Here is a 56,101-nt window from a genome sequence, read left to right on the forward strand (position 1 = left end):
CGATTTTCCGCCGTTATGAGGATGAGCTGATGTTCTTCCTGATGATGCTGCCGCTGGCGCTGCTGGTGTTTGGCCTGGTGGGATCGCTGGTGGTGTTGTGGCGTAAACGACAGGCGGATCAAAACGGGAAAGCTGAGTAATGAAATTACTACAGGCTATTCCGAAACGGTGGTTACCCTGGGTGATCGCGGGCGTGTTTGCGCTGATTGCGATTGGCGTGGCGCCAACCCTGATGCGCCATGAAACGGTGGTGCAGATTCGCGTTTCCCATGCGGGCGCGACCCTGCCCGACGGCTTCTACCTCTACCAACAGCTCAGCGCTCAGGGGATTCGCATCAAAAGCATCACCCCATCTGGCGACGCGCTGATTATTCATTTCGACAGTGAAGAACAGAGTCTGGCGGCGCAAAAAGTGTTGCGTCGTCTGTTGCCTCAGGGCTTTATTGTGGCGCAGCACGAACAGTCTCAACGCCTGTCGCTGGCCTGATCTTCCCTTCCTCGCTGTTCGCATCTCAGACCCTGCCCACAGGGTTCGGGTCTGAGGTGAACTCTATCTCCCGGTGTTCTTTGAACTTTTTACCGCTGATGTCTATGCTTAACCGAGAGTTGATTCTCAGCACGCGCCGCAAGCAAACAGGCTGCGTGGTGACGGGTCAGGTAACAACGGAAGGTACCAAGCCTGATGAAATATCATCTGTTACTGGGAATGGCGCTGCTGTCGCTGTCAGGATCGTTGCTGGCGGCGGAGTCGCTGTGTCAGCAGAAAGAGCAGGATATCCAGCGTGAAATTGCGGTGGCGCAGAAGCATAACAATCAGCGCCGCGTTAACGGCCTGGAGCGCGCCCTGACTGAAGTCCGCGCTGACTGCACCGACAAGAAGCTGGAAGCAGCGCATCTGGAAAGAATTAACGCTCAGAAACAGAAAGTGGCTGAGCGCGAACACGAACTCAAGGAAGAGCGTGATGAGGGCCATGACAAGGACAAGATTGCTAAGCGACAACAAAAACTGGATGAAGCGCGCCGGGAGCTGAAGAAGTTACAGGCGGAGCCCTATTAATCGGAATTAATCTACTGATGTTAAAGGAGTATTTTATGTCTAAAGACACATCATCGGAACATTTGCGTGCTGAACTGAAAAACCTTGCTGACACGCTGGAAGAGGTGCTGAGCAGCAGCACTGAGAAATCCAAAGGTGAGCTGGATAAGCTACGTAACAAAGCGCGTGTGGCGCTGGACAGCTCCCGCGAGCGCTTAGGGGAATCCAGCGAGCGTATCGCTGCCACCACCCGCGAAGCCGCGCAGAAAGCCGAAGGCTATGTGCGTGAAAATCCATGGCATGGTGTCGGTATCGGTGCAGCGATTGGCGTCGCACTGGGCATCCTCATTTCGCGTCGATAACTATGGCAGATTCACAGCATAACCACGGCCCGGCTAAAGGGGTCATAAACATCGGCCAGCGTATTGTGACCACGCTGGTGGGTATGGTTGAGACGCGCGTCCGTCTGGCAGTGGTGGAACTGGAAGAAGAGAAAGCTAACCTGATACAGCTGCTGTTGATGGTCGGCCTGACGATGCTGTTCACCGCTTTTGGCCTGATGAGTCTGATGGTGTTGATCATCTGGGCAGTGGATGCGCAGTATCGTCTGATGGCCATCGCCATCACCACCGGCACGCTGTTCCTGCTGGCGATTATCTTCGGGCTCTGGACGCTACGTAAATCGCGTCAATCCACGCTGTTGCGCCACACGCGCAAAGAGCTGGAAACCGACCGCGGCTTACTTGAGGATCAACGTTAATGAGCCGCCGCGAGCGTGAAGAACGCATCCATGAACTGCTCAAGCATGTGCAGCAGGAGCGACTTGATTTAAGCGCTGCGCGCCGTGACTGGCTGGAAGGGACCGCCCATTACGACCGCGGCTGGTTTACGTTCCTCAGTTTACGGCGCTATCTGGCGATCGGCAGCAGCGCGCTGGCGATCTACTCGATTCGCAGTCCCAACATGCTGTTACGCTGGGCAAAACGCGGATTTGGTGCCTGGAGTACCTGGCGCATGATCAAGTCCGCTTTGCCGCCGCGTTAATCCTGCTTAAAGCCGGTCCTGAACGGACCGGCTTCTCTTCATCAGAATTTCTGAAAAACATCGACAGTATATATCGCTTACAACCTTTCCACGCCGCGACTATCATCTCCAGCTATCAACCCAATGAATGGCAGCACAGCTTTCAGCGGGAATAAACCCTGCGGGCAACCTGCCCTGCAATACTGATAGCGTTGGAGTAAATGATGAAAAAATTCGAAGATACTGGTCTGCTGCTGGCTCGCATCCTGATGCCAATTCTGTTCATTACCGCTGGCTGGGGCAAGATTACCGGTTATGCGGCAACCCAGCAGTACATGGAAGCGATGGGCGTGCCTGGCTTCATGCTGCCACTGGTTATCCTGCTGGAATTTGGCGGCGGCCTGGCGATTCTGTTCGGTTTCCTGACCCGTTTCACCGCCCTGTTTACTGCTGGCTTCACTATCCTGACCGCGTTTCTGTTCCACAGTAACTTTGCCGAAGGCGTGAACCAGCTGATGTTCATGAAGAACCTCTCCATTGCGGGCGGCTTCCTGGTATTAGGTCTGGTGGGTCCTGGCGCGTACAGCATCGACCGCCTGCTGAGCAAAAGAAAACCACAGGCTGCGATTGCACGCTAATCTGCCGTAACGCGTATTCACACATATACTTAACAGGGCGAGGAGATAACCTCGCCCTGTTTGCATTGGAGGCGATATGGGACAGTTAATTGACGGTGTCTGGCATGACACCTGGTACGACACCAAATCTACCGGTGGACGATTTAAGCGTTCAGTATCGGCATGGCGCAACTGGGTTACCGCCGATGGCAGTGCCGGCCCTGACGGGAAAGCCGGATTCACTGCCGAGCGTGACCGTTATCATCTCTATGTCTCGCTGGCCTGCCCGTGGGCGCACCGCACTCTGCTGATGCGTCAGCTGAAAGGGCTGGATAGCATGATTGATGTGTCCGTGGTGCATCCACTGATGCTGGAAAACGGCTGGACCTTTGATGATGAGTTTGAGGCAGCGACCGGCGATAAGCTATATCAGAACGAGTTTCTCTATCAGCTCTATCTGCACGCCGATCCGCACTACAGCGGCCGCGTGACGGTGCCGGTGTTGTGGGACAAGCAGCAGAACACCATTGTCAGCAATGAATCCGCCGATATCATCCGGATGTTTAACAGCGCGTTTGATGCGGTGGGCGCCCGCGCCGGCGACTACTATCCGGTTGCCCTGCGGGAGAAAATCGATGAGCTGAACGGCTGGATTTACGACACAGTGAATAATGGCGTCTACAAAGCAGGTTTCGCTACTTCACAGTCGGCCTATGACGAAGCGGTCACCGCGCTGTTTCATTCGCTGTCACGGCTGGAGCAGATCCTTGGTCAGCATCGTTACCTGACCGGCGATCAGCTGACCGAAGCAGATCTGCGGTTGTGGACCACGCTGGTCCGTTTTGATCCGGTCTATGTGACCCATTTCAAATGCGATCGTCATCGCATTGGTGATTTCATTAATCTGAGCGGTTTCCTGCGGGATATCTATCAGATGCCCGGTATCGCAGAAACAGTCAATCTGCCGCATATCCGTCACCACTACTATTGCAGCCACAAGACCATCAACCCGAACGGCGTGATTTCGCTGGGTCCGGCGTTTGACTGGGATGAGCCACACGGCCGCGGTTAAGCTCTTTGCGCATCACGCTATAAAGCAAAAACCCCGCCGGAGCGGGGTTTTTGGTAAAAAGCCGGCGCTGACCGTTAAGCCGCGTTCTTTTCACGGAGAGCGTCGTGGACAGTCATTCATCCTGCCACCGCGCATCGCAAAGCAAAAACCCCGCCGGAGCGGGGTTTTTGGTAAAAAGCCGACGCTGACCGTTAGGCCGCGTTCTTTTCACGGAGAGCGTCGTGGACAGTCATTCATCCTGCCACCGCGCATCGCAAAGCAAAAACCCCGCCGGAGCGGGGTTTTTGGTAAAAAAGTCGACGCTGACCGTTAAGCCGCGTTTTTTTCACGGAGAGCGTCGTGGACAGTCATTCATCCTGCCATCGCGCATCGCAAAGCAGAAACCCCGCCGGAGCGGGGTTTTTGGTAAAAAGCCGACGCTGACCGTTAAGCCGCGTTCTTTTCACGGAGAGCGTCGTGGACAGTCATTCATCACTGTCGGCTCTTAGCCCGCAAAGCAAAAACCCCGCCGGAGCGGGGTTTTTGGTAAAAAGTCGAAGCTGACCGTTAAGCCGGGTTCTGTCGTGGACAGTCATTCATCTAGGCCAGCAATCACTCACTGGCTCAAGCAGCCTACCCGGGTTCAGTACGGGCCGTACCTTGTGAACCCCTATTTGGCCTTGCTCCGGGTGGAGTTTACCGTGCCACGAACTGTTGCCAGTCGCGCGGTGCGCTCTTACCGCACCCTTTCACCCTTACCTGATCCCATTACTGGGCCATCGGCGGTTTGCTCTCTGTTGCACTGGTCGTAGGCTTGCGCCTCCCAGGCGTTACCTGGCACCCTGCCCTATGGAGCCCGGACTTTCCTCCCCTCTGCCCGTCTCCCCACAAGTGGGGACGACGACAAAGCGGCGACTGTCTGGTCAGCTTCGGCGCGGGATGATAGGGCATTCGCCGCTATTTGTCACGCCTCTTGCTGCTCCAGCGCATACTTATACAGCGCATTTTTCTTCACGCCATGAATCTCAGCGGTCAATGCAGCGGCTCGCTTGAGCGGTAACTCTTTCTGTAACAGCGCCAGCGTGCGCAGCGCATCAGGCGGCAACGCCTCTTCGTCGGCTTTGTGCCCTTCAACAATCAGCACCATCTCGCCTTTGCGACGATTATCATCTTCTTTGACCCAGGCCAGTAGCTCGCCGACCGGTGCCCCGTAAATCGACTCCCAGGTTTTGGTCAGCTCACGCGCCAGCACCACGTATCGGTCAGCGCCCAGCTCGGTCACCATATCCTGCAGGCTGTCCAGCAGGCGATGGGTGGATTCGTAAAAGATCAGGGTACGCGGTTCCTGCACCAGCGCGCGCAGCACATCACAACGGCCTTTAGTTTTGGCCGGCAGAAATCCTTCGTAACAGAAACGATCTGAGGGTAATCCAGCGGCACTCAGCGCCGCGATCGCCGCACAGGCACCAGGCAGCGGTACGACACGGACACCGGCTTCGCGACAACGCCGCACCAGATGATAGCCGGGATCGTTGATCAGCGGCGTGCCGGCATCGGAAACTAAGGCTATGCTTTGCCCCTCTTGCAGCTTCGTCAACAGCAGCTCAGCCTTCTGCTGTTCGTTGTGGTCGTGAAGTGCGAAGAGTCGCGCATTGATGGCGAAATGTTGTAGCAACAGCCCGGTATGACGTGTATCTTCCGCAGCGACCAGATCGACGCTCGAAAGCACCGTCAGCGCCCGCTGGGTGATATCACCCAAATTACCAATCGGGGTTGGAACGATGTAGAGCGTGCTGGCAGAAATCTCTGCCCGATCGAGTTGTTTCATTGTTTCATCCGAATTGCCGATTTAATATTGAGCATCTTGAAAAAAACATCACTGGATACAGTATGCTTCCTTCAAAAGTCGTTCGTCGTAAAGCAGGACGCTTTCTGCCTGTCGTTCTTGCCGGGCTGATTTTAGCCGCGTGTAGCGGTCAGGGGCCGCAAACCTCAACCGTCAATATTCAGGGGCCTGCCACGGCTAATTCAGCCTATTACCTGCAACAAGCGCAGCAAAGCAGCGATGATAGCAAGACCGACTGGCAATTACTTGCAATCCGCGCCCTGTTGAAGGAAGGAAAGTATCCTGAGGCGACCCAGCAGTTAAGCCAGTTGCCACAACAGCTATCAGAGACTCAGCAGCAGGAGTTACTGCTGTTACAAGCGCAACTGCAGCTGTCGACACAGCAGATCAAAGAGGCGCAGGCGCGCTTACAGCAGGTGAAAACCGGTGCGCTGTCGCAGGATCAGCTGGCGCGTTACTACGGTTTGCAGATTGCCAGCGCGCAGGGCCGTCCTTCGCTGTCGCTGTTGCGTACCTATATTGCGCAGGAGCCGCTGCTGAAAGGTCCCGATCACCAAAGTAATATTGACGCCACCTGGCAGGCACTGACGCAGATGCCGCAGCAGGAAGTCAGTAATCTGGTGATTAACGCTGACGAAAATGTTCTGCAGGGCTGGCTGGATCTGCTCGCTGTCTGGCGTGCCAATAGCCAGGATGCTGAGATGCTGAAGTCTGCCATTAAAGACTGGCAGACCCGTTATCCACAGAACCCGGCGGCGAAGACCTTACCGACTCAGCTGAGCCAGATGCAGAATTACACCAAAGCCTCGACCAGCACCATTGCGCTGCTGCTGCCGCTGAACGGTCAGGCGCAGGTGTTCGCCAATGCGATCCAGAAAGGCTTTAATGACGCGAAGAATGGCCTGCTGACGCCAGCGCCACAGCCAGCGGCCGCACAGCCCGCGACAGCGGATGCTACCACCAGTGCGCAGCCCGCCGCCAATGCTGACGCGGTGGTCAGTCCATCCGCCGCACCAATCAGCGCGCCGCAAGCGCAGCCAGCCGGGACGGCAACGCAACAGCCAGCCGCCGCCCAGCCTGCCGCAACCCAACCTGCTGCCACGCCATCGGCCGCCTCAGAACCGGCCAGCAACGCGCAGATCAAAGTCTACGACACCAGCAGCCAGCCGATTCAGCAGGTGATGCAGCAGGCGCAGCAGGATGGCGCAACCATCGTGGTCGGTCCGCTGCTGAAGAGCGACGTTGAGCAGGTCGCTAACAGCCAGACGCCACTCAATGTGCTGGCGCTTAACGAGCCGGAAAAGATCCAGAACCATCCGAATGTTTGTTACTTTGCGCTTTCTCCTGAAGACGAAGCGCGCGATGCCGCGCACCATATCTGGGATCAGGGCAAGCGTCAGCCGCTGCTGCTGGTACCGCGCAGTGGATTGGGCGATCGCGTGACTAACGCCTTTGCGCAGGAGTGGCAGTCACTGGGCGGCAGCACCGTGTTGCAGCAGCGTTTTGGTTCCACCGCCGAGCTGAAACAGGGTATCAACAGCGGCGCAGGCATCAGCTTATCCGGCACGCCGGTGAATGCTGCGCCAGCCGAACCCCAGGGCGTCTCGATTGCGGGCGTGACCATTCCGGCCCCGCAGCAGAGCACGCCAGACGTCGCCAGCACCAGCGGTGACGGCGCGGTCGATGCGGTCTATATCGTTTCGACGCAAGGCGAGCTGCAGCTGATTAAACCGATGATCACCATGCGTACCGGCAGCCGCAGCAACATCGCGCTCTATGCCAGTTCACGTAGTGCGCAGGCGGGTGCCGGTCCGGACTTCCGGCTGGAGATGGATGGCCTGCAGTTCAGCGATATCCCGCTGCTCTCCGGCACCAATCCGGGCCTGATGCAGCAGGCATCGAAGTCCTTTAACAATGACTATTCGCTGGTTCGCCTGTATGCGATGGGGATTGATGCCTGGACGCTGGCGAATCACTTTAACCAGATGCGTCAGTCACCAGGCTTTACGCTGGATGGCAATACCGGCAAGCTGAGCGCCGATGCGGATTGTGTGATCAACAGGAAGTTGACATGGAACCAGTATCGTCGGGGCGAAATCGCGCCAGCCAACTAAATCGCCGTCAGATTGGCGCCGGGCATGAACAGCGTGCCCGTCGCTATCTTGAGCAGGCAGGCCTGAAATGGGAAGCCAGCAATGTCCATTGTCGCGGCGGGGAACTTGACCTGATTATGCGCGACGGGCACTGTTGGGTGTTTGTCGAGGTTCGCTACCGGCGCGATGCGCGTTACGGCGGCGCGCTCGCCAGCGTGACCCGCGAGAAACAACATAAGCTGCTGCGTGCCGCTGCTCTGTGGCTGGCACAACGCGGCGGCAGTTTTGAAACAGTGAATTGCCGTTTCGACATCATCGCCATTACCGGCACGGCGCTCGAGTGGCTGCCGAATGCCTTTAATGCAGACGTTTAGAACCAGGTGGTCGTGTGCAGGACAGAATTAAAGCGTGTTTTACTGAAAGTATCCAGACCCAGATTGCCGCCGCTGAGGCGCTGCCCGATGCCATTTCCCGCGCGGCAATGACGCTGGTGCAGTCGTTACTGAACGGCAATAAAATCCTGAGTTGCGGCAACGGCGCCTCATCAGCCAATGCGCAACACTTTGCCGCCAGCATGATCAACCGTTTCGAAACCGAGCGTCCCAGCTTACCGGCACTGGCGTTAAGCGCCGACAACGTGATGCTGACCGCGATTGGCAACGATCGCCTGCATGATGAAGTTTACGCCAAACAGGTGCGGGCACTCGGCCAGGCGGGCGACGTGCTGCTGGCTATCTCCACCCGCGGTAATACCCGTGACATCGTTAAAGCCGTTGAGGCCGCCGTTACACGCGATATGACTATCGTTGCGCTTACCGGGTATGATGGCGGAGAGCTTGCCGGACTGTTAGGTCCGCAGGATGTGGAAATTCGCATCCCGTCGCACCGCAGTGCCCGCATTCAGGAGATGCATATGCTGACCCTGAACTGCTTGTGCGATCTGATTGATAATACCCTGTTTCCACACCAGGAATGACCGAAGGAGCACCAATGAAAGCATTGAACGCTGTAGCCATTCTGTTAGCCGCAATGCTGCTGCAAGGCTGCGTTGCCGTGGTTGCTGGCAGCGCCGCTGTCGCCACCAAAACCGCCACCGATCCCCGCACCGTCGGGACCCAGGTTGATGATGGCACGCTGGAATTACGCGTCTCTAACGCCTTAGCCAAAGACCAGCAAATCAAAAGCGATGCCCGCGTGATCGCCACCGCTTATCAGGGCAAAGTGCTGCTGACGGGTCAGGCCCCTTCGCAGGAGATCGCCGATCGTGCCAAACAGATCACCATGGGTGTTGATGGCGCAACCGAGGTCTATAACGAAATTCGTATCGGCCAGAAAGTCACGCTGGGGACCTCCTCCTCGGATACCTGGATTACCACCAAGATCCGTTCGCAGCTGCTGGGCAGCGATCAGGTGAAATCATCCAACGTCAAAGTCACCACCGAAAATGGCGAAGTGTTCCTGCTGGGTCTGGTGACGCCGCAGGAAGCGCAGGCGGCGGCCGATGTGGCCAGTCGGGTGAGCGGCGTGAAGCACGTAACCACCGCCTTCACCATGCTGAAGTAAACTTCCGGACAGCAAAAAGGCGGCCCTGGCCGCCTTTTCTTATCGCTGAATCCTCAGACCGGAATATCAATCACCAGCGCCTGAGTTGCCGTTTTGGCAGTCAGCCTGAGCAGTTGCTCTTCCTGCAAAAATGCGCCATCACCACAGCCCAGCTTCTCCTGATACTCAGTCCCGGAGATTGCCTCCAGCGAGCCATGAATCGATTGCAGATAGGCGCGGGGTCCGTTTAACCGCATCGAATGCTGTTCACCGGGAGCCAGCTCAACCTGATGAATCCACACCTGCTGCCGCAGTTGCAGGCTGCCATCCGTGCCGTCCGGCGAGGCCAGCAACTGCGCGGTTTTTCCCTCCGACAGCACGATTTTCTGCATCCGCGGGTTTTCCCGCTCCGGACAGGCGGCCAGCCACAGCTGCATCCGCGTCAGCGGGCGATCTTTGTTCGGGTTGATTTCGCTATAGCTGACGCCAGGCTGGGCCGAGAGCAGCAACGCTTCCCCTTCCCTGACAATGATGTGGTTACCCTCACTGTCGCGGTATTCCGCTTCACCCTGCAGCACGATGTTCAGCACATCGACCTGCGGGTAGGTGCGCGGCTGAAAGGCGGCACCCGGAGCCAGCACTTCCTGGTTCAGGACGCGTAACGAGGCATAGCCCATCAGTTTGGGATCGAAATAGTGGCCAAAAGAGAAACTGTAGCGCGCCTGCAACCAACCGAAATCGGCCTGACCACAAGCGGACGCACTGCGTGTTGTTATCATGATTTACCTCCAGCATCCGGTGGCGAGGATCGGCCACGGACTTTATACCCATATGGTAAAAGTCTGGACGCCGGATTGTTAGCCAGTTAATCTGCCTGGCATGTTCAAATTTCCTGACAGAGAACCGGGATGGCTAAAGAGCGTGCGTTAACCCTTGAATCTTTACGCGTTATGGATGCGATTGATCGACGCGGAAGTTTTGCCGCAGCCGCTGACGAACTGGGCCGGGTGCCTTCGGCGCTCAGCTACACCATGCAAAAGCTGGAAGAGGAACTGGATGTGGTGCTGTTTGACCGTTCCGGTCACCGCACCAAATTTACCAACGTGGGACGCATGCTGCTGGAGCGAGGCCGGGTGCTGCTGGAAGCAGCCGATAAGCTGACCACCGATGCGGAAGCCCTGGCGCGCGGCTGGGAAACCCATCTGACCATCGTCACCGAGGCGCTGGTGCCGACCGAAGCGCTGTTTCCGCTGGTGACGCGGCTGGCAGATAAAGCCAACACCCAGTTTTCGCTGGTCACTGAAGTGCTGGCTGGCGCGTGGGAGCGGCTGGAACAGGGACGGGCTGACATTGTGATCGCGCCCGATCTGCACTTTCGCGCCTCGACCGAAATCAATACCCGCAAGCTCTACACCATGATGAGCGTCTACGTCGCCAGCGCCGACCACCCGATTCATAACGAGCCAGAACCGCAGTCGGAAGTGACGCGGGTGAAATATCGCGGCATTGCGGTGGCGGACACGGCGCGTGAGCGTCCGGTGCTGACCGTACAGCTGCTGGATAAGCAACAGCGCCTGACGGTCAGCAGCATGGAAGACAAACGCCGTGCGTTGCTGGCGGGCCTGGGCGTCGCCACCATGCCCTATTCGCTGGTTGAGCAGGATATTGCCGAAGGTCGCCTGCGGGTTGTGAGTCCGGAATACACCCGTGAAGTGGATATCATTATGGCGTGGCGTCGTGACAGCATGGGTGAAGCCAAAGCCTGGTGTCTGCGCGAGATCCCGCGCCTGCTGGCGAAAAAGAGCTGATGCTGCGCTCCCCGCACCGCCGGGGAGAAAATGCCAGCTATGACCGGCTGAGACAGTCGATCGCCACCGCCTTAAAGCAGGCGAAGTCCGTACTGTCGCGCAGCCGGGTCATCGCTCTTTCACGCAGAAACGTCACGAACAGGTCGTAGATCGCCATCGCTTCTTCATATTCACTTTTGCTGATCGCCAGCAGGAAAATGACGTAGGCCGTGTCATCACCCCAGGCGATGCCGTGCGGCGCCAGCACGGTATAAACCACGGTTTTCTTCGCCAGCAGCCCCAGCGAGTGCGGCAGCGCAATCCCTTCACCCAGCATGGTGCTGACGATCGCCTCACGCTCCTCCACCGACGGATAAAATGCCGCATCAACATAGCCTTCCGCTTCCAGCTGATCGCAGAGTTGCCTGAACAGCGCAGACTGGGTCATCGGCCGGTCGACAATGTGAAAATGCTGAGCATCAAAAAATTTTGCCAACATATAGGGTCGGGTACGATCCACCAGCACCAGCTTGCCAATCTGCTCCAGCTGGAAGCCGGTCGGAAATGGCGACATCACCACCACCGGCTTCTCTTTTTCGCTGAGCCGGGTGGTAGAGATCACAAAATCCTCATCAATGCGGCTGCGCGCCTCATACTCCCGCTGCGACAAGCGGGCCGTCACCTGCAGCTGCGGGTATTTGCGCAGCAGCATCGCCTCAATCATCCGTAAAGTTGAGTTACCGCTATCGCACACCAGCAGCACCTGCGGATGACGCTGATAGCCGACATCATAGTGACGCTCCAGTCCGACCCCGATATGCAGCACCAGAAAGCCGATCTCGTTCTCGCTGATAACATACGGGGTATATTTCCCCCAGCTGGTCACCGCCGCCAGCGTCACATCATAGGCCATCGGATAGTGCTGTTTAATGTTGCTCAGCAGCGGATTAGGAATATGAATCTGGTAGCGCACCCGGGTAATCATGGTTTTGATATGGGTGAGCAGATCGGCGCGCAGCTGCTGGTCGTTTTGCAGATTGAAGTTGTAATGGGTGTTGATAAAACTGAGCAGATAAGCGACCAGGGCCTCAGCATCATCCGCATTGATCGCGCTGGGTGCGATGGCCTGGATGCGCCGCGCGGCGATATTGACCCGCAGCCAGTTCTCTTCGGCAGGTGAGATCGGCTTACTCACCAGCGGCCGCATCAGGGTGATCAGCTGGTGCGCCGCTTCCCGCACTTCGTCGCCAATTTCTTCAGCACCGGGATCGTTGAGTGGATAACCTTCGCTGATGCGCCGGACCGCTACCGCGCAGTAGATCCGCAGGTAGCGCTCGCCTTCATCACTGATGCGGATATTGTGCTGGGCGAAGCAGCTTTGCAGCAAGGGACGCAGCGTATCGAGCATCCCGCTGTTCAGCGCTTCGATGGTCAGCAGCGGGCTGTCAGGCTGCGCCTGATCGATCTCCCACAGCAGATCGGTCAGGCAGGTACGAATCGCCACTTCACTGCCAAACAGCTTCATACCGTAGTGCGGTTTGCTCTCAATCGTCAGGTGATAGCGCCCCAGCCACTCCCGCACTTCGGCCATATCGTTTTGCAAGGTGGCGCGGCTGACGAACCACTCTTCCGCCAGCTCCTCCAGCTTGATGGAGTAGGCTGCGGTGAGAAACCGGGTCAGCAGATAACGAATACGGTCTGGCGAGGTGCGCGGCACGCGCAGCGGTGACGCAGTCTGCTGTTGCAGATGCTGGAAACGCTGAGCATCCTCAACCTTTAGCTGATAGCCTGCACCACGGTTCAGAATAAACTGCGCGCCGTGCTGCGCCAGCAGCGCGTTCAGCGCGGTGATGTCAGTGCGCACGGTGCGCGTCGACACGGCAAAACGCCGCGCCAGTTCATCCTGAGGCAGCGTTTCGTTTTGCAGGGCATCAAACAGTTGCGCAAGGCGCTGATTGGGAAATCTCACGATGGTTTACCTGTTGCTGCGGTTGGAAAAAGCCGGCGTTCAGCCGTCAGCCTACGGGGATCGTGGGGCAACGTCCATATTGCCTGACGCCCGCCATTCAACGGGCAGGCGTCAGACGAGGCTCCTCAGGCCAGCAGCTTTTTACAGATTGCCAGCAGTTGCTGCACATCTTCAATCCGGGTTTCCCCGCTGGCTTTATCGATGATCGAACTGTAGACGTGCGGGATCACTTTACTGACGCCGGCGTCCAGCGCGATACGAATGATCTGTTCAACGTTATCCAGATCGATACCGCCGGTCGGCTCCAGCCAGAAATCCTGTCTGGCGCAGGCGTCCGCCACGGCACGATACTCCTCCACCGTCTGCAGTCCGCCCATCGGGAAATACTTCACTGAACTGCCGCCCATGTCCTGCAGCATCGCGATGGCGGTGCTAATCGGGACGATCGCGTCATCACTTTTCGCACTGCGCGGTCCGGTGGAGATTTTTACCTTGCCCGGCGTGCCGGTGGGCGAGATTAACCCGTTAACCACCGTCTGCGACTGACCCAGCAGCGCACGGCTGGTGGCGACGCCGGTAAACACCTGGTTGACATGCTGCGGTTGCAGCACGGCGGAGATCTCACTCACCATCTGCGACTGACCCGGATCGCCCGCGCCGAGGCCGACCGACAGCGCATTGTCGATCAGCGCGGCATATTCCCGCATATCCGCGATCGCCGCCTCATTGCTGGCGTAGTTTTTCGACAGAACGCCGACCAGTACGTGTCCTTCTGCCGCCTGCCAGATAGCGCGCGCATTCTCTTTCGATCCCGCCAGTACGTTGAGACACAGGCGATCCTGATAAAAATGGGGTGTCAGCGTCATGCGTTTTTCTCTCCGGTTAACAGTGCCTGAATATGGGCAAAAATGGTCTGTAACTGATCGGCACTGACGCTGCGCACGTCCGCCTCAATGATCCCTTCGTTGGCTTTGTAGCCACGGAAGTAGATGGCGGTCTCACCGTTTTTCAGCGCCTGTACCAGATCGCCGGTGCGCTGTCGGATCGTGGCTTCATCAAAGGCGATCTCGGCCCGGGCGATATCCCGTCCGGCGGCATCCCACACCACGCGGGCAGTGACGCCGTTGAGTTGATTAAGCTGGTCAATAAACGGCGTCATCTTTTCCACCATCTGCGCGCCGCTGATCTTCGGCTGAGTCAGATAGTTTTCAATCGCCTGCGTCAGGCCAAGAATGCCCTCTTTACCGACTTTCATCGCGCGGCCAATGCCGTTGGTCTGGCGTTTTACCCATTCGACATAGTCATGACGGCCGATCACCAGTCCGCTGGTCGGGCCTTCGATCGCTTTTGCGCCGCTGTAGATCACCAGATCCGCACCCGCCTGGTAATAACATTGCAGATCTTCTTCTGCGGCCGCATCGACGATCAACGGCACGCCATGCTGACGTGCCACTGCCGCCGCCTGCGCCACGTCGAGGTGGCTTTTCTGTACGCAGTGATGCGATTTTACATAGAGGATCGCGGCAGTCTGCGGAGTGATCGCCGCCGCCAGTTGCGCTGGCGAACACTCATTGCTGTAGCCCGCTTCCACCAGATGTCCGCCGCCCAGCGTCACCATGCTGCCGACCGGCGCGCCATAATTGACGTTATGCCCTTTCGGCACCACGATATGATGCGGCACGCTGAGTGGCGCCGCGTGCAGATTGTCCAGCAACCAGTCGTTATCTTTGACGATCACCGCCGCCACGCTCTGAGCGATGCCGGCGGAGGCGCAGGAGACCACCAGCGCATTCTCTACCCCAAGTAATCCGGCAATGTAGCTGCCGGTCTTGTTCACCAGATCCTTCATTTCGAAGTAGTGATCGAGACCATATTTCACCGTATCGATCACATCACTGCTCGGAGTTGAAACCCCAAGAATCGTCATACGGCCAGAGGCGTTAATCACCGGCTTCAGGCCATACTTTTCATATACCGAGCTCATTCACTGCTCCCTCTTTAATCGCGATCCACCGGCCGGCGACCACTGCCGCCAGCGGGACCAGATGCTGCTCACCCGCGACCTGTTCACCTTCTGAATCGATAAAGGGTCGGGTCTCTTCTTTCACGGTAAAAATGGTCAGATCGGCGTCGTAACCGACTTCCAGCCGGCCCTTGCGCGTCAGACGCAGGCCGTCCGCCGCGTGGGCGGTGACGCAGTTAATCACCTGCGGCAGCGTCATGCCGACGCTGAAAAATTTCGACATCACGTGCGCCAGGCTGTGAACCGGTCCGGTCAGCCGATTGCGGCAGTAGATGTCGGAACTGATGGTGTCGGGCAGAATGCCCTGCGCGATGGCGACACGGGCTACCTCAAAACTGAAACTGGCGCTGCCGTGACCCACATCCAGTCTGACGCCACGGGCCATCGCCTGTTTTACCGCCGCTTTCAGCTCGCCCTGCGGCGTCAGAATGCGGTTGGGTTTGCCGTTAAAGCAGTGAGTGATGATGTCGCCAGAGGTCAGCAAATCGGCAATCTGCGCCAGATCGGGCGGATTGTTACCGATGTGGACCATCAGCGGCAGGCCGCCCACCGCCTGCTGGATCGCTTTGGCTTTCACCAGCGGCTGAACACCGTTTTTACCCACGACGCTGCTGCTGATCCGCGCCTTGAGGCCGACGATAAAGTCGGGCAATCGCACCACCGCCTGCGCCACCGCCTCGCCATCAATCTGCGACATATCAGCCAGTTCGTTCTGGGTAACAATGCCGGTGCGGGCGATATTGATCAGCGCATAGACCTGAGTCTGCGCGGCGCGCGTCAGCTGATAAAAATCATCAATGTGCTGCGCGCCGGTGCTGCCAGCATCCACCACGCTGGTGACGCCCTGACTGACGCCGATGGCATCGGCTTCATCATGGTAAATCGGGGACTTTGGGTAGCAGTGAACGTGGGAATCGATCCAGCCTGCACTGAGGTAGTCGCGGCCAGCCAGATCGCGCTCGCTGCGTGCCTGGCCGTTTACTTCGCCGATGGCCGCAATTTTGCCGTCCAGTACGGCAATATCCACCACCCGTTCATCACAGAGGCGCGCACGGCGAATGATTAAATCGAACATGGGGACTCCTTAACGGCAGCCCGTTGCCGGGCCGCCGGTGACATCAGAGCGCGATGGGGAAAATCGCACCGAGGATCATCGCACCGAGGATGGCTCCGCCGGTGATCGGCTTGTTCCACAGGTAGAACAGCAACGCACCCAGCAGCGACCCGAGGCCAATCGGAATCGACGCCGCCATCGCTGACAGAATGATGAGCGGTCCAAGGAAGCGGCCAGAGGCGTTACCGGCACCCATCATCACGTCAGCACCGTAGGTGGAGTCGCTCTGATTGATGGTGAACTTACGCGCCAGAATAATCAGGTAGCCAATCGCCACACCGATCACCAGGCCCGTCGCCAGCGAGGCGGCGAAGTTGGCCACCGGGAAGACGATGCCCGCCCCCAGCAGCAGTGCCGGTACACCCAGCCCGACACCGGTCTGAATCGCACCGCCGATATCCAGAATACCGACCAGCGATCCCTCAATGATGCGGGCGAACAGGAAGCTGGCACCGAATGCGGCGACCGCGCCGTAGACGCCGGTTTCCATGCCCGCACGCAGCATTGAGACAAATGCCACCTCGTTGAAGGCGCCGATGCCATACAGGTAATACATATGCGTACCGGCAAACACGCCGGATGAGAGCAGGCCAACAAAGATCGGGAATGACCAGTCGGCGTACCAGAAGCCTTTATTTTCGTTCATCAGCATCGCCTCTTATTTGCCACTGACTGAGTTGTGGATCATATCGAGCCAGCCAGGGATGCCGAGCTGAAATGACTGCAACAACTTCATGTCGAAACCGCGGAAGAAGCCACTGAGAACAAACAGCAATACAATGGCGGTCATCATCACTTTAGTGACCCGGTTCCAGCCGCTCTCTTCCACGCCTTTGCCGATCAAAATACCCAGTACCAGTCCCGGTACGGCGTTGCCCATGATCAGCTGCGCCAGACCGCCAAAAATGGTGGCCCAGAAGCCCGATTTGCGACCCGCATCGATCGCTGCCAGCCAGAAGATCACCGGCATAACGGTATTGACCAGCAGGTTAGCCGCCGGTACCAGCACTTTCACTGCGGTAACCTGCAGCGCCGCCGGTACGGCTGATGCCGTAGAGTTGAGGAAGGCCACCACGAACATGCCGATAATGCCGCAGGCGATAGCCATCTTTTTCGGGTTGTGCAGCGTTTCCGCCACGTTGCGGTTTTTGACCATCAGCGCCGCGGCGCCCCAGTTTGGAATGATGCGGTGGTCCACATCCTGGGTGAACGATCCGGCTGCAACAGAAGATGCCCAGGCGTTAAAGAAGAAGCCAAGACCAAAGGAGAAGTGAGAAGCCGGATCGCCCTCGCACGAGTTGAGTTCCCCCAGCGTACGAAAAGCGCCCATTCCCTGAGTGGTGGGTGCGTGAAACATCCGCGCCGCGCCAGCACCGACGCCGACGCCCACCAGCCCCCCAATGATCAACGACTTAAACAAAATGATTAAAAACATGTTGTTGTACCTTTGTTGTCGTTTTTACCCGGCACGCCTCAGCCGTCGTCTTGCCACAGCCTGCCCGTCGCGTGACAAACGGCCAGCGCGTCGTCGGACAAGCGGCTTTCTGACGTGAAAGGGTTCTGTTTTTACGGTGTCACGGTAAACGCCACCTGTTCGGTGTCGAAAACGGTGACGCTGACGGTGATCTCCAGCTCGACGCTGTAGCTCCGCCGTTGACGCGCCAAAAAGAAGAACAGAAATTTCTCGGTTCTGACGCTCTCCTGTGCGCGCAGCACCCGGACATCCTGGGGCTCAATGCGCAGCAGAATTTTTTGCGTCGCGCGCAGAACCTGGTTCTGTACGCGACTCAGGGCATCGGCAAAGGCTTTCGCTTTGCTGTCGCCTTTACCCTCTACCGTCACCTGCGTAACGTATTGTTCTTTCATGATCAGCTGCCGTGCTTCTTGTTCCAGGCCTGCACCAGCCGTTCGCCCAGCTCTTCTTTATCCATGAAACCGAAACCCAATACGGTGGCACCTTCGTTGATGGCGGTGACGCCTTCGTCGATGGATCGCATGCCATGTTTCGCCTTGTAGCCATATTTGTTCTGGGCGGTAATCGCACCTGCGCCGCCGCTGCCGCAGAACGAAATGCCGAAGTCGGCGTTTTCCGCCTTCATCACGTCGCCGAGCTTCATGTCTGCCGCCACGCCGGGTACCACGACCGCGCGTCCACCGGCTTTCTCGATGCCTGCCGCGACTTTCTGCCCTTTACCTAAACGATCGCCAATCACTACAGTTACCATGTTCACTTCCTCATCAGTTGTTTGATCGGGCAACTTCGATATGCACCGAGAGCAGCCATGCTTCTTCGCGTGGCAGATTGCCAAACAGATCCACCACCTGCTGCGCCAGCTGCAGCGTTTCCGGCGGGATATCCTCAAACAGCTCGGCTTCCACTTCTGGCAGCGGCTCACCGCTCAGCGAACGCGACGCCATTGCCCCGACATGTGACAGCAGCATCTGCTGCTGAACCGCATTCGGCTCAATACCGTGCTGCTGGTAGATCGTCGCAATCTGCGCCATCACCCTGTCAGCCAGCTGCTGCACTTTCTCCGGTGGCGCTTCATGCACCGGAACGCCGTTATTGCTCACCTTGCTACTCCTGTCAGACCGGATAATTCGCGTTAAAAATAAATTACCCCTGATAGCACGGCCTGTGGAGACGCAACATTTCCAGCATCAAGTGGAAATCGAGGTGAGGCCTGTGCGCCAGATCGCAGGCTGCACGCTTAGTGCGACACAGATCGCAGAATGCGTGAAATGCGTAAATGGGGCGAATAAGGTGCGCAGGCTGTGCGGTGGGATGGATCGGAGAAAGTGGCAATACGCCGGGTAATAAGCAGAAGTGATGATGAAAAACGCCGGTCAGGGGTGACCGGCGCTGGCGTTAACGGAATTTCTTATGGTTAACGTTGCGGATGTCGTCGAACTTCGCGGCTTCGCGTTTCGCCCCGTCCACGTTGTTGGCTTTCGCCAGCGCACTGACCACATCGATCTGCGCGATCAGCGAGTCGATACCGGCATGGAAATCTTTCACCTGTGGGCTGTCAGCCGGCTGGCCTTCCAGCTTATCCGGCGTGCCCTGTCGCGCATCCTGCGCTGCGGTACGCATTTTGGTCAGCGCCTGCTGCATCTCCTGTGCATCGTCGGTTTTTTTGACGATCTTCAGGTTGGCATTCAGCGTATCCATATCCTGCTCCAGATCGGCCGCATAGAGGCTGGCACTGGAGAACAACAGAGAAGCAGACAACATTGCAATCACAAGCTTACGCATCGCTCTTTCCTTTCTTATTGTGATGAAAAAAAAGCAGCCAACCGGCTGCTTTCAGAATCCATCTTTCTTATTGTCCCGCTATCTTCATTTCGGGCAGTAACACCGAGCCGCACTGGATATTGCTGCGGGTTTCGATGTCATCACCGATGGTCACCATATTGCGCCACATCTCTTTCAGGTTGCCGGCAATGGTGATTTCACTGACGGGATACTGAATTTCACCGTTCTCAACCCAGAAACCGGCCGCACCGCGTGAGTAATCGCCGGTAATGGCGCTGACGCCCTGTCCCATCAACTCGGTCACCACTAAACCGGTGCCCATCTGCTTCAGCAGATCGTCGAAGCTGTGGCCCTGGCCAGCGATACGCCAGTTATGAATGCCACCAGCATGACCGGTGCTGGTCAGGCCCAGTTTACGGGCTGAGTAGCTGGTCATTAACCAGGTTTGCAGCACGCCATCTTTAATGATGTCACGCGGCTGGGTGCGCACGCCTTCGCTGTCGAACGGGGTCGATGCCAGCCCTTTCAGCAGATGCGGCTGCTCATTAATCGTCAGCCACTCTGGCAGGATCTGCTGGCCCATCGAATCCAGCAGGAAGGTTGATTTGCGGTAAACACTGCCGCCGCTGATCGCTCCAACCAGATGACCGAACAGACCGGTGGCCACTTCAGATGCAAAAATCACCGGTGCTTTCATGGTAGAGAGTTTACGCGGTGCCAGACGCGACAGCGTACGACGTGCGCATTCCGCACCCACCCACTCCGGGCTCTGCAAATCTTCAAATGCGCGGCCAATGGTATAGGCGTAATCGCGCTCCATGTTGCCATCCTGCCCGGCAATCACGCTGCTGGAGAGCGAGTGACGGCTGGAGCAGTAGCTCTGCAACATACCGTGGCTGTTACCAAATACTTTGATGCCGACGTGGCTGTTGAAGCTGCCGCCTTCGGTGTTAATGATGCGCTTGTCTGCCCGCAGCGCCGCCTGTTCCGCCTGCGCCGCCAGTTCAATGGCGCGATCGGCATCGATCTCCCACGGATGGTAGAGATCCAGATCGGGCGCGTCATACGCCAGCAGGTCAGCATCTGCCGGACCGGCAAAGGGATCAGGTGAGGTATAACGCGCAATATCGATGGCCGCCTGCACGGTACGCTTGATCGCATCCGGGCTGAGGTCGGTCGACGAGGCGCTGCCTTTACGATTCTGATGATAAACGGTGATGCCTAGCGCGCCGTCGCTGTTAAATTCGACGTTTTCCACTTCACCATAGCGGGTGCTGACGCCGATGCCAGTGGTTTTACTGACCGCCACTTCCGCGCTGTCAGTGCTTGCTTTAGCCAGTTCGAGCGCCTGCGCAATCGCCTGCTCCAACACTTTTCGCTGTTCTGCAACCTGAGTAGATACGTTCATCGACCTGCCGTCTAATCTTATGTATGTATGATTTGAGTCTATCAGAGTCAGAGAACAATTTCGCAGTCACCCGATAAACTGGTAGGATTAGCCTCTTTTTTTGGGAGTCCACTAATGACCAAACAGCCCGATGAGTGGCTCGACGATGTGCCAGATAATCATGAAGAAGAAGATGAAGAGATTATCTGGGTCAGTAAGAGCGAAATAAAGCGCGACGCTGAAGAGCTGAAACGCCTGGGTGCCGAACTGGTTGATCTGGGTAAAAACTCGCTGGATAAAATCCCGCTGGATGAGCGCCTGCGTGCCGAAGTCGAACTGGCACAGCGCATCAAGAAAGAGGGTCGCCGCCGTCAGTTGCAGCTGATCGGTAAACTGCTGCGTAGTATTGATGTGGAGCCGATCCGCGTTGCGCTGGATAAGCTCAATAATCGCCATAACCAGCAGGTTGCGCTGTTCCATAAACTGGAAATGCTGCGCGATCGTCTGATTGAACAAGGCGATGATGCGATGACGGATGTGATCGCCCTTTATCCTCAGGCCGATCGTCAGCAACTGCGCAGCATGATCCGCAATGCGCAGAAAGAGAAAGCGGGCAACAAGCCGCCGAAATCTGCGCGACAGATCTTTCAGTATCTGCGCGAGCTGGCCGAAAGCTAAGCGATGTCGGGGCGGGCAGGATCGCCCGCCTTCAGGCTGCTTAGCGATAGATGTAGAGAATGCCGGTCCGCAATCGCAACTGGCGTTCGCTGGAGGTGGCCGAGCGACCAATATCGCCAAAGGTCACATACGGCACCCAGACGCGCCGATCGCCGAGCGCATAGTCGAACTGTAATTCCTGCTCATAATCATCATGCCGGTTAGCAAATAGCCGGGCATCCGCATGTTTATAGACCAGCTTGTAGGTGGTGGTCAGCCGATCGGTTTTATTGCGCAGATAGAGATCAAACCGGTTAGCGGTACGGTGCCGATCGGTATCGCAATAATCGATTCCGCCGGTGCGGCATTGATCGTCGTGCGCATAATCGGTCAGTTCCAGTCGGTAGAGCCCGCCAAGAGACCAGCTTTCATTAACTTTGTACCAGGGCGCCACACCAAACTTCCATTCGGTGCGTGAAGAGTTAAACTCCGGCTGAATAAAAGGCGATAGCGTCCAGTTTCCCCAGAAGTACGATTTCAGAAAGGTCACTTCCACTACGTTTAACACCGTGTCGTTATAATATTTATCTTTGGGATCGGCGCCACCGGTTTTAAATTTGGTTTCAACCCCAAGCCACATATTATCCGGCAGCGTGGTGCTCAGCCCCAGCTTATCGTAATGGGTCCGATCCCGAAGACGATACTCATGTCGGTAATCGACGGTGGCCGTCGCCAGCGCGGCGGCAGAAGTGGTCAGTAGCATGATGCTCAGCGCGACGCGCCGTAATCTGTTCTTTCCCATGACAACATCCTTATTCATAATCATCAGGGCCATTAAATTTAACGCATTCAATTAACCCAAAATTAACGTACGTTTAAATTAGCGTGCCAAAATAATAAAGCGCACATCATAAACACCGGTTAATTATTTCATTAACGTAAAGTCCGTTTATTAATCCGATGATGACAAAGACGATGCTAGGAATTATTGACGGAATAAGCCTTTCTGCTTTAGACAGAAAGTTGATCAATATGGCAACAGCAGGAAGAGTATGCAGATCACATTCAAATTATGCGGCGTTGTTTCTGATTAAATAAATCATTAAATGAGAAAGATAATAATAAATTAAGCGCCCGATTCGGGCGCTTATTAACTCAGGCGAGCTTATCCAGCAATTTCTGATGAATGCCGCCAAAACCACCGTTGCTCATCACCAGGATCGAATCCCCCGGCTGTGCCGCTTTAGCGATCATTGAGACCAGCGTATCGATATCCGCCGTGGTGTGTGCAGGCTGCATACAGGCGTCAGCAACGTCTGAGACCTGCCACGGGATATGATGCGGCTGGAACAGGAAGACTTCGTCAGCGCGCGCCAGTGAGGGCGCCAGCTCGTTTTTGTTCACGCCCATTTTCATGGTATTGGAGCGAGGCTCCAGCACCGCAAGAATCCGTGCCGTGCCGCCTACTTTGCTGCGCAGCGCCGCCAGGGTAGCCAGAATCGCGGTCGGATGATGGGCGAAGTCGTCATAGACTTTGATGCCGTTGACCTCGCCGCGTAGCTCCAGCCGGCGACGCGCATTGATAAAGCTGTTCAGTGCCTGGCCGGCATCTTCCGGCTTCACGCCAACATGCCGCGCTGCCGCAATCGCCATCAGCCCGTTATGCATATTGTGTTCACCGACCAGCGACCAGTTCACTTCGCCCACTTTCGCACCGTCGAGCCACACTTCCCAGTGCGAGGCATCCGCGGTGAGCTTCCTGGCCTGCCAGCGACCGTGATCGCCAACGTTCTCCTGCTCGCTCCAGCAGCCCATCGCCATAACCTGTTTGAGGTTGTGATCGTTCTCGGGCAGCAGGATCTTGCCCTGTCCCGGCACGATCCTGATCAGATGGTGAAACTGCTTCTGGATCGCCCGCAGATCGTCAAATATATCGGCGTGATCGAACTCAAGATTATTGAGGATCAGGGTACGCGGGCAGTAATGGACAAACTTGGAGCGCTTATCAAAAAACGCGCAATCGTACTCATCCGCTTCAATAACGAAGAATGGACTTTTTCCTAATTTTGCGGAAACGTCGAAATTTCCCGGTACCCCACCAATAATGAAGCCGGGTTCCAGCCCGCAGGCCTCAAGAATCCACGCTGCCATGCCGGCGGTGGTGGTTTTGCCGTGGGTTCCTGCCACTGCCAGCACCCAGCGATCGCGCAGCACGAAATCGTGCAGCCACTGCGGGCCAGAAAGGTAAGGAATGTTGCGTTCCAGTACCGCTTCCACACATGGATTGCCGCGCGTCATAGCATTGCCGATGATCACTAAGTCAGGCGCCGGGTCGAGCTGGCCTGCGTCGTAACCTTCTGTTAATTCAATGCCTTGCTGCTCAAGCAGCGTGCTCATTGGCGGATAAACATTGGCGTCCGAACCGGTCACCTGATGGCCGAGCGAACGGGCCAGCATCGCCAGACCGCCCATAAAAGTGCCACAAATCCCAAGGATGTGAATGCGCATAACGAGATCCATTACTCAAAAGTTCGGCGCACAGTGTAACGCCGCTCGAAGACGGAAGAAACGGATTAGGACTATGGTTTTTGAAGTTCAATCGGCTAAACTGCGTACGCATACGTTGGCAGACTGTTACGCATGCTGCCACTCCATCGAAGATTCAGGGAATGTGTTATGAAAACGTTGGGCGAATTTATCGTCGAGAAGCAACACGACTTTCCGCACGCCACAGGTGAACTGACGGCGCTGATTTCAGCCATCAAGCTGGGTGCCAAAATTATCCACCGCGACATCAATAAAGCCGGTTTAGTGGATATTCTCGGTGCCAGTGGGGTTGAGAATGTTCAGGGTGAGCAGCAGATGAAGTTAGATCTGTTCGCCAACGAAAAACTGAAAGCGGCATTGAAAGCCCGTGGCATCGTCGCCGGTATCGCGTCTGAAGAAGAGGACGAGTTCGTTATCTTTGAAGGTGAAGAAAACGGTAAATATGTTGTATTGATGGACCCACTGGATGGTTCATCGAATATCGACGTTAACGTTTCTGTCGGTACCATCTTTTCTATCTATCGCCGCGTCAGCGAGCCGGGTACGCCGGTGGTCGAAGCTGACTTTATGCAGCCTGGCAACAAGCAGGTCGCTGCCGGTTACGTGGTGTACGGTTCATCGACCATGATGGTTTATACCACTGGCGCGGGCGTACATGCGTTTACTTACGATCCGTCACTGGGCGTCTTCTGCCTCAGCCACGAGCGGATGACCTTCCCGGAAACCGGTTATACCTATTCGATTAACGAAGGTAACTACATCCGTTTCCCTCAGGGCGTGAAGAAATATCTGAAGTTCTGTCAGGAAGAGGATATCGCGACACACCGTCCTTATACGTCCCGCTATATCGGGTCGCTGGTCGCTGATTTCCACCGTAACCTGCTCAAGGGCGGCATCTATCTCTATCCAAGCACCGCCAGCCATCCGCAAGGTAAGCTGCGTCTGCTGTATGAGTGCAACCCAATGGCGTTCCTGGCTGAGCAGGCGGGCGGTAAGGCCAGCGATGGTCAGAAACGTATTCTGGATATTCCACCGGTCACGCTGCATCAGCGCTGCCCGTTCTACTGCGGCAATGAGGCGATGGTTAACGACGTTGAGCGTTTCCTGGCCGAGTTCCCGGATTGCCGTCAGGGATAATCTGGCGTCGGTAGTGACATATTCAAAGCCTGCTTAATGCAGGCTTATTTTTTTCCGTTTCGCGGCTATCGCTGGCATCACAATGCTGGTAATACTTTTCTATCTCTTCTTCTGCCCGCTTACGCATACCCGGGCTAGCCGGAAAGTGATCCAGCCCGGCGAAATATAAAACAAGACTCAACGTGCAGACCACCAGCCCGATAAAAAGGCTCGCATAAATCATCAAAAAGCCCAGAGCCAGCAGGCACAGGCTGCAGATTAACAGCGCAATAGCAGTAAAGAACCGGGAATTTATCTTCTCTCTGTTAAAGTATAATCGGCCGTTACGGCTGAGGCTGAGCGTATACTGATGTACGGCAAAATATTTAAAATTTGTGATTTCGCTGGATGTATCGATAATTTTAATAACTTCTTGCTGAATGGCGCTATTTTTTACCCCATATATTTTCTGGTTTAACAGGGTGATATAACGGCTTGTCAGCTGCGCTTGTTCCCGCTCGCTCACTAACCCCTCACTGAGTTCATTCTTTATGAACCGCATTTTATTATTAATTGTATGCTGGAAGAGGTGTTCGCCCTTTATATTCTTAGCGAGCCAGCGAAGTATCCCCGCCACAAAAAACAGACCCACTATTAACATAAAAAAGAGCGGTGAATGTTCATATGTGGACAATAATTTGTCGAGGTTTTCAATAACTGAAGCGTACACGTCTTTGCTCCCGATTCTGTAACATGATGGTCTGCGGGCAATGTTAGCGAATAAGGTCCGGACTGAACACCATTCAGGCTAAGGAGAAACCGTCGGCGAGGGAGATGCGGGGAAACTGCTTATGAGACAGGCGCAGCATAAGACGCAAAAAACAGCGGGATAATGAGCGCATAGAGGATGCGCTCATCAGTGTTACTCAGGCTGCAAGCGGAACTGCGCCATAGTCGCCTGTAGCTGACCAGACTGCGCTTCCAGCGACTGGGTCGCTGCCGTCGCTTGCTCCACCAGCGCGGCGTTCTGCTGCGCGGCTTCATCCATCTGCGTCACCGCCAGGTTGACCTGTTCAATGCCGCGGCTCTGCTCATCAGAAGCCATAGAGATCTCTTTCATCAGCGCCGTGACGCGCATAACTTCACCCGAGATCTCATCCATGGTCTCTCCGGCTCGCGTCGCCATCTCGCTGCCCTCTTTAACCCGGGATTGTGAGTCGCCGATTAGCGTACGGATCTCTTTGGCAGCGTTGGCGCTGCGCTGCGCCAGGGTGCGCACTTCATTCGCGACCACCGCGAAGCCGCGGCCCTGTTCACCGGCGCGTGCCGCTTCAACCGCCGCATTCAGCGCCAGAATATTGGTCTGGAAGGCGATGCCGTCAATCACGCTGAGAATGTCGCCGATACGGTTGGCGCTGTCGGTGATTTCGTGCATTTTCTCCATTACGTAGCAGACCACCTCAGCGCCACGATCGGCCGTATCCGACACCGCATTCGCCAGCTGATGCGCCTGCTGCGCGTTGCTGGCGTTAAGCCGTACCGTGGCGGTTAACTGCTCCATGCTGGCCGCCGTCTGCTCCAGCGAGGCCGCGGACTCTTCGGTGCGCTGCGACAGATTGACGTTGCCGGCAGCCAGCTCACGGCTGCCGATGTCGATCTGCAGGCTGGCTTCACGCACCTGACTGACCGACGCGCGCAGCGCCTGCTGCATCTCTGCCAGCGCATGATTGAGCCGGCCCAGTTCATTGTTGCCCGCCGCGGGCAGGGCTTGAGATAAATCCCCTGCCGCCACCTGTTCCAGATGGACGATGGCGCTGTTGAGCGGCTGGAGCAACATCCGGCGCAGCAGTTGCCAGGCCAGCACTAACAGCAGCAACGTCAGTACCACCGCCACTGCGATCAGAATTTTCATTTTGGTTTCGTTATAGGCCGCCTGATCCAGCTGGGCTGCAGTCACCTGATCCGCGTACTGACCGAAATCGTCCACCGCTTTGCTGTAGCGGGCGGCCAGTGCGGCCAGGTTGCCTTCCAGCAGCTGATAATATTCGTCGGTATATTGCTTATCCAGCGCGCTCATCATCGGTCTGATGCCCTGCTCAAGATAGGCCTTGTAGCTGCCCGCCACGGCATCCGCCAGCGTTTTGCCGTGTGCCGTGACGGTACCCGCATCAACAAAGCGCTTCAGGCTCTTTTGTGATGCCACCACATCGGCCTGCGCCAGTTTAGTGACCGCGGCGCCCTCTTCCAGCAAGCCAATTTCAATTTTCCGTACCGCCAGCGCCGCATTCGCGCGGGCGCGCATTAAATCGGCGTTGCTCTGATAGAGACTGTTCAGCTCAACCCCCTGAATGCGGTTGATCACGTCCAGCGAGCGGTTCCCTTTGTTGATTGCCACGATACCCATAAAACTCACCGCCAACAGCAGCAGTGTCATAAATGCCAGCAATGCCAGCAACCCCGTGCGAAGTGATAACTGTTTCATCTTGATAGTTTCCGTGTATGAGAAAAGGCGAAATTTCCAGCGGCCCTAAAACGGAACAGGTATCGGCCATCACCTCGCTAAACTTTAACCTTAATGAATGGTTAACGGCTTGATCATCACGGAGACATCCATCAAGCTAATTGCCGCTGATGCGTTCCCCGGAGAAGAATAATGAAAACAGGATGGCTTCTGGCTCTGCTGCTTGCCAGCGGAGAGGCGATGGCGCAGGATTTGCCTGCTGATGCCGCGCTTAATCGTTGCCTGGAGGGTGCGACTACCACCCAGGCGATGAATCAATGTTATGCCACCGCCAGTAAAGCCTGGGATCAGGAGATGAATAATCAGTATGGCAAACTGATGAATCAGTTAACCGGCGATTCGAAAACAGAGTTGCGTCAGGCGCAGCGAGCCTGGCTCAGCTACCGCGACAGCTGGCTGGCCGCGAGCCGCAGTCGGCTGAGCGATCAGGGTACGCTGGGTAGCGTCGCGCTGGGCGCACAGAACCTGAGCCTGGTGCGTAACCAGGCATTGATGTTGCAATCGCTGAGTCAAGGCAGTTGCGCCAACCCGGATGATTGTTAATCACTGTCCGGATTATCCGCGGGCTGATGTCGTCAGCGTACGTGTTCACTTTCAGGGAGAAACCATGGCTGCTTATGCCTCGACCATTATTCTGATCTGCCTCGCCGTTCTCAGTTATTTCGTACACAACAACGCCGTCACTATCTCTATTCTGGTGCTGCTGGCGATCAAGATCACGCCGCTGGCGCAGTTTTTCCCCTACGTGGAGAAGCAGGGCATTACGTTGGGCATCATTATTCTTACCGTGGCGGTGATGGCACCGCTGGCCAGCGGATCGCTGCCTGCAGCCGCGTTACTCAAATCTTTTGCCAACTGGAAGTCGATCGTGGCGATTCTGGTCGGCATTTTTGTTGCCTGGCTGGGCGGACGCGGCGTTAACTTTATGAGCGTACAGCCCTCGGTCATCGGCGGCTTGCTGATTGGTACGGTGATCGGCGTGGCGTTTTTCCGTGGCGTGCCGGTCGGACCGCTGATTGCGGCCGGGATAGTTTCGCTGTTTGTGACGGCTAAGTAGCGTTAGGGTGCATTCCGAAACGCCAAAAAGAGGGCATACTTTCAGAGTCAGTTGGCTATAATAGCCGACACTCAACATACGACTACTGAAGGAATGCCCGATGAGTTTGAACCAGGTGCCAGCAGGTAAAGACCTGCCAGAAGATATCTACGTTGTCATTGAGATCCCGGCCAATGCCGATCCGATCAAATATGAAGTTGATAAAGAGTCTGGTGCCCTGTTTGTAGACCGTTTTATGTCTACCGCCATGTTCTATCCGTGCAACTACGGCTACATCAACCACACTCTGTCACTGGATGGTGATCCGGTTGACGTACTGGTTCCGACCCCGTATCCACTGGTACCAGGCTCAGTGATCCGCTGCCGTCCGGTTGGCGTGCTGAAAATGACCGACGAGTCTGGCGAAGATGCCAAACTGGTTGCGGTTCCGCACACCAAACTCTCTAAAGAGTACGATCACATCAAAGATGTGAACGACCTGCCAGAACTGCTGCGCGCACAGATCACCCACTTCTTTGAACACTACAAAGATCTGGAAAAAGGCAAATGGGTTAAAGTGGATGGCTGGGATAATGCCGAAGCGGCCAAAGCTGAAATCATCTCCTCTTACGAGCGCGCACAGAAGAAGTAATTCTGCTGTCAGCCGGTAAGTCGAAAAAAAAAAACACCGTCCAACTGGACGGTGTTTTTGTTCAGGCCTCTGGCTCCTCATCACGCTTTAGCCAGTCTCCGCTCAGGATACGCTGGCGACCTGCCACTGAGCGTTGATAAACGTAAAGCCATGCGCTGCCAAACGGCGTCTGAATCAGATGACGTTTGTACTCTCCCCCTTTGGTACGGAGCGCATCCAGCTCCGCAAGGGTTGAGGCATCAATGCGGTACACTTCACACTGTACCGCTCCATTGCCCTCAATCACGCCGGGATAATGGCCCAGACTGAAAAGCTCAAAGCCCTCAATCTGGTGATCACCCAGCCATTGCGCATTCGTCATCCAGTGACTGTTTCCCTGTTTGCGCCGTAAACTGCCGTAGACAATTATTCGCATTGCTAAAACTCAAACTGATAGAGCAAATCGAGAGCCTGATCCACACCGGACACGGCTTCCAAATAGAGTTTAGGCATCAGGCGGTAACGCAAGGTTAACGTCGCCAGTGAATCAAATATGCCAACACCGTATTTTACCTGTAGACCCGGTAGTACATAGCCACTGACCTGCACCTGCTGGCTGTCGCCAACACCGGCAGTATCAACGGCGAGATTACTGACACCGAATGTCTCACCGATTTTACCCACAACCTGCCCACTTTGTGCAACCCCTAAGCCAATAAGCGCTGAGGTTAACGCATTACTGTCGCCATCGCTGCCGAGTCCCTGACCGCGCAGCAGATAAGAGAGCGCTTCCTGTTGCGACATCGCCGGATCGGAGAAGACTTCCGCTTTTGGCTCATCGGCCAGGCCGGTGACCCGCAATCCGGCGGTGACGTCATCTTCAGTCGCATCCGGATTACGAATCGCTTCCAGATTGATGTAAGGCTGATCGGGCGGTCCGGCAAACTGCAGCTCGCCCTTACGCACAATCAGATCCTGTCCATAGGCGTGGAAGCGGCCGGACGGGATGTTGATCTGGCCGTTAAGGCCGAGCCCGGAGCGATCCTGCACCAGTTTCAGGTCGCCATTCAGCTTCGCTTTCAGCCCGAACGCAGAGAGACGCACATCGTTACCGACGTGGATCACCAGGTTGCTGTTGATCGGAATCGCGGCGGTTTTCGGCTGAATCGGCTTGAGGTTCTGATCCAGCATCACTTCATCCGACGAGACGCCCGTGGCGCTTTCCGGGACTTCCTGCACCGTGATGCGCGCCCACGGAACCTCGACCCGGCCCGACAGGTTAAATGCTGCCGGCGTGGCTTCGAATACCAGATCCGGCGAGACATCCATCCGCACCATCGGCGGCACCGTGACCCGCACCCGGCTACCCTGCGCCGCCAGGCGCGCGCGCCAGTTATCGAGCTGGCTCCAGTCGGCGTTACCGTTGAGGTTGATGTTGCCCTGCGCGGTCTGAATCAGCCCGTTCAGGGTCGAGCTCATGCCGTTAAACACCAGATTGAGATTGGCGGCGGTGAGATCGACCGGCATGAAGCTGCCATCGACATCGACATCCGACAGGCCAAGCTGACCAAACACCTGTGGCTGCTGCACGCTGCCCGCCAGCCGTAAGCTGCTGTTGAGGTTGCCTTTGATCTTCTCGCCCTGCATCAGCGCCGGGTTCAGCATCGCCAGCGACAGGTTACGAATGTTGACGTTGCCGCCCAGCGTGCGGCGATTTTCCGGATCGGTGATCTGAACATTGCCATCGAGCTGGCCGTTATTGGCGATGCGGATCAGCCAGTCGAGCTGGGCACGTCCATCACGCAGCGCCGCATTAAGGTTCAGGGTATCAAAGGCGATCGGCAGGGTGTTGCCCTGCACATCCTGCTGGACTTTGACGCCGTTACCTTTCAGCGACACCGTGCCGGTTGGCAGGCCTTTACCAGCCAGCCAGTTAACACGAACGTCGCCGCTGAACACGCCGCTGAGCTGGGTCGCGTCTGGCATAAAGGGTTTAACCATCGCCAGATCGAAGCGATTCAGGACCACGTGCGCCTTGCCACTCGGACCGGCTTCAACCGGTTCCGGTACGCAGAGCTGCGCATTCGGGTTCTGCCAGCAGTGTGGCCCGATGGTGGCCGTCTGTTTGCTATTGAGGTAGTCAATGGCCATCGCCCGCGTCAAACGCCATTCTCCTACCGGCGTCTCAAAGCGGGTGTTGTTCAGTTCGCCTTTCCAGCGCTGCGTCTGGCGATCGAAACTGCCGTTCAGCGCCAGCTGACCGGACACCGGCTCGCCCTGTACATTAAGTTTAAGCTGATGCTGGTGCTCGTTGCCGTCTGCATTCAGGGTCAGCAGATTAATGCTGAGCGCATCCTGTTTCAGCTGTTCGACGCGCAGTTGCAGCTTACCGGCCACCTGCTCGCCGGAGCGAACATCCCCGTTGAGCGTGACGCGGTTAATCTGCATCTGCTGCCAGCGCAGGCCACGGGCATTGAGATCGGCCAGCAGCTGCGGCGCACTCAGGGTTCCGCGCGCTTTGATCGTGCCTTTGACCACGCCGCCCAGACCGGGCAGCGCATTGTCGAGCTGCGGCGCGTCGATGCTGGCATCCAGATCCAGCTGTTCACCTAATGCGCCTTTCACATCCAGATGGTTACGACCCAGCGCCAGTTTGATGCCCGGCACCGTCCACTGGTTGTAGCTGTTGCCGGTGAGCGAGCCTTCCGCCGTGACCGCGTTCTGCTTCACATTTCCTTTCAGCTGCAACTGCGGCACGCTTAACTGCCAGCTTCCGCCGTACAGGCTGCCGCGGGTGGTGATTTTGCCATCCAGCCTGGCGGGCCAGTCGGGATATTGTTGAGCGGTGTTGATGCCCGCCAGCGTCAGTTCGCTGCGCCAGCTGATCGCCTTACGCCAGTCCACCAGCGCCGTCAGATCGATGTTGCCCTGCAACGCCGCGATACGCAGTCTGTCGAGGCTGAACTGTTCGACATTACCTTTACCGGTCAGCGAAATGTTGGCGGGCGGCACCGCTTCCCCTTTCACCGCAGTACGCAGCGACATCACGTAGTCGGTCGCTTTGCCTTTGAACTGGTAGTCGAGGTTATCGGCCTGGTACTGTACCGCGCCGGTTAACGGCCAGCGCAGCTGCGGACTGGTCAGCTGCAGCGACAGCGGCAAGCCCGCCACCGCCAGTTGGGTGGTAGCATCCAGTTGCGCCTTCACCGGGCCGGAGAGGTTGAGCGCCAGCTTCAGCTCATCGCGCATCGCACCGTTGAGCTTCAGCGCGATTTTTTCGCCTTTAATCGGATCGGTGTTTACCTCACCGTTAAGCGAGAAATCGACCGGCCAGTTATTCGCCAGCGTCGCCTGTCCGCTGCCGTTCAGCTTGCCGAGATTGGAGTCCACTTCCAGCGTGCTGAGCTGCATCTGGCGGTCAGCGGTTTTCGCTTTCAGCAGTAACCGGCTGATGGCGATATCGGTATCGCCGGTGATGCGCAGCTGCTCGCCCAGGATCTGCTGTACATCAATATCCAGCGGCAGCTGAAAATCGGGTAACGCGGGCAGCAGCGGTTGCGCAAACATCGCCTGCAGGGTTTCACCCAGCGGCTTCTCCGCCGGCTTCGGCTGCTGAACTTTCGGCTGGACCACCTGCTCATTAGCCACCTGCGCCGCTTTCGGCAAAGCAATCAGCAGGCTTTGAATATGGGTCGGGTTAAGCGTCAGCGCGCGTTCCTGCCACTGCAGGCCGGTGGTGAAATCCAGCAGCGAGATGGCAGTATCGTCGACTTTGACATTGATATTGTGCAGGCCGAGATGCTTCAGCGTAATCGGATACGGCGTGCTGAGGTTGGCGTTGCCGCTCTCCTCTTCCGGCGGCGGCTCGCTGGCTGGCGTCATCTTTTTGCTGTCGACCACCACGCTGATATCGCTCAGGGAGACATCATTTACGCAGACCGATGAGTGCAGCAGACAGTTGAGGTCAACCGCCAGATGGATATGACCGGCATCGACACTGACGCCGGGCATCTCATAACGCAGCCCGCTCAGGGTCAGGTTACGCCAGCCGCCATCGACCTGTTTGATCGATAAACCCGGTACCCAGCGCGAAGCGCCATTTAACAGCAGGTGCAGACCGGGCGTGGTGCCGATCAGAAAGGCTACGCCACCTAATAGCAGCACCAGAAAAATCAGAATGCCGATCAGGACCTTTTTCCACAGCTTCATAGTTCAGGCCCCAGTCCGATATAAAATTGCAATCCATGTTCCTCGTCATCCCCAATCGGTCGGGCAATATCCAGTTTGATTGGCCCCACCGGTGAAGACCAGCGCACACCGAAGCCCGCGCCGGTTTTAACGTTACTCTGTTTGATATCGTTGACCGCTTCGCCGGAGTCGACAAACACCGCGCCCCACCATTTGCCGCTGACGTTGTACTGATATTCCAGCGATCCGGTGGCGAGTTTGGAAGCACCGGTCAGTTTGCCGTCATCATCCCGCGGAGAGATGTCTTTATATTTGTAACCGCGAATGCTGCGGTCGCCGCCGGCGAAGAAACGCAGGTCGGGCGGCACTTTGTCGAAGTCGTTGGTTTCGATCCAGCCCAGGTTGCCGCGCGCCACAAAACGGTGCTTATCGCCCAGCGTGCGGATCCAGACGTTTTGCGCCTGCATAATCAGGAAGTCAACGTCTGAACCCCAGGTGGTGTCGGAAACGTCTACTGAATAGCGCTGCGAGTCACCCCAGGTCGGCATTAAGCCGCCGCGTGAGCGGGTACGGTTAACGCTGACGCCAGGATAGAGCAGCATGGTAGTGTTGGTGACGCTGCCCTGAGTAAAGTGGTCCAGACTCCAGCGCAGGTTAACGGCCTTCTGCCAGCCGCTGCTGCTGTCCCAGTTACGCGACATCGCCAGCGTCGTGGTATCGGCTTTGGTGTCGTTGAGGTCGGTGCGCTTCAGGCCGCCCGAGAAGGTATAGTACTGTTCCAGCGGGCTTTTCAGCAGCGGGACTTTATAGGTCAGATCGACCTGCTGCTCAGGGGCAGAGACGTAGGCGCTGGCCGCCAGGCTGTGACCGCGGTCGTTAATCCACGGTTTTTTCCAGGTTCCTTTCAGCCGGGGTCCGACATCCGTCGAGTAACCCACCCCGGTTTCAATGGTGTTTTCGGTACGCGGTGACATCACCGCATTGAGCGGCAGAACTTTGGTTTTGCGCCCTTGTTTAAATTCTGGCGCGACCACCACCGAATTGAACCAGCCGGTGGCAGAGAGGCGGCGATTGAGCTCGGCCAGATCGCGCGAACTGTAGTAGTCGCCCTGCTTAAAGGGCACCAGATTTTGCAGATACTCCTCGCGAATTTGCGAGCCTTGAAAACTGACGTCGCCAAAACGGTAGCGCTGGCCGCTGTCGTAATCGATATCCCAGAACGCTTCACGCCGCTCGACCGATACGCCTAACTGGCTCTTTTTAAACTGGCCATCGAAGTAGCCATTACGCAGCGCGAGATTTGAGAAGCCACTTTTGAAACTGTCATACTGCCCGTGATTGAGCTGGGTGCCCACTTTGGGTCGTCCCTGTGCTACCCAGGCACGGTAATCCGCATCGTTGCGGGCTTCACCCTCAACAACGATACTGCTGCCGCCAATTTTCACCGGTTCGCCGGGCGTTACGCGCGCCACCAGCACCGGACGGCCACCCCGCGCAGGCGCAGGACGGGATTCAAAATCGATAACCGGCTCGTAGTAACCGAGCGCGCGCAGGCCCTCTTTTATCGCTACCGAGACGCGTGCGCGAAAGCGGCCGTCGTTAGAGACCTCATCGCTGCCGATGGTCGACAGGCGCGCCCTGACGTTTTTTTGCAAATCCCCGGTTAAGCCTTCGACCTGTAATCGTACCGTCGCCGCTTCAAGCGCTGGCGTGACAAGCAGCAGGCTGGCCATGCAATAAACATAAAATCGTGGCACCTGTACTCCTGTTAATCATGCCGGCCCCTTTTCCGCGGGGCACTTATTAATCATCTTTGCCCGCACTGGCGTGACGGCAACATCCTCATCATAGCCGCACTTTATGGTAACCGGCGGGGCAACATCATCATCTAAGTCAAATACCGGGCTATTGTCGGTAAATGACGCGATCGATACAACAACTGCGGCGTCGAATGATCGCGGCTGGCAGGTTCACTCAGATTAATCTGAACTGATGACGGGCATGTCCGGCGCAACACACCATCGGAACAGGTGGTTTGTCCTCTGGCGGCCCGGTGATAGCACCTGCTATAATCGGCCACCACAGGCATTTCGCCTGTTTTCATTTCTGCCCCGACACTGTTTTTTCTGTCGAACTGGCGCAGACATTTTTGGCACGGATAGCCCTGTTTGACAGGTACGCAGATCGCTCCGGATCTCACCTGCACGCTGCCCAGGCCAAAAATGACAAGTGGATAACCCTTTGGATCTCATATGTTAGATAGCTTACTTGTCATCCTGTTACTGATCGTAATCAGTGCATTTTTTTCCCTGTCGGAAATCTCGCTGGCGGCCGCCCGCAAGATAAAACTCAAGCTGCTGGCGGATGAAGGCAACGTCAATGCACAACGCGTATTGAAAATGCAGGAAACGCCGGGCATGTTCTTTACCGTGGTGCAAATTGGCCTGAATGCCGTCGCGATTCTCGGCGGTATTGTCGGCGACGCCGCCTTTTCGCCAGCCTTCAGCAGCCTGTTTAACCGTTTTGTCGCGCCGGAACTGGCGGAGCAACTCAGTTTCATCTGCTCATTCACCATCGTTACCAGCCTGTTTATTCTGTTCGCCGACTTAACGCCAAAACGGGTCGGTATGATCGCCCCGGAAACCATCGCCTTACGCATCATCAACCCGATGCGTTTTTGCCTGCTGTTGATGCGCCCGCTGGTCTGGCTGTTCAACGGTCTGGCCAACGTCTTCTTCCGCATCTTCAAACTGCCGATGGTGCGCAAAGACGATATCACCTCTGACGATATCTACGCGGTGGTGGAAGCGGGTGCGCTGGCTGGCGTGTTGCGTAAGCAGGAACATGAGTTAATCGAGAACGTGTTTGAGCTGGAATCACGCACCGTGCCCTCTTCGATGACCTCGCGTGAAAACATTGTCTGGTTTGATCTGCATGAAGATGAAACCAGCCTGAAAACTAAAATCGCCCAGCATCCTCACTCTAAATTTCTGGTCTGCAGCGGCGATATCGATCATATCGTTGGTTACGTTGACTCGAAAGAGCTGCTGCTGCGGGTGCTGGGAAACCAGAGTATGGCGCTGAACAGCGGCTTGCAGATCCGCTCGGCGCTGATTGTGCCCGATACGCTGACGCTGTCTGAAGCGCTGGAGAGTTTCAAAACCGCCGGTGAAGACTTCGCGGTGATCATGAATGAGTATGCGCTGGTGGTCGGGATCATTACCCTGAATGATGTGATGACGACGCTGATGGGCGATCTGGTCGGCCAGGGCATGGAAGAACAGATTGTGGCGCGTGATGAAAATTCGTGGCTGGTAGAAGGCGGAACGCCGATTGATGACGTAATGCGGGTACTGGACATTGACGACTTCCCGCAGTCAGGCAACTACGAAACCATCGGCGGCTTTATGATGTATATGCTGCGTAAAATTCCGAAGCGTACCGACTTTGTGAAGTTTGCCGGTTATAAATTCGAAGTGGTCGACATAGACAGTTATCGCATCGATCAGTTACTGGTTACCCGCATTGATGAGCGGCCGCCGGTGCTGAACATGACGAAAAGCGAAGAAGAGTAGAATGACTAAGGGCCTGCGCCATAAGGCGTCATTGTTGCAGACAGTCTGGACACGGACAGCGCGGAACAAGCAGGCGTACACGTAGTACGTGAGGATTGTGAGCACTGCCCAGGTTCAGAATGGCAAATAAAATAGCCTGATAGGCCAGGCTCAAAGGGCGCCATCGGCGCCCTTGTGATTAGTTGAACTCAAGTTTCAGACGAACGACCTGGCGGTTAATTTCTGACATCACGCTCAGGTGCTGTTTGTCTTTGACGCGCGGGATTAATACTTTTCCCTTGTCGAACTCAAACGCGCCAACATCCTTGATATACAACCTTCCTTTGAACAGCGTTTTTACATATTTCGCTATTTGCAGCGGATTATAGCGCTGGAAGATCTTCATACTGATTAACTCCTGTACAATTTTAAGCACGCTTCGCCGTTTCCAAATTAGGTACGAGCCCATGAAGCGCGAATTCGGGATAAACTATAGAACACTCAGCGCTGCTGATGTTCCGAAAAATGAATTTTTTTACTGAGTTGACACATCATTACAGAACACTCTGTTATCACGCTCACACAACACAGTATAAACCTTCAGTCGTTACGGAATTGTGGCGCTGATAACAAACCTGACACCTTTCCAGGACAGCTGCATCATCCCTGCCTACTATTGCAATAAAATGACTAACTGGTCTGATCACTTAAGGAAACCACGATGCGAATCACTCTGGCAGCGATAGTTTTGTCGTTACTGATACCGGTAAGCGCTCTGGCGCACGATCTGAAGCAGGATGCGCGCGTTCCGGCCACCGGTGTGAATGACAAAGGTGAGCTGTTACTGCAGCAGGATAAGTTTAGCTACAAAAACTGGAATAGTGCTCAGCTGAGCGGAAAAGTTCGAGTGATTCAGCATATCGCCGGGCGCTCTTCCGCGAAGCAGATGAATGCGGCGTTAATCGAGGCGATCAAAGCCGCGAAGCTGCCGCACGATCGTTATCAGACCACCACCATCGTCAATACTGATGATGCGATTCCCGGCACCGGGATGTTTGTTCGCAGCAGCATCGAAAGCAATAAACAGCAGTATCCGTGGTCACAGTTTATTGTCGACGATAAGGGAAATGTGCAGCGTGCCTGGCAGCTGCAACCGGGCGGCTCAGCCATTGTGGTGCTGGATAAACATGGCGCAGTGAAGTTTGTGAAGGATGGGCCGCTGACGCAGGAGGAAGTTCAGCAGGTGGTTAACCTGGTAACCTCTCTGCTGGCGCACTAAGCCTCACTGCTGGCGCACCAGGCCGGCCGCATGGCGGGAGGTTGCCCTCCCGCTTAACGGACTAAAACAGAGAAACGCGAAAGCCAGGATTGAGGAAGGATTCGCGCGGTGCGTAATCCAGCGTTTTGCCCTGCCAGTCATGCACATGAGCACCTGCCGCCATGGCGACCGCGTGGCCCGCACCGGTATCCCAGATGTTGGTCGGCCCGAAGCGTGGATAGAGCTGCGCTTTACCTTCCGCCACCAGGCAGAACTTCAGCGATGAGCCGGTCGCCACCGTCTGATGTTCGCCGAGCTGCTTCAGATACTGCCTCATCTCATCGTCATCGCCGTGTGAGCGGCTCACCACCACCAGCGGTGGCCGGGCATCCTGCGCATGAATCTGTTCACGCCGGCCGCCCTCTTCTTTCCACGCCTTACCGTCTGCTGCAGCGTACATCACGCCCAGCGCTGGCGCATAGACCACGCCCATCACCGGCTTGCCTTCTTCGATCAGCGCAATATTGACGGTAAATTCGCCGTTACGCTTGATGAACTCTTTGGTGCCATCAAGCGGATCGACCAGCCAGTAGCGCTGCCAGTGCTGACGCACCTCCCAGCCGGGCGGATCTTCTTCTGACAGGACCGGTATCGCCGGTGACAACTGCGCCAGGCCGTTCACAATCACCTGATGCGCGGCAATGTCGGCGGCAGTCACCGGCGAGTCGTCCGATTTGTGAGAAACGTCAAGCGGCGCGGCGCCGTCGTAAACCTGCATGATCGCGTCGCCCGCTTCGCGTGCCAGTTGGCAAATTTGCTCTAACATTTTTCACCTCGTTGTGTCCATCGGCTGCACGTTCAGTTCAACGCCTGATGGTTACATTTTAGCAGTTCCGCTCTGCAAGCCGATCGCGCAGCGGCAGCACGGAGCAATATATAGATATATCAATACCATAGTTACCCGCTTATCGCCACGCCTGCACAACTACGCCTATTCCGGAACGGCTGGCAGGTTAACCGATGCGCCAAAACGTTATATCCATCACGATTTAAACTGATCACTCATCAGGCTTTTACATTATTTTGAGAGCCTTAACTTATCTGGCAGCAGGAGCAAGCATGTTTAAGCCTGGAATGATGTTACTGGCCCTGAGCGTTTCCGTCGTCGCGCAGGCGGCAACGGTCGATTTGCGGATACTCGAAACCACCGATCTGCACAGTAACATGATGGATTTCGACTACTACAAAGACACGCCAACCGAGAAATTTGGTCTGGTTCGCACCGCCACGCTGATTCATGCGGCGCGCCAGCAGGTAAAAAACAGCGTACTGGTCGATAACGGCGACATCATCCAGGGTAGCCCGCTGGGCGACTATATGGCGGCCAAAGGCCTGAAAGCGGGCGAAATCCATCCGGTCTATAAAGCGCTTAACACGCTCGATTACAGCGTCGGTAACCTGGGTAATCATGAGTTTAACTATGGTCTGCCTTACCTCAAAAAAGCGCTGGCCGGCGCACGCTTTCCTTATGTCAACGCCAACGTCATCGACGTTAAAACAGGTAAGCCGCTGTTCACGCCTTATCTGATCAAATCCACCCGCGTGGTGGACCGCGACGGCAAAGCGCAGACGGTGAAGATTGGCTATATCGGCTTTGTGCCGCCGCAGATCATGGTGTGGGATAAAGCCAATCTGCAGGGCAAGGTGCGGGTGGATGACATCACCGAAACCGCCCGTCGCTACGTGCCTGAAATGCGCGCTCAGGGCGCGGATATTATCGTCGCCATTCCCCACTCCGGCCTGAGCAGCGAGCCGTATCACGCGATGGCCGAGAACTCGGTTTACTACCTCAGCCAGGTTGAGGGCATTAACGCCATACTGTTTGGTCATGCCCATGCGGTGTTCCCGGGCAGCGACTTCGCCAGTATTAAAGGCGCGGATGTTGCGCAGGGAACGCTGAATGGCATCCCGGCCGTGATGCCCGGCATGTGGGGCGATCATTTGGGCGTGGTCGATCTGGTGCTGAATAATGACAGCGGACGCTGGCAGGTCAGCAGCGGCAAAGCCGAGGCGCGGCCCATTTATGACGCGGCCGCGAAAAAGTCGTTAGCGGCAGAAGATCCGGCGCTGGTTAAGCTGCTGGCTGACGATCATCGTGCCACGCGGGAATTTGTCGGCAAGCCGATCGGCAAATCCGCCGATGTGATGTACAGCTATCTGTCGCTGGTGCAGGACGATCCGACGGTACAGATCGTCAACAATGCCCAGCGCGCTTACGTTGAACACTTCATTCAGGGCGATCCGGATCTCGGTGGCCTGCCGGTGCTCTCCGCCGCTGCACCCTTTAAAGCGGGCGGACGTAAGAACGATCCGGCCAGCTACGTTGAAGTCGAGAAAGGTCCTCTGACCTTCCGTAACGCCGCCGATCTCTATCTCTACCCGAATACCCTGGTGGTGATGAAAGTCAGCGGTGCGCAGGTCAAAGAGTGGCTGGAGTGTTCAGCGGGCCAGTTTAATCAGATCGACCCGCACAGCAGCAAAACGCAGTCGCTGATCAACTGGGATTTCCGCACCTATAACTTCGACGTGATTGATGGGGTCAGTTATCAGATCGATATCACCCAGCCGGCGCGCTATGACGCAGAATGTCAGCTGATTCATCCGCAGGCGTCGCGTATTCGTCAGCTGAGCTGGCAGGGCAAACCGATCGATCCGCAGGCGACCTTCCTGGTGGCGACCAACAACTATCGCGCGTATGGCGGCAAGTTTGCCGGCACTGGCGATAAGTACATTGCCTTTGCCTCACCGGATGAGAACCGTTCCGTGGTGGCCGCCTATATCAGCGCGGAAACGAAAAAACAGGGTGAGGTCAGACCGCAGGCGGACAATAACTGGCGACTGGCACCCATTACCTCATCAACCCCGCTCGATATTCAGTTTGAAACGGCACCGGGTGATAAAGCGACCGGATTTATTAAGCAGCATGCGCAATATCCGCTTCAGCCCAAAGGGACAGATGCGATTGGCTTTGCTCTGTGGCAGGTGAATTTACAGCAGAAGTAAGGCGGGAGAAAACGCTGCAACCAGGATGGTTGCAGCGTCTTTAAATTACAGGATTTCCAGCAGTTCTACTTCAAAGACCAGGGTGCTGAATGGCGGGATAGAGGCACCGGCACCACGCTCGCCGTACGCGAGGTTGTGTGGGATCACCAGTTCCCATTTTGAGCCAACCGGCATCAGGGTCAGCGCTTCAATCCAGCCCGCGATCACGCCGCTAACCGGGAACTCTGCTGGCTCACCGCGTGCTACAGAGCTATCGAACACGGTGCCGTCGATCAGTTTGCCGGTATAGTGGACGCGTACACGATCCTGACGTGATGGGATCGGACCGTCGCCCTGGGTGATGACGCTGAATTGCAGACCAGATTCGGTGCTGCTCACGCCTTCACGCTGCGCATGTTCCTGCAGGAACACCTGACCTTCTGCCGCCATCGCTTCGGTGCGCTCACGACGCACACCTTCAGCGCGCTCGTGCACTTCACGCAGTGCGCGATGAACCACATCAACCGGCACCGCCGGCGAGTTCCCTTCCAGCGCGTCGCGCAGGCCCGCGAGCAGTGCTTCTGGTTGCAGCCCTTGCAGACCAGATTCCAGCAGCTGCTGGCCAACCTGTAAACCAATACCGTAACTTGCTTGTGCTTCGACGCTGTCGAAAGAAGGGGTAGTCATCTTCGTTCCTTTCACTCTCGGATAAATTCGAACCGGCAGCATAACAGTGCAGGCCGCTGGCGTAAAATGCCCTGCATCGCAGATGACTTTTCCCGATGAAAGAGAAACAATAGGCCCGTCAAATTTATCAATGCTGGCAGGCACTTCGCGCCGGTATTGCCCATACTATAACTGTTGACGGAATTAACCCGTCTGTTGCACACCAAAAGAGAGAACACATGGGCCAGATCGCCCCACGACGCCGCAGGACGCGCGCAACGCGTATTGTATCCCGGCTGCAAACCTGGCTGGCCACACGCAAGCCGCAGCAACCCGCTGGAGAGGAGGAACCACGAATGGCTTCAGACGCGTCATCCCGGCTACCGACATGGCTTCATCGTATCTGGCATTTCACCGACCACATCGGCTGGATGGACCCGCTACCGGCCCCTCATCGTCGCGGCATTGTTATCGCGCTGCTGGTAATGCTGCTGGCGTTTCTCTGGCCGGTCAGCACACCACGCTATCCGGTGGAGCAGCCGGTGACCCCGACAGCGGAGAAAGAGGTGCCGATGCAGGCGGATATTTATGACAACAAGGCCGACTCCTCCCCTTCTCAGCCTCAGCCGACGCCAAAAGCGGATTCACAGGGTCAGTGGCGCAACTATACCGTCGCGTCGGGCCAGACGCTGGCGCAGCTGTTCCGTGACAACAGTCTGCCGGTGAATGATGTGTTTGCGATGGCGCGGGTAGAAGGCAACGATCAGCCGCTGAGTTCACTGAAAAGCGGTCAGCAGGTTAAAATCCGTCAGGATGCACAGGGCGTGGTGACCGGACTGACAATAGAGGGCGCTAACGGCCCGGTGCTGTTTACCCGCCAGCCGGACGGCAGCTTTATTCGCGCGCAGTAATCTTTACGCGGCGACAAAAACAAAAACGCCGGCACAAGGCCGGCGTTCCCGCAGTGCTCAGTAATAACAATTACTCAGCAACGATACTCACGATCAGTTTCGCGAATACTTCGCTGTGAACCTGGAAGTTCACTTCGTGCTCACCGGTGGTGCGCAGAACGCCGTTCGGCAGACGAACTTCGCTCTTAGCCACTTCAACGCCAGCTGCAGTCACTGCATCAGCGATGTCGCGGGTACCGATGGAACCGAACAGTTTACCTTCGTCGCCAGCTTTAGACGCGATGGTTACGGTGCCCAGTGCATTGATTTTCTCAGCGCGTGCATTTGCTGCAGACAGAACGTCGGACAGTTTAGCTTCCAGTTCTGCACGGCGTGCTTCGAAAAATTCAACGTTTTTCTTGGTAGCAGGAACAGCTTTGCCCTGTGGTACCAGGAAGTTACGAGCGTAGCCCGCTTTAACGTTAACCTGATCACCCAGGCTGCCCAGGTTTGCTACTTTATCAAGCAGAATAACTTGCATTACCTTATCCTCTTAAAGTCGTTAATGGACAGTTGCCGATTACTGATGACGATCAGTGTACGGCAGCAGAGACAGGTAACGCGCGCGCTTGATAGCACGAGCCAGCTGACGCTGGTATTTTGCGCGAGTACCAGTGATACGGCTTGGTACGATCTTGCCGCTTTCAGTGATGTAGTTTTTCAGCGTTGCGATATCTTTATAATCGATCTCTTGAACGCCTTCCGCGGTGAAACGGCAGAACTTGCGACGACGGAAATAACGTGCCATTTGGCTAGTCTCCAGAATCTATCAATTCAATCTGCTCGGCATGTAACACCATTTTGCTCTGGCCATTGCGTGCCTGATGGCAGCTAATGAAACCGTCGAGTATGAGTTGCGTGCCGACCGTTATATGTTGAGTAATCACCTGATGGGCGCTGCCGCTGATAATCACCGGCATCCGACACCAGGCTTGCCGGTGAAACCCGGCCTCCTCCTGCACTGAGCGGTGCTCAAGCACGAACTGGCAGTGCGGAATTCCTGACGGGCTAATTTTTCGAACCGGCGTCTTGCACACCGTGCCAGACAAGCGCAGTCGATTAACCGTCACGATGGATTACTCTTCAGAATCCCCAGCATCTGAGTCATCAGCGGATTCGTTAGCAAAATCTTCGCGGCGCTCACGACGCTCGTCTTTCGCTTTAACCATCGGTGATGCTTCAGTTACCGCGTTTTTAACGCGCATAACCATGCTACGGATAACGGCGTCGTTGAAGCGGAAGTTCGTTTCCAGCTCATCGATCGCTTCCTGCGGCGCTTCAACGTTCAGCAGAACGTAGTGGGCTTTGTGCAGTTTGTTGATCGGATAAGCCAGCTGACGGCGGCCCCAGTCTTCCAGACGGTGAATCGTGCCCTGTGCACCAGTGATAGCACCAGTGTAACGCTCGATCATGCCCGGAACCTGTTCGCTCTGGTCAGGATGGACCATAAATACGATTTCGTAATGACGCATCGAAATTGCTCCTTACGGATTATTCAGCCTCCTGTCGGGGTCAACCGCGGCCCATGGAAGCAAGGAACGTTATAGGCTGTGTCCCACAAAGGTTCGTCATGACGAGCGCTTGTGGGACACAGCCTGAGAATGCGGCTGAAAAATTGACGCGTAATCATACTGGCGGCGGGCGCTAAACTCAAGCGCACATTTCAACAAATCTGATGTGGCGTGCCAGATAGGGTGGCTTTTCGTGCTAATCACAGCAATACAATCTGTTAAGCAGCCATTGTTCAAAAATGCTGACAAAGAGGTTCAGGCGGACGATCTGGCGATAATATCGCCAGTCGCTAAACTTAATGCAGACGTTACGGTTTGGCTTATCAGCGTCTAACAGAGTGTGTTCCCTGAAGTGAGGAGTCGGCCATGAAAAGGTACGTCATCGCCACTTTACTGGGTCTCTTCCTGTCTCTCCCCGCTCTTGCCAGCAATGCTGACTGTGCGCAGCAGATGAGAAGTCACAGCAGCAAAGCGGCATCGGGTTATGTCTATGTGAATCGACTGGATGCACCGGAGAGAAGCCCGGTCAGCACGCCGGCCCGACCGGCAGAACGGTTCGCTGCCCCCTGATAATCGGGGCAGATAAAGGGCGGATTGAATCAATCCGCCCTTTTTATAACGGGTGTTTTATAACTGATGTTTAAAGAAGTTAACCAGCGCTGTCAGGCCTGACGGCGTGATCTTATGTCCAATCTGCTTTTCCGACAGTGAGGTCAGATGCCGGGCTAAACCCTGGCTGCGCAGCGCCGCTTCCAGCCGCGCACTCTCGGCAAACGGCACCACCTCATCAGCTTCGCCGTGCCACAGCAGCAGTGGACGATTGGCCAGCGTTTCCAGTCGGGTGCTGGGATCGTACTCCGCCAGCGGCGCCATTCGGGCATCAAACCCGGCCTGCTGTTCCGGCGAGCGCACCACCAGCGGCGGAAACAGCGTCTGGCTGAGCTGCATAAAGTAGCCGGACCCCATCATGCAGGCGACGCTGTGGATCTGCGGATAGCGCGCCATCGCGCCCAGCGCCGTCATGCCGCCCATTGAAGCGCCTGCCACCGCAAACCGTTCTCCGGCGATCAGATCCTCAGCGCGCAGCGCGGCTTCCAGCTGCGGCAGCTCATCGATATTGGTTTTAAGGATATCCCAGAAGCGGCGCAGGCGGCCTTCGGCATCGCCTTGATCGCGCGCGCCATGCAGATCCGCATCCGGCATCACCGCCCGGAAGCCAGCCTGGGCTAAGGCGACGGCGAAATAGGCGTAGACCTCTTTCGATGAGGTGAAGCCGTGATAAAACAGCACGGTCGGCAGCCGGTTACGGCGCTGACCGGCAGGCGCGGCGTGCAGACACTCAATACCGGCCAGCGTTTCCGTGGTGAGTTCGATCATGTTATCTCCTGAAAAGGGTCAAGACGTGCGTGATCAGTGTACGGTCTGCCGCTGAATTTGCGAACCGGTCCGCCCCTCTCTGCCATCAACTTTCGCGCTAAACTTTTCCGCGCTTCTGCCGTTGATCCGATATCTCCCTAATGCGATCAAAGGTAATTTATGAAGCGTCTCTCTCTCAGCGGCCTGAGTCTTGGAGTTAAGCTGTCTGTACTGACGTCTCTCAGCGTAGCGTTATTGTTGCTGGTTCTGACGCTGACTCAGAGCCAGACCGCCTCGCGCCAGCTGGAAAAACTCGCGATTGATGATATGCACAATCAGGTGCAGGGCATCAGCGAAATGGCGACTATGTTCAACGCCACGCTCTCCGAAGAGGTGAGCAACTATACCAATCTGTTTACCAGCTTTCTGCCTAAGCGTTTTAGCCTGGATGAGACGGCGCGCGTGCAGGTCGGCAACTTCTCAACGCCGGTGCTGCGCGCCGGATTAAAAACGCTCAACCTTGATCAGACAGCGGTGGACGATTTCACCGATCGCACCGCCGCAGTGGCCACCATTTTTGTGCGCGACGGCGATGACTTCATCCGTATCTCGACCTCACTCAGGAAGCAGGATGGCAGTCGCGCCATCGGCACCCAGCTCGATCGCGCCAGCGCAGCCTGGAAAAACGTCCATCAGGGCCAGGTCTATCGTGGCCTGGCGACGCTGTTTGGTCATCGCTACATCACTCAATATCAGCCGGTTAAAGATGCCAGCGGCACGGTGGTTGCCATTCTGTTTGTTGGGGTCGGAATCGATCAGCAATATGCGCTGATGCGTGAAAAAATCCTCGCGCGTCGGTTGGGCGACAGCGGCCATTTTTATGTGATTAACGGCGCGCCAGGCAGCACACAGGGCCAGTATCTGTTTGCTCAGCAAAACGAGGGCAAACTGCCGGCCTGGGATCAGTCGGTGCAACAGCCACTGCTGACTCAGCCGCAGGGGATAGAGCAGGTGAATATCGACGGTGAAACCCGGATGCTCGCCTGGCAGCAGCTACCGGGATGGAACTGGGTGATTGTCGGCGAGGTTAACCGCGCCAGTCTGCTGGCCCCGATCACCCACAGCCGTAACCTGTTCCTGCTTACCGGTCTGGCGCTGGTGGTGGTGTTTGCGCTGGGGTTTGTCTGGTACAGCCGCCGGGCGATTACCCGTCCACTGCAGCAGGTGATTCATCTGGCGCAGCAGTATGCCGCCGGCAATTTGCAGGTGCATCTGGATACCTCACGACGTGACGAAGTGGGCCAGTTGATTAATGCCATTAACGGCATCGGCGATGGTCTGGAGAAGATCGTAGGCCAGGTGCGCAGCGCCGCGCAGGAGATCAGCGACGGGACCGATACTATCGCCGCCAGCAGCCACAATATCAGTGAACAGATTGGTCGTCAGGCCAGCAGCGTGGAGCAGACCTCCGCCAGCATGGAGCAGTTTGGCGCAACGGTCGAACATACCGCCGACAGCCTGCGTCAGGCGATGTCGCTGGTGTCTGAAGCCAGCGATATTGTCAGCCAGGGCAGCCAGACCGTGGTGCGCTCCGTGAACACCATGTCAGCGATCAAAATCTCTTCCCAGAGCATTGCGGATATCACTCATGTGATCGAATCAATCGCCTTCCAGACCAATATTCTGGCGCTGAATGCCGCGGTGGAAGCGGCGCGCGCTGGTGAGCAGGGACGTGGTTTTGCCGTAGTGGCGGCCGAAGTGCGGGCGCTGGCGCAGCGATCTGCTCAGGCCGCGAAAGAGATTGATGGATTGATCGCCACCTCAATCGGCAACGTGGCGGAAGGCCATCTGTTATCTGAGCAGACCCGCGATGCGATGACCCATATCGTCACTCACATCGAGCAGGTACAGGCGCTGATGGGTGAGATCAACGTGGCGGCACAGCAGCAGGCGGCCGGTATTGGTCAGGTTAATCTGGCGATGAACCAGATCAGCCAGGCGACGCATCAGAACAGCGAACTGGTGGCCCAGGCGGAAAGTAGCGCCCAGAATCTGAGTGATAAAGGCCATCATCTGACCCAGCTGGTGAGTGTTTTTACCCTCAAATCCTGACGTCATTCAGGACGATGGCATACACTTAATGCTTCGTCCTGAATGAGGGTTTTCCTATGCGTTTCGCTTACTTACTGGTGTTAAGCCTGTCACTGGCAGGCTGTTCTGCGTTTCAGACAACTCCAAAAGCGCCGCCCGCGCCGACTCAACAGGCGCAGGAAATTTCACGGGCGCAAAGTACCCATTTGCCGAAGCTGGGCAACATCACCGTTAACGTTCACGGCTCGCCAGATGATGCGCAACGCGCCGTGGCCGCACGCGCCAATCAGGCCGGTGCGGCTTATTATCAGATCGTGGCGCTGAGTGAAACGGTGATGCCTGGCTTGTGGTATGCCAGCGCCATACTGTACGGTGCCTCACCCACCGCAGGCGCGAGCCAGTAAGCGGTCGGCCAGCGCGGCATCCAGTGGACGTGCGCCGCGCTGATCGAGCCATTGCTGGCACCAGGCATCCGCCAGCGGCGGTTCGGCATATTTCAGCAACTGTGCGCCGGTAGCCAGCAGCAGCAGGCTGCGGGTCAGTTCCCGCGCCTGCGCCTCCGGCATTTTGTTGAGCCGCAGCCGCAGCTGACGCCAGCGCGCATCGAAATGGCGATTACTGCCTTTAACTGCCTCAAACTCCTGACTGAGCATCTCTGTGACATCGCCCTGCCGGGAAAGCACGCGCAACACGTCAAGACACATCACATTGCCTGAGCCTTCCCAGATGCTGTTGACCGGGATATCGCGATATAAGCGCGGCAGTTCGCTCGCTTCGCAGTAGCCGATGCCGCCTAATACCTCCATCGATTCCGCGACGAACGGCGCGCCCGCTTTGCATATCTGGTATTTCGCCGCTGGCGTAAACAGGCGGGCAAAGGCTACTTCATGCGGTTTTGCTGGCAGCGACCAGGCACGTGCCAGCCGCATAAGCAGCGCGGTCTGCCCTTCCAGCTGCAGCGCCTGCTGCGCCAGTACCTGACGCATCAGCGGCTGATCCACCAGATTTTTACCCAACACCTGGCGCTGATGCGCATGGTAGAGCGCAACGGAGAAGGCGCGCCGCATCTGACCGTGGCTGCCGAGCGCACAGTCAAAACGCGTCATGCCGCCCATTTTCAGCATCAACCGGACACCTTCGCCCTCTTCTCCCAGCAGCCAGCCGGTGGCGTCGCGAAACTCCACTTCGCTACTGGCATTGGATCGGTTACCGAGCTTATCTTTCAGCCGCTCGATCAGGATCGCATTGCGGCTACCGTCTGGTAACAGGCGAGGCAGAAAGAAGCAGCTCAGACCGGCCGGTGTCTGGGCCAGTACCAGATGCGCATCGCTTTGCGGCACCGAGAAAAACCATTTATGCCCGGTAAGCCGCCAGGCTTCACCCGGACCGCGTGCGCCCAGCGGCTCAGCGCGGGTGGTGCTGGTGAGCAGATCGCTGCCGCCCTGTTTTTCGGTCATCCCCATGCCAATCAGCAGTCCGCGCTTTTGATCGCCGGGCTGCGCATGGGTGTCATAACGGTCACTGAGTAACGGATCGAGCCAGCCTTCAAACGCGGCGGGCAGATAAGTCTGCAGCAGCGGGATCGCCGCGTGGGTCATGGTGACCGGACAGAGCGTGCCGGCTTCTACCTGGGCATGCAGGATAAATCGGGCGGCCCGCGCTACGCTGGCATATTCGCGTACGCTGGGTTGCCAGCTTAGGTTGTGCAGACGACTGGCGCAGACGCCCTGCATCAACAGATGCCAGGCGGGATGAAATCGCACTTCGTCGAGCCGTACACCGCGCGCATCGTAGCGCAGCAGTTCGGGCGGCTCGGCGTTGGCCAGCCGGCCCAGCTCCAGCGATTCGGCACTGCCCAGTTGCAGGCCGACCGAGGCCAGCCATTCACGATCCCACTCCGCGCCCTCGCGCTGTAGTGCATCGCTCAGCGGCGTATCGGAAAGGAAAAGATTGCTGTTGCTGAGAGGATGGGGCTGATTAAAAACGGTGTGTGTTGTCCAGGTCATAACCACTCCTCGCGGATGTCACTCAGTAAGTATACCCGTCGTCTTTCAAGCTGCATTTTTGTCGGCTGCGTTCACTCACCCGAATCACTTACTCATGTAAGCTCATCGGGATTCGTTCTCTTGCCGCCTCAATGCAACCCGAAATCCTTTGGGTATATACGAATGACGCGCAGTTATGCCTGGTACAGAAACTAATTTGTGGCGAGGATCACATCGGGGATCAGGCGTTGCGCTGACGCACCGCTTCAAACAGGCAAACGCCGGTGGCAACCGAGACGTTGAGCGAAGAGACGCTGCCCGCCATCGGGATGCTGATTAACTCGTCGCAGTGTTCACGCGTCAGGCGACGCATCCCTTCACCTTCGGCACCCATCACCAGCGCCATCGGGCCGGTCATTTTGCTCTGGTAAACGGTGTGATCCGCTTCGCCAGCGGTACCGACCACCCAGATGTTGTACTCCTGCAACAGGCGCAGCGTCCGGGCAAGGTTGGTGACGCGGATCAACGGCACGTTTTCTGCCGCGCCGCTGGCCACTTTTTTGGCGGTGGCGTTCAGCGGAGCGGAACGATCTTTTGGCACGATCACCGCATTGACGCCCGCCGCGTCAGCGCTGCGCAGACAGGCACCCAGGTTATGCGGATCGGTGACGCCATCCAGTACCAGCAGAAACGGTTTTTCCAGGCTTTGCAGCAGGTCCGGCAGGTCGCCTTCCTGATACTGACGACCCGGCTTAACCTGCGCCACGATACCCTGATGCACACCGCCTTCTACCTGGCTATCCAGCCACTTGCGCTCCGCCAGCTGGATCACGATCCCCTGAGCTTCCAGCGCGGCAATCAGAGGTTGCAGGCGACGATCGTCACGGCCTTTAAGGATAAAGACTTGCTGAAAACGCTGGGGATCGCGCTCCAGCAGCGCCTGCACGGCATGGATACCAAAAATAATTTCGCTCATCGATCTGCTCAGTGTTTGGAAATGAATAAATTACCGCCCTTTCCCGCAGGAGAAAGGGCGGATACGCGCATCAGTCAGTTTGCGCTTTCTTGCTGGCGCGCTTCGCCCGAGTGGCGGCGGCGATTTTACGGCTTTTTTCCGAGACGTTTTTACTTTTTTTCTCGGTATTTGCTGGTGCCGGTCGGGACTTGTCACCGCGGAATGCCGAGTCGGGCTCGAAATTAGATTTCTTGCTCACATCACGGCGACGCTTTGATGGCGGTTTGCCATCACGCTTCGCCCGATCGCGCTCGGTCTTTCCTTCGCCACGCACCTGACGCTGGCTGGAGACCAGGGCGAAGTCGATTTTACGCTCGTCCATATGGACCGCTTCCACCCGCACTTCCACAATATCGCCAAGACGATAGGTACGACCGCCAGATTCACCAATCAGGCGCTGACCCACCGGATCGAAACGGTAGTAGTCGTTGTCGAGCGTCGAAACATGCACCAGGCCATCAATGAACAGATCGCTCAGGCGAACAAAGAAGCCGAAGCCGGTGACGCTGGAGATCACGCCATTGAACAGGTTACCGACCTGATCCTGCATGAAGTCACACTTCAGCCAGTCGGCAACGTCACGCGTCGCCTCATCGGCACGGCGCTCGGTCATTGAGCAGTGCAGTCCCAGCTGCAGCATCTCCGGCATCTCGTAGTGATAGCCACCGGTCGCTGTCGTCAGATCTTTGGCTACGCTGCGCTCTTTTGGCATCAGGTATTTCATGGCGCGTTGTACCAGGCCTTTACCTTCATCCTGCTCTTTGGCCAGCAGATACTTGATGGCGCGGTGCAGCGTCAGATCCGGATAGCGACGGATTGGCGAGGTAAAGTGAGCATATGACGAGAGCGCCAGACCAAAGTGGCCGCGGTTTTCCGGGTCATACACCGCCTGCTTCATTGAACGCAGCAGCATGGTTTGCAGCATTTCCGCATCAGGACGATCGGCCACCTGCTTCAGCAGCGCCGCATAGTCGACAGGCTGCGGTTTGTTGCCGCCGGGCAGACTCAGTCCCAGTTCGTTAAGTACGGTACGGAAGCTCTTGATGCTTTCGTCAGTCGGGCGATCGTGATCGCGGAACAGTGCCGGTTCCTGATTTTTCTCAACGAAGCGCGCCGAGGCGATGTTCGCCAGGATCATGCACTCTTCGATCAGTTTGTGAGCATCGTTACGTGAAACGCGCTCAACACGCTCAATCCGGCGCTCAGCGTTGAAGATAAATTTCGCTTCTTCGGTTTCGAACGAGATACCACCGCGCTCTTCACGCGCCGTTTCCAGCGCCTGATAGAGGTTGTAGAGCTCTTCCAGATCTTTCACCAGCGGCGAATATTGCTGACGCAGTTCCTTATCGCCCTGCAGAATATTCCACACCTTGTTGTAGGTCAGACGCGCGTGGGAATTCATCACCGCTTCATAGTGTTTGAAGCCGGTCAGTTTCCCTTTCGAGGAGATGGTCATTTCGCACACCATACAGAGGCGATCGACCTGCGGATTGAGCGAACATAAGCCGTTCGACAGCACTTCCGGCAGCATCGGGACCACCTGCGACGGGAAGTAAACTGACGTGCCGCGCTGGTGCGCTTCGTTGTCGAGCGGCGTGCCCGGACGAACGTAATAGCTCACATCCGCAATCGCCACCCACAGACGCCATCCACCACCGCGTTTTTTCTCACAGTAGACCGCATCATCGAAGTCACGGGCATCTTCGCCATCAATGGTGACCAGCGGCAGCTTACGTAAATCGACCCGTCCTTTCTTCGCCTCTTCCGGCACCTCTTCCTTCAGCGTACTGACCTGCGCTTCAACTTCTGGCGGCCAGCTGTGCGGGATTTCATGGGTGCGCAGCGCCATATCGACGGCCAGGCTGGTGCCCATGTCATCGCCGAGGATTTCAGTCACTTTACCGATCGCTTTGCTGCGGCGGGTCGGGCGCTGAACCAGCTCCACCACCACGACCGAGCCCATGCGGGCATTCATCGTCTCTTCCGGCGGAACCAGGATGTCAAAACTCAGGCGGCTGTCGTCCGGCACTACAAAGCCAGCACCGGCATCGGTGAAGTAGCGGCCAACAATCTGGTTATTACGCGGTTCCTGCACCCGGACCACGCGCGCTTCGCGGCGGCCTTTACGATCGGCACCCAGCGGCTGCGCCAGAATGACGTCGCCGTGCATACAGAATTTCATCTGTTCGGCGGAGAGGTAGAGATCATCCTTCTGACCTTCGGCCCGTAAGAAGCCGTAGCCGTCACGGTGGCCGATAACCTTCCCGCGCAGCAGGTCCAGACGTTCAGGCAGGGCATAGCATTGACGGCGGGTGAAGACCAGCTGACCATCACGCTCCATGGCGCGCAGGCGGCGGCGCAGCGCCTCAATGTGCTCTTCTTCCTGCAGGTTCATCTCTTGTGCCAGCTCTTCGCGGCTGGCCGGTTTTTCACGTTTTTCTAACAGCGCCAGAATAAATTCACGGCTGGGAATAGGGTTTTCGTATTTTTCAGCTTCTCTATCCTGAAAAGGATCTTTTGACATAGCGGTTCCTCCGATGTCATTGAGTATTTATTGCCACCGGCGGTTCGGACAATATGATTTCATAAAGTTGGGAGTTTCCTTCAACCAAATCCGCCAACGTGTAGCTATCCAGTTCCTGCAGGAAACGCTGCACCGCATCATGGAGCGCCTTCTTCAGGCGACAGGCGGGCGAGATCGAACAGGATGCGCAGTCCACTAATTGTAGCGGTTCCATCTTACGCACAACGTCTCCAATCACAATCTGGCTGGCTGGCATGCCCAGACGAATGCCACCATTTTTGCCGCGCGTGGCTGCGATATAGCCCGCCCGGCTCAGTTGATTAATGATTTTGACCATATGATTACGTGAAACACCGTAAGTATTGGTCACTTCAGTGATGTTGGTCTGTCGGCCTTCGGGCAACGAAGCCAGATAAATCAGGGCCCGTAAACCATAATCAGTAAAACTCGTCAGCTGCACAGTAACCTCAGTGAATCATCAAAAATTGGCATCACATAATCCGGCTTGCGATTGATGTCAGGAATAGATCGGATCGCCATGCGAATGGCTATGATGATAAACCAGAGTCTGATTGACCGTGCGTTTTTTTCAGCCAGCACTAAGTTGGACAAGCGAAGCGGGGATAAGTGGCATCACAGAGTGGAAAAACAAAGGCCGGACAAGGTCCGGCCTGGGTGATTATGCGTCAAACGGGTCGCGCAGAATCATCGTTTCACTGCGGTCCGGACCGGTTGAGATAATATCCACCGGAACGCCAGTCACATCTTCAACACGCTTGATATAGTCGCGAGCGGCTTGTGGTAAGCCCTCCAGCGTCTTCACGCCAAACGTGGTCTCGCTCCAGCCTGGCAGCGTTTCGTAGATTGGCTCAATGCCTTCCCAGTTTTCTGCCGCCAGTGGCGTGGTGGTCACTTCGCGGCCATCCGGCATGCGGTAAGCGACACAGATTTTCACCTCTTTCAGGCCATCCAGCACGTCCAGCTTGGTCATGCAGAAACCTGACAGGGAGTTGATCTGTACGGCACGGCGCACGGCAACTGCATCCAGCCAGCCGGTACGACGACGACGGCCGGTGGTGGCACCAAACTCGTTACCCTGCGCGCAGAGGAACTCGCCGGTTTCATCAAACAGCTCGGTCGGGAAAGGACCGGCACCCACGCGGGTTGAGTACGCTTTGACAATGCCCAGTACGTAGTCGACATAGCGCGGGCCAATGCCTGAACCGGTCGCAACGCCGCCTGCGGTGGTGTTGGATGAGGTGACGTACGGATAGGTACCGTGGTCGATGTCCAGCAGCGTGCCTTGCGCGCCTTCGAACATGATCAGATCGCCACGCTTACGCGCGCCATCCAGCAGCTCAGAGACGTCAACTACCATGCTGGTGAGGATATCGGCAATCGCCATCACATCGCTCAGCACTTTATCGAAGTCAACGGCCTCTTCTTTGTAGTAGTGCACCAGCTGGAAGTTGTAGAAATCGACCACTTCTTTCAGCTTGGCGGCAAAGGTCTCTTTGTTGAACAGATCGCTGACGCGCAGCGCACGGCGAGCGACCTTATCTTCATAGGCAGGACCAATACCACGACCGGTAGTCCCGATCGCTTTCGCACCACGCGCTTTTTCGCGCGCCATGTCCATCGCAACGTGATACTGCAGAATCAACGGGCAGGCTTCAGAAATCAGCAGACGTTCGCGTACCGGAATCCCGCGCTCTTCGAGGCCTTTCATCTCTTTCATTAAGGCTTCAGGAGAGAGCACTACGCCGTTACCAATGATGCTGGTGACGTTATCGCGCAGAATGCCAGAAGGGATCAGGTGGAGGACGGTTTTTTCACCGTTGATGACAAGCGTGTGGCCCGCATTGTGGCCGCCTTGATAACGCACAACGTAATTCGCGCGTTCAGTCAGAAGGTCTACAATCTTACCTTTACCTTCGTCACCCCATTGGGTGCCCAGTACGACGACGTTCTTACCCATTTCTCAAAATCACCGATTGCTTAAAAAAGGATTCTACCATCTGATCCGGTGGTTTTCAGCACTTTTAGCATACGATTGCGCGCTTTTTTGCCTGTGTTTTGATCACTACAACATGTTGGGGAAAATGGAGGCGACAGGCACAATTTATGCGCCGTAAGCCAGGCGTCAGAGATTACCGTGCAGACTGAGCATGCAATAGATCACCATTCCTGCCACCACCAGTCCGCCGCCAAAACGGTGCAACAGCCGATCGGGCAGCTGCGTCATGGCCAGTATCATCCGGCGCCAGGCGCGCGGCATGAACATCGGTCCCAATCCCTCCAGCACTAACACCAGCGCCAGCGCCATCCAGATGCTTGTTTTCATACTGATACCCAAAAAAAAGGCCGACAACATTGTCGGCCTGTAGGTTATATCAGTTCTTAACGGGTCGCGTTAGAGGGCGCCTTCATATATCGGAAGAAGTCGCTGTCCGGGCTTAACACCATCACATCCTGATTATCATTGAAGCTGTTTTCATAGGCACGCAGGCTACGAATAAAGGCGTAGAAGTCCGGGTCCTGGCTGAATGCCGCAGCAAACAGTCGCGCCGTTTCCGCATCACCATCACCGCGGGTAATCAGCGCTTCACGCTGGGCTTCGGCCAGCGTACGCGTCACCTGATAATCCGCCTGGGCGCGCAGTTTTTCTGCCTCTTCCTGGCCCTGTGAACGCTGACTACGCGCCACCGC

60 protein-coding genes and 1 other RNA gene (2 of these 61 only partly in view) are annotated in these 56,101 nt (G+C 56.4%); 25 read left to right on the forward strand and 36 right to left on the reverse strand.

The window, feature by feature from the left end:
- From WFK59_RS17305 to WFK59_RS17340, 8 genes are all read left to right on the forward strand, one after another.
- On the forward strand, positions 1-140 hold the end of the coding sequence (locus WFK59_RS17305) for a DedA family protein (RefSeq protein ID WP_031377213.1). It extends 535 nt beyond the left edge of the window; 140 of the gene's 675 nt are visible here — the last part of the coding sequence; the start codon falls outside the window, past its left edge; it ends in the stop codon at positions 138-140.
- Complete coding sequence (gene mzrA, locus WFK59_RS17310) at positions 140-487, forward strand: EnvZ/OmpR regulon moderator MzrA (protein ID WP_233987049.1); 348 nt, start codon at positions 140-142, stop codon at positions 485-487. The genes WFK59_RS17305 and mzrA overlap by 1 nt, the downstream gene beginning before the upstream one ends.
- Before the next feature lie 195 nt (positions 488-682).
- A complete protein-coding gene (locus tag WFK59_RS17315; protein ID WP_336756615.1) occupies positions 683-1,057 on the forward strand; it encodes a DUF1090 domain-containing protein in 375 nt (124 codons plus the stop codon).
- A gap of 35 nt (positions 1,058-1,092) precedes the next feature.
- The gene (locus tag WFK59_RS17320) at positions 1,093-1,398 is read left to right on the forward strand and encodes a DUF883 family protein (RefSeq protein WP_031377216.1); all 306 of its coding nucleotides are present in this window, start codon (positions 1,093-1,095) and stop codon (positions 1,396-1,398) included.
- A 2-nt stretch (positions 1,399-1,400) separates the two neighbouring features.
- Positions 1,401-1,796: a phage holin family protein gene (locus WFK59_RS17325; RefSeq protein ID WP_233987047.1), complete on the forward strand. Its 396-nt coding sequence runs from the start codon at positions 1,401-1,403 to the stop codon at positions 1,794-1,796.
- Positions 1,796-2,080 (forward strand): YqjK-like family protein, encoded by a 285-nt coding sequence (locus tag WFK59_RS17330; protein ID WP_233987046.1) that lies wholly within the window; start codon positions 1,796-1,798, stop codon positions 2,078-2,080. The genes WFK59_RS17325 and WFK59_RS17330 overlap by 1 nt, the downstream gene beginning before the upstream one ends.
- Positions 2,081-2,283: 203 nt before the next feature.
- A complete protein-coding gene (locus WFK59_RS17335; RefSeq protein WP_336756617.1) occupies positions 2,284-2,697 on the forward strand; it encodes a DoxX family protein in 414 nt (137 codons plus the stop codon).
- Positions 2,698-2,773: 76 nt separating this feature from the next.
- Entirely contained in the window at positions 2,774-3,748 is a 975-nt protein-coding gene (locus WFK59_RS17340) for a glutathione S-transferase family protein (RefSeq protein WP_233987045.1), read from the forward strand.
- Between the two features lie 531 nt (positions 3,749-4,279).
- Here WFK59_RS17340 and rnpB read toward each other — a convergent pair.
- Together rnpB and rsmI are read right to left on the reverse strand one after the other, a co-directional pair.
- Positions 4,280-4,658: RNase P RNA component class A (gene rnpB, locus WFK59_RS17345), an RNA gene on the reverse strand.
- 33 nt (positions 4,659-4,691) lie between these two features.
- The gene (gene rsmI, locus WFK59_RS17350) at positions 4,692-5,555 is read right to left on the reverse strand and encodes a 16S rRNA (cytidine(1402)-2'-O)-methyltransferase (protein ID WP_336756619.1); all 864 of its coding nucleotides are present in this window, start codon (positions 5,553-5,555) and stop codon (positions 4,692-4,694) included.
- A 62-nt stretch (positions 5,556-5,617) separates the two neighbouring features.
- Between rsmI and WFK59_RS17355 the strand changes: the two genes are divergently transcribed.
- From WFK59_RS17355 to dolP, 4 genes are read left to right on the forward strand one after another with little or no spacing between them, the layout of a single operon-like run.
- Positions 5,618-7,687 carry a penicillin-binding protein activator gene (locus tag WFK59_RS17355; RefSeq protein WP_336756621.1) on the forward strand — a complete coding sequence of 690 codons (2,070 nt, stop codon included), beginning with the start codon at positions 5,618-5,620 and terminating at the stop codon, positions 7,685-7,687.
- Positions 7,645-8,040 carry a YraN family protein gene (locus tag WFK59_RS17360; RefSeq protein WP_233987042.1) on the forward strand — a complete coding sequence of 132 codons (396 nt, stop codon included), beginning with the start codon at positions 7,645-7,647 and terminating at the stop codon, positions 8,038-8,040. The genes WFK59_RS17355 and WFK59_RS17360 overlap by 43 nt, the downstream gene beginning before the upstream one ends.
- A 14-nt stretch (positions 8,041-8,054) precedes the next feature.
- The gene (diaA, locus tag WFK59_RS17365) at positions 8,055-8,642 is read left to right on the forward strand and encodes a DnaA initiator-associating protein DiaA (RefSeq protein WP_233987041.1); all 588 of its coding nucleotides are present in this window, start codon (positions 8,055-8,057) and stop codon (positions 8,640-8,642) included.
- Between the two features lie 14 nt (positions 8,643-8,656).
- Complete coding sequence (gene dolP, locus WFK59_RS17370) at positions 8,657-9,229, forward strand: division/outer membrane stress-associated lipid-binding lipoprotein (RefSeq protein WP_233987040.1); 573 nt, start codon at positions 8,657-8,659, stop codon at positions 9,227-9,229.
- Positions 9,230-9,282: 53 nt separating this feature from the next.
- Here the strand turns inward: dolP and WFK59_RS17375 are convergent, their stop codons facing one another.
- Entirely contained in the window at positions 9,283-9,987 is a 705-nt protein-coding gene (locus tag WFK59_RS17375; protein ID WP_336756623.1) for a pirin family protein, read from the reverse strand.
- A 129-nt stretch (positions 9,988-10,116) separates the two neighbouring features.
- Here WFK59_RS17375 and WFK59_RS17380 point away from each other — a divergent pair, with 129 nt between their 5' ends.
- Positions 10,117-11,016, forward strand: coding sequence for a LysR family transcriptional regulator (locus WFK59_RS17380; protein WP_094120573.1), 900 nt, complete (start codon positions 10,117-10,119; stop codon positions 11,014-11,016).
- Positions 11,017-11,053: 37 nt separating this feature from the next.
- Here WFK59_RS17380 and WFK59_RS17385 read toward each other — a convergent pair whose 3' ends face one another.
- The 11 genes from WFK59_RS17385 to pmbA all read right to left on the reverse strand — a co-directional run bounded on the left by WFK59_RS17385 (position 11,054) and on the right by pmbA (position 20,765).
- Positions 11,054-12,964, reverse strand: coding sequence for a BglG family transcription antiterminator (locus tag WFK59_RS17385; protein ID WP_336756626.1), 1,911 nt, complete (start codon positions 12,962-12,964; stop codon positions 11,054-11,056).
- Between the two features lie 125 nt (positions 12,965-13,089).
- Positions 13,090-13,830, reverse strand: a complete 741-nt coding sequence (gene dagF, locus WFK59_RS17390; protein WP_233987036.1) for a 2-dehydro-3-deoxy-phosphogluconate aldolase — start codon at positions 13,828-13,830, stop codon at positions 13,090-13,092.
- Positions 13,827-14,948 carry a DgaE family pyridoxal phosphate-dependent ammonia lyase gene (locus WFK59_RS17395; RefSeq protein WP_233987035.1) on the reverse strand — a complete coding sequence of 374 codons (1,122 nt, stop codon included), beginning with the start codon at positions 14,946-14,948 and terminating at the stop codon, positions 13,827-13,829. Before WFK59_RS17395 ends, dagF begins: the two co-directional genes overlap by 4 nt.
- The gene (locus WFK59_RS17400) at positions 14,932-16,062 is read right to left on the reverse strand and encodes an amidohydrolase/deacetylase family metallohydrolase (protein ID WP_336756628.1); all 1,131 of its coding nucleotides are present in this window, start codon (positions 16,060-16,062) and stop codon (positions 14,932-14,934) included. The genes WFK59_RS17395 and WFK59_RS17400 overlap by 17 nt, the downstream gene beginning before the upstream one ends.
- Before the next feature lie 43 nt (positions 16,063-16,105).
- Positions 16,106-16,747, reverse strand: coding sequence for a DUF4310 family protein (locus WFK59_RS17405; RefSeq protein ID WP_094120578.1), 642 nt, complete (start codon positions 16,745-16,747; stop codon positions 16,106-16,108).
- 12 nt (positions 16,748-16,759) lie between these two features.
- Complete coding sequence (locus WFK59_RS17410) at positions 16,760-17,536, reverse strand: DUF4311 domain-containing protein (protein WP_094120579.1); 777 nt, start codon at positions 17,534-17,536, stop codon at positions 16,760-16,762.
- Positions 17,537-17,667: 131 nt separating this feature from the next.
- A complete protein-coding gene (locus tag WFK59_RS17415; RefSeq protein WP_336756630.1) occupies positions 17,668-17,967 on the reverse strand; it encodes a DUF4312 family protein in 300 nt (99 codons plus the stop codon).
- Between the two features lie 2 nt (positions 17,968-17,969).
- The gene (locus WFK59_RS17420) at positions 17,970-18,326 is read right to left on the reverse strand and encodes an SFCGS family glycine-rich protein (protein ID WP_009087404.1); all 357 of its coding nucleotides are present in this window, start codon (positions 18,324-18,326) and stop codon (positions 17,970-17,972) included.
- 13 nt (positions 18,327-18,339) lie between these two features.
- Complete coding sequence (locus tag WFK59_RS17425; protein WP_233987032.1) at positions 18,340-18,675, reverse strand: glycine dehydrogenase; 336 nt, start codon at positions 18,673-18,675, stop codon at positions 18,340-18,342.
- 295 nt (positions 18,676-18,970) lie between these two features.
- Positions 18,971-19,357, reverse strand: coding sequence for a cytochrome b562 (cybC, locus tag WFK59_RS17430; RefSeq protein WP_336756632.1), 387 nt, complete (start codon positions 19,355-19,357; stop codon positions 18,971-18,973).
- A 67-nt stretch (positions 19,358-19,424) separates the two neighbouring features.
- Entirely contained in the window at positions 19,425-20,765 is a 1,341-nt protein-coding gene (gene pmbA, locus WFK59_RS17435) for a metalloprotease PmbA (RefSeq protein WP_336756634.1), read from the reverse strand.
- A 114-nt stretch (positions 20,766-20,879) separates the two neighbouring features.
- Here pmbA and yjgA point away from each other — a divergent pair, with 114 nt between their 5' ends.
- On the forward strand, positions 20,880-21,422 hold the full coding sequence (gene yjgA, locus WFK59_RS17440) for a ribosome biogenesis factor YjgA (protein WP_233987029.1): 543 nt from the start codon (positions 20,880-20,882) through the stop codon (positions 21,420-21,422).
- A gap of 40 nt (positions 21,423-21,462) precedes the next feature.
- Here the strand turns inward: yjgA and WFK59_RS17445 are convergent, their stop codons facing one another.
- Positions 21,463-22,203 carry an oligogalacturonate-specific porin KdgM family protein gene (locus WFK59_RS17445; RefSeq protein ID WP_233987028.1) on the reverse strand — a complete coding sequence of 247 codons (741 nt, stop codon included), beginning with the start codon at positions 22,201-22,203 and terminating at the stop codon, positions 21,463-21,465.
- Between the two features lie 353 nt (positions 22,204-22,556).
- Positions 22,557-23,909 carry a UDP-N-acetylmuramate:L-alanyl-gamma-D-glutamyl-meso-diaminopimelate ligase gene (mpl, locus tag WFK59_RS17450; protein WP_233987027.1) on the reverse strand — a complete coding sequence of 451 codons (1,353 nt, stop codon included), beginning with the start codon at positions 23,907-23,909 and terminating at the stop codon, positions 22,557-22,559.
- A 168-nt stretch (positions 23,910-24,077) separates the two neighbouring features.
- On the opposite strand from mpl, the gene fbp reads away from it, so the two are divergent.
- Positions 24,078-25,085, forward strand: coding sequence for a class 1 fructose-bisphosphatase (fbp, locus tag WFK59_RS17455; protein ID WP_094120585.1), 1,008 nt, complete (start codon positions 24,078-24,080; stop codon positions 25,083-25,085).
- 22 nt (positions 25,086-25,107) lie between these two features.
- On the opposite strand, the gene WFK59_RS17460 is transcribed toward fbp, so the two are convergent.
- Both WFK59_RS17460 and WFK59_RS17465 read right to left on the reverse strand, forming a co-directional pair.
- Positions 25,108-25,794 (reverse strand): hypothetical protein, encoded by a 687-nt coding sequence (locus WFK59_RS17460; RefSeq protein ID WP_336756637.1) that lies wholly within the window; start codon positions 25,792-25,794, stop codon positions 25,108-25,110.
- 192 nt (positions 25,795-25,986) lie between these two features.
- Positions 25,987-27,546, reverse strand: coding sequence for a methyl-accepting chemotaxis protein (locus WFK59_RS17465; RefSeq protein ID WP_336756639.1), 1,560 nt, complete (start codon positions 27,544-27,546; stop codon positions 25,987-25,989).
- Between the two features lie 171 nt (positions 27,547-27,717).
- On the opposite strand from WFK59_RS17465, the gene WFK59_RS17470 reads away from it, so the two are divergent.
- From WFK59_RS17470 to ppa, 3 genes are all read left to right on the forward strand, one after another.
- The gene (locus WFK59_RS17470; protein ID WP_336756641.1) at positions 27,718-28,128 is read left to right on the forward strand and encodes a lysozyme inhibitor LprI family protein; all 411 of its coding nucleotides are present in this window, start codon (positions 27,718-27,720) and stop codon (positions 28,126-28,128) included.
- Positions 28,129-28,192: 64 nt separating this feature from the next.
- The gene (locus WFK59_RS17475; protein ID WP_233987023.1) at positions 28,193-28,642 is read left to right on the forward strand and encodes a DUF441 domain-containing protein; all 450 of its coding nucleotides are present in this window, start codon (positions 28,193-28,195) and stop codon (positions 28,640-28,642) included.
- A gap of 100 nt (positions 28,643-28,742) precedes the next feature.
- Positions 28,743-29,273 (forward strand): inorganic diphosphatase, encoded by a 531-nt coding sequence (gene ppa, locus WFK59_RS17480; protein ID WP_003855519.1) that lies wholly within the window; start codon positions 28,743-28,745, stop codon positions 29,271-29,273.
- Positions 29,274-29,334: 61 nt separating this feature from the next.
- On the opposite strand, the gene WFK59_RS17485 is transcribed toward ppa, so the two are convergent.
- The 3 genes from WFK59_RS17485 to tamA are packed head-to-tail and all read right to left on the reverse strand — an operon-like array spanning position 29,335 to position 35,173.
- Positions 29,335-29,688: a gamma-glutamylcyclotransferase family protein gene (locus WFK59_RS17485; RefSeq protein WP_233987022.1), complete on the reverse strand. Its 354-nt coding sequence runs from the start codon at positions 29,686-29,688 to the stop codon at positions 29,335-29,337.
- A gap of 2 nt (positions 29,689-29,690) precedes the next feature.
- Entirely contained in the window at positions 29,691-33,461 is a 3,771-nt protein-coding gene (tamB, locus tag WFK59_RS17490; protein WP_336756643.1) for an autotransporter assembly complex protein TamB, read from the reverse strand.
- A complete protein-coding gene (tamA, locus tag WFK59_RS17495) occupies positions 33,458-35,173 on the reverse strand; it encodes an autotransporter assembly complex protein TamA (protein ID WP_336756687.1) in 1,716 nt (571 codons plus the stop codon). The genes tamB and tamA overlap by 4 nt, the downstream gene beginning before the upstream one ends.
- A 519-nt stretch (positions 35,174-35,692) precedes the next feature.
- On the opposite strand from tamA, the gene WFK59_RS17500 reads away from it, so the two are divergent.
- A complete protein-coding gene (locus WFK59_RS17500) occupies positions 35,693-37,015 on the forward strand; it encodes a hemolysin family protein (RefSeq protein ID WP_233987020.1) in 1,323 nt (440 codons plus the stop codon).
- 178 nt (positions 37,016-37,193) lie between these two features.
- Here WFK59_RS17500 and WFK59_RS17505 read toward each other — a convergent pair whose 3' ends face one another.
- The gene (locus WFK59_RS17505) at positions 37,194-37,400 is read right to left on the reverse strand and encodes a DUF1107 domain-containing protein (RefSeq protein WP_003855513.1); all 207 of its coding nucleotides are present in this window, start codon (positions 37,398-37,400) and stop codon (positions 37,194-37,196) included.
- A 315-nt stretch (positions 37,401-37,715) separates the two neighbouring features.
- On the opposite strand from WFK59_RS17505, the gene WFK59_RS17510 reads away from it, so the two are divergent.
- Positions 37,716-38,273 carry a YtfJ family protein gene (locus WFK59_RS17510; protein WP_233987019.1) on the forward strand — a complete coding sequence of 186 codons (558 nt, stop codon included), beginning with the start codon at positions 37,716-37,718 and terminating at the stop codon, positions 38,271-38,273.
- Between the two features lie 61 nt (positions 38,274-38,334).
- On the opposite strand, the gene cysQ is transcribed toward WFK59_RS17510, so the two are convergent.
- Entirely contained in the window at positions 38,335-39,078 is a 744-nt protein-coding gene (gene cysQ / locus WFK59_RS17515) for a 3'(2'),5'-bisphosphate nucleotidase CysQ (RefSeq protein WP_336756646.1), read from the reverse strand.
- A gap of 293 nt (positions 39,079-39,371) precedes the next feature.
- Here cysQ and WFK59_RS17520 point away from each other — a divergent pair, with 293 nt between their 5' ends.
- A complete protein-coding gene (locus tag WFK59_RS17520; RefSeq protein ID WP_336756647.1) occupies positions 39,372-41,315 on the forward strand; it encodes a bifunctional 2',3'-cyclic-nucleotide 2'-phosphodiesterase/3'-nucleotidase in 1,944 nt (647 codons plus the stop codon).
- Between the two features lie 45 nt (positions 41,316-41,360).
- On the opposite strand, the gene fklB is transcribed toward WFK59_RS17520, so the two are convergent.
- Positions 41,361-41,981 (reverse strand): FKBP-type peptidyl-prolyl cis-trans isomerase, encoded by a 621-nt coding sequence (gene fklB / locus WFK59_RS17525; protein ID WP_233987016.1) that lies wholly within the window; start codon positions 41,979-41,981, stop codon positions 41,361-41,363.
- Positions 41,982-42,199: 218 nt separating this feature from the next.
- On the opposite strand from fklB, the gene WFK59_RS17530 reads away from it, so the two are divergent.
- Complete coding sequence (locus WFK59_RS17530; protein ID WP_293002060.1) at positions 42,200-42,871, forward strand: OapA family protein; 672 nt, start codon at positions 42,200-42,202, stop codon at positions 42,869-42,871.
- 70 nt (positions 42,872-42,941) lie between these two features.
- On the opposite strand, the gene rplI is transcribed toward WFK59_RS17530, so the two are convergent.
- The 4 genes from rplI to rpsF are packed head-to-tail and all read right to left on the reverse strand — an operon-like array spanning position 42,942 to position 44,382.
- Complete coding sequence (rplI, locus tag WFK59_RS17535) at positions 42,942-43,391, reverse strand: 50S ribosomal protein L9 (RefSeq protein WP_233987014.1); 450 nt, start codon at positions 43,389-43,391, stop codon at positions 42,942-42,944.
- Between the two features lie 39 nt (positions 43,392-43,430).
- Entirely contained in the window at positions 43,431-43,658 is a 228-nt protein-coding gene (gene rpsR, locus WFK59_RS17540) for a 30S ribosomal protein S18 (RefSeq protein ID WP_000135199.1), read from the reverse strand.
- A 4-nt stretch (positions 43,659-43,662) separates the two neighbouring features.
- Positions 43,663-43,980, reverse strand: coding sequence for a primosomal replication protein N (gene priB, locus WFK59_RS17545; RefSeq protein ID WP_094120600.1), 318 nt, complete (start codon positions 43,978-43,980; stop codon positions 43,663-43,665).
- 6 nt (positions 43,981-43,986) lie between these two features.
- Positions 43,987-44,382 carry a 30S ribosomal protein S6 gene (gene rpsF / locus WFK59_RS17550; protein ID WP_031376410.1) on the reverse strand — a complete coding sequence of 132 codons (396 nt, stop codon included), beginning with the start codon at positions 44,380-44,382 and terminating at the stop codon, positions 43,987-43,989.
- Positions 44,383-44,787: 405 nt separating this feature from the next.
- Here rpsF and WFK59_RS17555 point away from each other — a divergent pair, with 405 nt between their 5' ends.
- The gene (locus WFK59_RS17555; RefSeq protein WP_233987013.1) at positions 44,788-44,991 is read left to right on the forward strand and encodes a hypothetical protein; all 204 of its coding nucleotides are present in this window, start codon (positions 44,788-44,790) and stop codon (positions 44,989-44,991) included.
- A 57-nt stretch (positions 44,992-45,048) separates the two neighbouring features.
- Here WFK59_RS17555 and yjfP read toward each other — a convergent pair whose 3' ends face one another.
- Complete coding sequence (yjfP, locus tag WFK59_RS17560) at positions 45,049-45,798, reverse strand: esterase (protein ID WP_336756649.1); 750 nt, start codon at positions 45,796-45,798, stop codon at positions 45,049-45,051.
- A 159-nt stretch (positions 45,799-45,957) separates the two neighbouring features.
- On the opposite strand from yjfP, the gene WFK59_RS17565 reads away from it, so the two are divergent.
- On the forward strand, positions 45,958-47,889 hold the full coding sequence (locus WFK59_RS17565; RefSeq protein WP_336756650.1) for a methyl-accepting chemotaxis protein: 1,932 nt from the start codon (positions 45,958-45,960) through the stop codon (positions 47,887-47,889).
- A gap of 56 nt (positions 47,890-47,945) precedes the next feature.
- Entirely contained in the window at positions 47,946-48,272 is a 327-nt protein-coding gene (gene bsmA / locus WFK59_RS17570; RefSeq protein ID WP_233987010.1) for a biofilm peroxide resistance protein BsmA, read from the forward strand.
- Here bsmA and WFK59_RS17575 read toward each other — a convergent pair.
- The 7 genes from WFK59_RS17575 to hflC all read right to left on the reverse strand — a co-directional run.
- Positions 48,246-49,874 (reverse strand): isovaleryl-CoA dehydrogenase, encoded by a 1,629-nt coding sequence (locus tag WFK59_RS17575; protein ID WP_336756652.1) that lies wholly within the window; start codon positions 49,872-49,874, stop codon positions 48,246-48,248. The genes bsmA and WFK59_RS17575 overlap by 27 nt on opposite strands.
- A gap of 220 nt (positions 49,875-50,094) precedes the next feature.
- The gene (gene rlmB, locus WFK59_RS17580) at positions 50,095-50,829 is read right to left on the reverse strand and encodes a 23S rRNA (guanosine(2251)-2'-O)-methyltransferase RlmB (RefSeq protein ID WP_233987008.1); all 735 of its coding nucleotides are present in this window, start codon (positions 50,827-50,829) and stop codon (positions 50,095-50,097) included.
- A gap of 70 nt (positions 50,830-50,899) precedes the next feature.
- Complete coding sequence (gene rnr / locus WFK59_RS17585; protein ID WP_233987007.1) at positions 50,900-53,392, reverse strand: ribonuclease R; 2,493 nt, start codon at positions 53,390-53,392, stop codon at positions 50,900-50,902.
- Positions 53,393-53,408: 16 nt separating this feature from the next.
- Entirely contained in the window at positions 53,409-53,852 is a 444-nt protein-coding gene (nsrR, locus tag WFK59_RS17590; RefSeq protein ID WP_233987006.1) for a nitric oxide-sensing transcriptional repressor NsrR, read from the reverse strand.
- Between the two features lie 219 nt (positions 53,853-54,071).
- Complete coding sequence (locus tag WFK59_RS17595; protein WP_233987005.1) at positions 54,072-55,370, reverse strand: adenylosuccinate synthase; 1,299 nt, start codon at positions 55,368-55,370, stop codon at positions 54,072-54,074.
- Between the two features lie 165 nt (positions 55,371-55,535).
- Positions 55,536-55,736, reverse strand: a complete 201-nt coding sequence (locus WFK59_RS17600; RefSeq protein ID WP_031376418.1) for a DUF2065 domain-containing protein — start codon at positions 55,734-55,736, stop codon at positions 55,536-55,538.
- Positions 55,737-55,792: 56 nt separating this feature from the next.
- Positions 55,793-56,101 carry the end of a protease modulator HflC gene (gene hflC / locus WFK59_RS17605; protein ID WP_233987004.1) on the reverse strand. It continues 696 nt past the right edge of the window, so only the last 309 of its 1,005 coding nucleotides appear in the window; the start codon falls outside the window, past its right edge; the stop codon is at positions 55,793-55,795.

This window comes from Pantoea sp. USHLN298 (assembly GCF_037149395.1).
Taxonomy (GTDB): Bacteria; Pseudomonadota; Gammaproteobacteria; order Enterobacterales; family Enterobacteriaceae; genus Pantoea; species Pantoea astica.

Coding starts and splice junctions, on each gene's coding strand:
- cysQ (WP_336756646.1), bottom strand. CDS start 39,078: ATGTTAGAGCAAATTTGCCAACTGGCACGCGAAGCGGGCGACGCGATC.
- WFK59_RS17330 (WP_233987046.1), top strand. CDS start 1,796: ATGAGCCGCCGCGAGCGTGAAGAACGCATCCATGAACTGCTCAAGCAT.
- yjfP (WP_336756649.1), bottom strand. CDS start 45,798: ATGATCGAACTCACCACGGAAACGCTGGCCGGTATTGAGTGTCTGCAC.
- yjgA (WP_233987029.1), top strand. CDS start 20,880: ATGACCAAACAGCCCGATGAGTGGCTCGACGATGTGCCAGATAATCAT.
- rpsF (WP_031376410.1), bottom strand. CDS start 44,382: ATGCGTCATTACGAAATCGTATTTATGGTCCATCCTGACCAGAGCGAA.
- WFK59_RS17395 (WP_233987035.1), bottom strand. CDS start 14,948: ATGAGCTCGGTATATGAAAAGTATGGCCTGAAGCCGGTGATTAACGCC.
- pmbA (WP_336756634.1), bottom strand. CDS start 20,765: ATGAACGTATCTACTCAGGTTGCAGAACAGCGAAAAGTGTTGGAGCAG.
- WFK59_RS17320 (WP_031377216.1), top strand. CDS start 1,093: ATGTCTAAAGACACATCATCGGAACATTTGCGTGCTGAACTGAAAAAC.
- mzrA (WP_233987049.1), top strand. CDS start 140: ATGAAATTACTACAGGCTATTCCGAAACGGTGGTTACCCTGGGTGATC.
- WFK59_RS17420 (WP_009087404.1), bottom strand. CDS start 18,326: ATGGTAACTGTAGTGATTGGCGATCGTTTAGGTAAAGGGCAGAAAGTC.
- WFK59_RS17520 (WP_336756647.1), top strand. CDS start 39,372: ATGTTTAAGCCTGGAATGATGTTACTGGCCCTGAGCGTTTCCGTCGTC.
- dagF (WP_233987036.1), bottom strand. CDS start 13,830: ATGACGCTGACACCCCATTTTTATCAGGATCGCCTGTGTCTCAACGTA.
- WFK59_RS17360 (WP_233987042.1), top strand. CDS start 7,645: ATGGAACCAGTATCGTCGGGGCGAAATCGCGCCAGCCAACTAAATCGC.
- WFK59_RS17400 (WP_336756628.1), bottom strand. CDS start 16,062: ATGTTCGATTTAATCATTCGCCGTGCGCGCCTCTGTGATGAACGGGTG.
- WFK59_RS17405 (WP_094120578.1), bottom strand. CDS start 16,747: ATGAACGAAAATAAAGGCTTCTGGTACGCCGACTGGTCATTCCCGATC.
- WFK59_RS17485 (WP_233987022.1), bottom strand. CDS start 29,688: ATGCGAATAATTGTCTACGGCAGTTTACGGCGCAAACAGGGAAACAGT.
- dolP (WP_233987040.1), top strand. CDS start 8,657: ATGAAAGCATTGAACGCTGTAGCCATTCTGTTAGCCGCAATGCTGCTG.
- WFK59_RS17465 (WP_336756639.1), bottom strand. CDS start 27,546: ATGAAACAGTTATCACTTCGCACGGGGTTGCTGGCATTGCTGGCATTT.
- WFK59_RS17375 (WP_336756623.1), bottom strand. CDS start 9,987: ATGATAACAACACGCAGTGCGTCCGCTTGTGGTCAGGCCGATTTCGGT.
- WFK59_RS17530 (WP_293002060.1), top strand. CDS start 42,200: ATGGGCCAGATCGCCCCACGACGCCGCAGGACGCGCGCAACGCGTATT.
- rlmB (WP_233987008.1), bottom strand. CDS start 50,829: ATGAGCGAAATTATTTTTGGTATCCATGCCGTGCAGGCGCTGCTGGAG.
- WFK59_RS17500 (WP_233987020.1), top strand. CDS start 35,693: ATGTTAGATAGCTTACTTGTCATCCTGTTACTGATCGTAATCAGTGCA.
- rplI (WP_233987014.1), bottom strand. CDS start 43,391: ATGCAAGTTATTCTGCTTGATAAAGTAGCAAACCTGGGCAGCCTGGGT.
- rpsR (WP_000135199.1), bottom strand. CDS start 43,658: ATGGCACGTTATTTCCGTCGTCGCAAGTTCTGCCGTTTCACCGCGGAA.
- WFK59_RS17325 (WP_233987047.1), top strand. CDS start 1,401: ATGGCAGATTCACAGCATAACCACGGCCCGGCTAAAGGGGTCATAAAC.
- WFK59_RS17380 (WP_094120573.1), top strand. CDS start 10,117: ATGGCTAAAGAGCGTGCGTTAACCCTTGAATCTTTACGCGTTATGGAT.
- tamA (WP_336756687.1), bottom strand. CDS start 35,173: ATGGCCAGCCTGCTGCTTGTCACGCCAGCGCTTGAAGCGGCGACGGTA.
- tamB (WP_336756643.1), bottom strand. CDS start 33,461: ATGAAGCTGTGGAAAAAGGTCCTGATCGGCATTCTGATTTTTCTGGTG.
- WFK59_RS17555 (WP_233987013.1), top strand. CDS start 44,788: ATGAAAAGGTACGTCATCGCCACTTTACTGGGTCTCTTCCTGTCTCTC.
- WFK59_RS17505 (WP_003855513.1), bottom strand. CDS start 37,400: ATGAAGATCTTCCAGCGCTATAATCCGCTGCAAATAGCGAAATATGTA.
- WFK59_RS17335 (WP_336756617.1), top strand. CDS start 2,284: ATGAAAAAATTCGAAGATACTGGTCTGCTGCTGGCTCGCATCCTGATG.
- WFK59_RS17595 (WP_233987005.1), bottom strand. CDS start 55,370: ATGGGTAAGAACGTCGTCGTACTGGGCACCCAATGGGGTGACGAAGGT.
- rnr (WP_233987007.1), bottom strand. CDS start 53,392: ATGTCAAAAGATCCTTTTCAGGATAGAGAAGCTGAAAAATACGAAAAC.
- WFK59_RS17475 (WP_233987023.1), top strand. CDS start 28,193: ATGGCTGCTTATGCCTCGACCATTATTCTGATCTGCCTCGCCGTTCTC.
- WFK59_RS17445 (WP_233987028.1), bottom strand. CDS start 22,203: ATGGGAAAGAACAGATTACGGCGCGTCGCGCTGAGCATCATGCTACTG.
- cybC (WP_336756632.1), bottom strand. CDS start 19,357: ATGCGTAAGCTTGTGATTGCAATGTTGTCTGCTTCTCTGTTGTTCTCC.
- WFK59_RS17315 (WP_336756615.1), top strand. CDS start 683: ATGAAATATCATCTGTTACTGGGAATGGCGCTGCTGTCGCTGTCAGGA.
- bsmA (WP_233987010.1), top strand. CDS start 47,946: ATGCGTTTCGCTTACTTACTGGTGTTAAGCCTGTCACTGGCAGGCTGT.
- rsmI (WP_336756619.1), bottom strand. CDS start 5,555: ATGAAACAACTCGATCGGGCAGAGATTTCTGCCAGCACGCTCTACATC.
- WFK59_RS17510 (WP_233987019.1), top strand. CDS start 37,716: ATGCGAATCACTCTGGCAGCGATAGTTTTGTCGTTACTGATACCGGTA.
- WFK59_RS17410 (WP_094120579.1), bottom strand. CDS start 17,536: ATGTTTTTAATCATTTTGTTTAAGTCGTTGATCATTGGGGGGCTGGTG.
- WFK59_RS17470 (WP_336756641.1), top strand. CDS start 27,718: ATGAAAACAGGATGGCTTCTGGCTCTGCTGCTTGCCAGCGGAGAGGCG.
- WFK59_RS17355 (WP_336756621.1), top strand. CDS start 5,618: ATGCTTCCTTCAAAAGTCGTTCGTCGTAAAGCAGGACGCTTTCTGCCT.
- fklB (WP_233987016.1), bottom strand. CDS start 41,981: ATGACTACCCCTTCTTTCGACAGCGTCGAAGCACAAGCAAGTTACGGT.
- WFK59_RS17340 (WP_233987045.1), top strand. CDS start 2,774: ATGGGACAGTTAATTGACGGTGTCTGGCATGACACCTGGTACGACACC.
- mpl (WP_233987027.1), bottom strand. CDS start 23,909: ATGCGCATTCACATCCTTGGGATTTGTGGCACTTTTATGGGCGGTCTG.
- WFK59_RS17575 (WP_336756652.1), bottom strand. CDS start 49,874: ATGACCTGGACAACACACACCGTTTTTAATCAGCCCCATCCTCTCAGC.
- WFK59_RS17565 (WP_336756650.1), top strand. CDS start 45,958: ATGAAGCGTCTCTCTCTCAGCGGCCTGAGTCTTGGAGTTAAGCTGTCT.
- WFK59_RS17415 (WP_336756630.1), bottom strand. CDS start 17,967: ATGAAAGAACAATACGTTACGCAGGTGACGGTAGAGGGTAAAGGCGAC.
- ppa (WP_003855519.1), top strand. CDS start 28,743: ATGAGTTTGAACCAGGTGCCAGCAGGTAAAGACCTGCCAGAAGATATC.
- fbp (WP_094120585.1), top strand. CDS start 24,078: ATGAAAACGTTGGGCGAATTTATCGTCGAGAAGCAACACGACTTTCCG.
- WFK59_RS17600 (WP_031376418.1), bottom strand. CDS start 55,736: ATGAAAACAAGCATCTGGATGGCGCTGGCGCTGGTGTTAGTGCTGGAG.